General features: G+C 67.4%; 55 protein-coding genes (1 of these 55 cut by a window edge). 27 read left to right on the top strand and 28 right to left on the bottom strand.

Annotated features, from left to right (window positions below; genetic code table 11):
• From N788_RS06295 to N788_RS06280, 4 genes are all read left to right on the top strand, one after another.
• A protein-coding gene (locus tag N788_RS06295) for a hypothetical protein (RefSeq protein WP_034222562.1) crosses the window boundary here: on the top strand, positions 1–292 show its 3' portion. 8 nt of this gene lie to the left of the window's left edge; 292 of the gene's 300 nt are visible here — the last part of the coding sequence; its start codon lies beyond the left edge, outside the window; it ends in the stop codon at positions 290–292.
• A gap of 122 nt (positions 293–414) precedes the next feature.
• Complete coding sequence (locus N788_RS06290; protein WP_160171913.1) at positions 415–2,067, top strand: tetratricopeptide repeat-containing diguanylate cyclase; 1,653 nt, start codon at positions 415–417, stop codon at positions 2,065–2,067.
• Between the two features lie 232 nt (positions 2,068–2,299).
• Complete coding sequence (locus N788_RS06285) at positions 2,300–2,599, top strand: hypothetical protein (protein WP_034222558.1); 300 nt, start codon at positions 2,300–2,302, stop codon at positions 2,597–2,599.
• 64 nt (positions 2,600–2,663) lie between these two features.
• On the top strand, positions 2,664–3,206 hold the full coding sequence (locus tag N788_RS06280) for a GNAT family N-acetyltransferase (RefSeq protein WP_034222556.1): 543 nt from the start codon (positions 2,664–2,666) through the stop codon (positions 3,204–3,206).
• On the opposite strand, the gene N788_RS06275 is transcribed toward N788_RS06280, so the two are convergent.
• The 9 genes from N788_RS06275 to N788_RS06235 form a co-directional block, all read right to left on the bottom strand.
• Positions 3,182–4,216 (bottom strand): aldo/keto reductase, encoded by a 1,035-nt coding sequence (locus N788_RS06275; RefSeq protein WP_034222554.1) that lies wholly within the window; start codon positions 4,214–4,216, stop codon positions 3,182–3,184. The genes N788_RS06280 and N788_RS06275 overlap by 25 nt on opposite strands.
• A gap of 93 nt (positions 4,217–4,309) precedes the next feature.
• Entirely contained in the window at positions 4,310–4,690 is a 381-nt protein-coding gene (locus tag N788_RS06270; RefSeq protein ID WP_034222552.1) for an HU family DNA-binding protein, read from the bottom strand.
• Between the two features lie 203 nt (positions 4,691–4,893).
• Entirely contained in the window at positions 4,894–5,334 is a 441-nt protein-coding gene (locus tag N788_RS06265) for a PA2169 family four-helix-bundle protein (RefSeq protein ID WP_034222550.1), read from the bottom strand.
• Positions 5,335–5,390: 56 nt separating this feature from the next.
• A complete protein-coding gene (locus N788_RS13860; protein WP_051924433.1) occupies positions 5,391–5,801 on the bottom strand; it encodes a hypothetical protein in 411 nt (136 codons plus the stop codon).
• Positions 5,802–6,003: 202 nt separating this feature from the next.
• Positions 6,004–7,083, bottom strand: coding sequence for a hybrid sensor histidine kinase/response regulator (locus tag N788_RS06255; protein ID WP_034222548.1), 1,080 nt, complete (start codon positions 7,081–7,083; stop codon positions 6,004–6,006).
• Entirely contained in the window at positions 7,076–9,235 is a 2,160-nt protein-coding gene (locus N788_RS13855; RefSeq protein ID WP_051924432.1) for an ATP-binding protein, read from the bottom strand. The genes N788_RS06255 and N788_RS13855 overlap by 8 nt, the downstream gene beginning before the upstream one ends.
• A gap of 49 nt (positions 9,236–9,284) precedes the next feature.
• Positions 9,285–9,773 (bottom strand): TspO/MBR family protein, encoded by a 489-nt coding sequence (locus tag N788_RS06245; protein ID WP_034222546.1) that lies wholly within the window; start codon positions 9,771–9,773, stop codon positions 9,285–9,287.
• 82 nt (positions 9,774–9,855) lie between these two features.
• A complete protein-coding gene (locus tag N788_RS06240) occupies positions 9,856–11,220 on the bottom strand; it encodes a sigma-54-dependent transcriptional regulator (protein WP_034222544.1) in 1,365 nt (454 codons plus the stop codon).
• 175 nt (positions 11,221–11,395) lie between these two features.
• Entirely contained in the window at positions 11,396–11,626 is a 231-nt protein-coding gene (locus N788_RS06235; RefSeq protein WP_051924431.1) for a hypothetical protein, read from the bottom strand.
• Positions 11,627–11,712: 86 nt separating this feature from the next.
• Here N788_RS06235 and N788_RS06230 point away from each other — a divergent pair, with 86 nt between their 5' ends.
• Complete coding sequence (locus tag N788_RS06230; RefSeq protein WP_034222542.1) at positions 11,713–11,964, top strand: DUF3297 family protein; 252 nt, start codon at positions 11,713–11,715, stop codon at positions 11,962–11,964.
• A gap of 2 nt (positions 11,965–11,966) precedes the next feature.
• Positions 11,967–13,277, top strand: coding sequence for an MFS transporter (locus N788_RS06225; RefSeq protein WP_034222540.1), 1,311 nt, complete (start codon positions 11,967–11,969; stop codon positions 13,275–13,277).
• Here the strand turns inward: N788_RS06225 and N788_RS06220 are convergent.
• Entirely contained in the window at positions 13,274–13,825 is a 552-nt protein-coding gene (locus N788_RS06220; protein WP_034222539.1) for an NADPH-dependent FMN reductase, read from the bottom strand. The two genes, N788_RS06225 and N788_RS06220, sit on opposite strands and share 4 nt — an antisense overlap.
• A 108-nt stretch (positions 13,826–13,933) precedes the next feature.
• Between N788_RS06220 and N788_RS06215 the strand changes: the two genes are divergently transcribed.
• From N788_RS06215 to N788_RS06200, 4 genes are all read left to right on the top strand, one after another.
• Positions 13,934–14,872: an ABC transporter ATP-binding protein gene (locus N788_RS06215; RefSeq protein WP_034222538.1), complete on the top strand. Its 939-nt coding sequence runs from the start codon at positions 13,934–13,936 to the stop codon at positions 14,870–14,872.
• Positions 14,869–15,630, top strand: coding sequence for an ABC transporter permease (locus N788_RS06210; protein WP_034222529.1), 762 nt, complete (start codon positions 14,869–14,871; stop codon positions 15,628–15,630). Before N788_RS06215 ends, N788_RS06210 begins: the two co-directional genes overlap by 4 nt.
• A gap of 134 nt (positions 15,631–15,764) precedes the next feature.
• A complete protein-coding gene (locus tag N788_RS06205) occupies positions 15,765–16,826 on the top strand; it encodes a GGDEF domain-containing protein (RefSeq protein ID WP_034222527.1) in 1,062 nt (353 codons plus the stop codon).
• 77 nt (positions 16,827–16,903) lie between these two features.
• Positions 16,904–17,326: a universal stress protein gene (locus N788_RS06200; protein WP_034222525.1), complete on the top strand. Its 423-nt coding sequence runs from the start codon at positions 16,904–16,906 to the stop codon at positions 17,324–17,326.
• A gap of 7 nt (positions 17,327–17,333) precedes the next feature.
• Here N788_RS06200 and N788_RS06195 read toward each other — a convergent pair whose 3' ends face one another.
• Both N788_RS06195 and N788_RS06190 read right to left on the bottom strand, forming a co-directional pair.
• Entirely contained in the window at positions 17,334–18,803 is a 1,470-nt protein-coding gene (locus N788_RS06195) for a protein adenylyltransferase SelO (protein ID WP_034222523.1), read from the bottom strand.
• A gap of 242 nt (positions 18,804–19,045) precedes the next feature.
• Positions 19,046–19,591 (bottom strand): carboxymuconolactone decarboxylase family protein, encoded by a 546-nt coding sequence (locus N788_RS06190; RefSeq protein ID WP_034222592.1) that lies wholly within the window; start codon positions 19,589–19,591, stop codon positions 19,046–19,048.
• Between the two features lie 105 nt (positions 19,592–19,696).
• Here N788_RS06190 and bla point away from each other — a divergent pair, with 105 nt between their 5' ends.
• Together bla and N788_RS06180 are read left to right on the top strand one after the other, a co-directional pair.
• Positions 19,697–20,581: a class A beta-lactamase gene (gene bla, locus N788_RS06185; RefSeq protein WP_034222521.1), complete on the top strand. Its 885-nt coding sequence runs from the start codon at positions 19,697–19,699 to the stop codon at positions 20,579–20,581.
• A 7-nt stretch (positions 20,582–20,588) separates the two neighbouring features.
• Positions 20,589–21,431 (top strand): AraC family transcriptional regulator, encoded by an 843-nt coding sequence (locus N788_RS06180; RefSeq protein ID WP_034222519.1) that lies wholly within the window; start codon positions 20,589–20,591, stop codon positions 21,429–21,431.
• 22 nt (positions 21,432–21,453) lie between these two features.
• On the opposite strand, the gene N788_RS06175 is transcribed toward N788_RS06180, so the two are convergent.
• The 3 genes from N788_RS06175 to N788_RS06165 all read right to left on the bottom strand — a co-directional run bounded on the left by N788_RS06175 (position 21,454) and on the right by N788_RS06165 (position 23,851).
• Positions 21,454–22,452, bottom strand: a complete 999-nt coding sequence (locus tag N788_RS06175; RefSeq protein WP_051924430.1) for an RNA polymerase sigma factor — start codon at positions 22,450–22,452, stop codon at positions 21,454–21,456.
• 78 nt (positions 22,453–22,530) lie between these two features.
• Positions 22,531–23,199 carry a nitroreductase family protein gene (locus N788_RS06170; RefSeq protein ID WP_034222507.1) on the bottom strand — a complete coding sequence of 223 codons (669 nt, stop codon included), beginning with the start codon at positions 23,197–23,199 and terminating at the stop codon, positions 22,531–22,533.
• Between the two features lie 31 nt (positions 23,200–23,230).
• Positions 23,231–23,851, bottom strand: coding sequence for a glutathione S-transferase family protein (locus N788_RS06165; protein ID WP_034222504.1), 621 nt, complete (start codon positions 23,849–23,851; stop codon positions 23,231–23,233).
• A gap of 76 nt (positions 23,852–23,927) precedes the next feature.
• Between N788_RS06165 and N788_RS06160 the strand changes: the two genes are divergently transcribed.
• Positions 23,928–24,899: a helix-turn-helix transcriptional regulator gene (locus tag N788_RS06160; RefSeq protein ID WP_034222501.1), complete on the top strand. Its 972-nt coding sequence runs from the start codon at positions 23,928–23,930 to the stop codon at positions 24,897–24,899.
• 4 nt (positions 24,900–24,903) lie between these two features.
• Here N788_RS06160 and N788_RS06155 read toward each other — a convergent pair whose 3' ends face one another.
• Both N788_RS06155 and N788_RS06150 read right to left on the bottom strand, forming a co-directional pair.
• Positions 24,904–25,275 carry a VOC family protein gene (locus tag N788_RS06155; RefSeq protein ID WP_034222498.1) on the bottom strand — a complete coding sequence of 124 codons (372 nt, stop codon included), beginning with the start codon at positions 25,273–25,275 and terminating at the stop codon, positions 24,904–24,906.
• Positions 25,276–25,355: 80 nt separating this feature from the next.
• On the bottom strand, positions 25,356–26,327 hold the full coding sequence (locus N788_RS06150) for a glutathione S-transferase family protein (RefSeq protein ID WP_034222588.1): 972 nt from the start codon (positions 26,325–26,327) through the stop codon (positions 25,356–25,358).
• 194 nt (positions 26,328–26,521) lie between these two features.
• Between N788_RS06150 and N788_RS06145 the strand changes: the two genes are divergently transcribed.
• Together N788_RS06145 and N788_RS06140 are read left to right on the top strand one after the other, a co-directional pair.
• On the top strand, positions 26,522–26,722 hold the full coding sequence (locus N788_RS06145) for a hypothetical protein (RefSeq protein WP_152560402.1): 201 nt from the start codon (positions 26,522–26,524) through the stop codon (positions 26,720–26,722).
• A gap of 67 nt (positions 26,723–26,789) precedes the next feature.
• Positions 26,790–28,304: a M20/M25/M40 family metallo-hydrolase gene (locus N788_RS06140; RefSeq protein ID WP_034222491.1), complete on the top strand. Its 1,515-nt coding sequence runs from the start codon at positions 26,790–26,792 to the stop codon at positions 28,302–28,304.
• A gap of 51 nt (positions 28,305–28,355) precedes the next feature.
• Here the strand turns inward: N788_RS06140 and N788_RS14610 are convergent, their stop codons facing one another.
• Both N788_RS14610 and N788_RS14335 read right to left on the bottom strand, forming a co-directional pair.
• Positions 28,356–28,973 (bottom strand): hypothetical protein, encoded by a 618-nt coding sequence (locus N788_RS14610; protein WP_152560401.1) that lies wholly within the window; start codon positions 28,971–28,973, stop codon positions 28,356–28,358.
• Between the two features lie 23 nt (positions 28,974–28,996).
• Positions 28,997–29,215: a type II toxin-antitoxin system HicB family antitoxin gene (locus N788_RS14335; protein WP_084695923.1), complete on the bottom strand. Its 219-nt coding sequence runs from the start codon at positions 29,213–29,215 to the stop codon at positions 28,997–28,999.
• Between the two features lie 145 nt (positions 29,216–29,360).
• On the opposite strand from N788_RS14335, the gene N788_RS13850 reads away from it, so the two are divergent.
• Positions 29,361–31,244, top strand: a complete 1,884-nt coding sequence (locus N788_RS13850; protein ID WP_051924429.1) for a S9 family peptidase — start codon at positions 29,361–29,363, stop codon at positions 31,242–31,244.
• Positions 31,245–31,295: 51 nt separating this feature from the next.
• Entirely contained in the window at positions 31,296–34,970 is a 3,675-nt protein-coding gene (locus tag N788_RS14330) for a DEAD/DEAH box helicase (protein WP_211250692.1), read from the top strand.
• 40 nt (positions 34,971–35,010) lie between these two features.
• Here N788_RS14330 and N788_RS14325 read toward each other — a convergent pair whose 3' ends face one another.
• The 7 genes from N788_RS14325 to rsgA all read right to left on the bottom strand — a co-directional run bounded on the left by N788_RS14325 (position 35,011) and on the right by rsgA (position 44,978).
• Positions 35,011–35,931 carry an RNA-binding domain-containing protein gene (locus N788_RS14325; protein ID WP_084695919.1) on the bottom strand — a complete coding sequence of 307 codons (921 nt, stop codon included), beginning with the start codon at positions 35,929–35,931 and terminating at the stop codon, positions 35,011–35,013.
• Between the two features lie 105 nt (positions 35,932–36,036).
• Positions 36,037–38,721, bottom strand: a complete 2,685-nt coding sequence (gene aceE / locus N788_RS06120; protein ID WP_034222482.1) for a pyruvate dehydrogenase (acetyl-transferring), homodimeric type — start codon at positions 38,719–38,721, stop codon at positions 36,037–36,039.
• Positions 38,722–38,914: 193 nt separating this feature from the next.
• Positions 38,915–39,427, bottom strand: a complete 513-nt coding sequence (locus N788_RS06115; RefSeq protein ID WP_034222477.1) for a hypothetical protein — start codon at positions 39,425–39,427, stop codon at positions 38,915–38,917.
• 127 nt (positions 39,428–39,554) lie between these two features.
• Positions 39,555–41,849, bottom strand: coding sequence for an NADP-dependent malic enzyme (locus tag N788_RS06110; RefSeq protein ID WP_034222474.1), 2,295 nt, complete (start codon positions 41,847–41,849; stop codon positions 39,555–39,557).
• Positions 41,850–42,027: 178 nt separating this feature from the next.
• Positions 42,028–42,555, bottom strand: a complete 528-nt coding sequence (locus N788_RS06105) for a hypothetical protein (protein ID WP_034222473.1) — start codon at positions 42,553–42,555, stop codon at positions 42,028–42,030.
• Between the two features lie 81 nt (positions 42,556–42,636).
• Positions 42,637–43,899: a peptidase MATCAP family protein gene (locus tag N788_RS06100; RefSeq protein WP_034222472.1), complete on the bottom strand. Its 1,263-nt coding sequence runs from the start codon at positions 43,897–43,899 to the stop codon at positions 42,637–42,639.
• Positions 43,899–44,978, bottom strand: coding sequence for a ribosome small subunit-dependent GTPase A (gene rsgA / locus N788_RS06095; protein ID WP_034222471.1), 1,080 nt, complete (start codon positions 44,976–44,978; stop codon positions 43,899–43,901). The genes N788_RS06100 and rsgA overlap by 1 nt, the downstream gene beginning before the upstream one ends.
• A gap of 61 nt (positions 44,979–45,039) precedes the next feature.
• Here rsgA and N788_RS06090 point away from each other — a divergent pair, with 61 nt between their 5' ends.
• The 6 genes from N788_RS06090 (at position 45,040) to N788_RS06065 (ending at position 49,395) form a co-directional block, all read left to right on the top strand.
• Positions 45,040–45,426 (top strand): DUF4345 family protein, encoded by a 387-nt coding sequence (locus N788_RS06090; RefSeq protein ID WP_034222468.1) that lies wholly within the window; start codon positions 45,040–45,042, stop codon positions 45,424–45,426.
• A gap of 73 nt (positions 45,427–45,499) precedes the next feature.
• Positions 45,500–46,741 carry an aminotransferase class I/II-fold pyridoxal phosphate-dependent enzyme gene (locus N788_RS06085; protein WP_034222466.1) on the top strand — a complete coding sequence of 414 codons (1,242 nt, stop codon included), beginning with the start codon at positions 45,500–45,502 and terminating at the stop codon, positions 46,739–46,741.
• A complete protein-coding gene (locus N788_RS06080; protein WP_244444094.1) occupies positions 46,731–47,399 on the top strand; it encodes an SGNH/GDSL hydrolase family protein in 669 nt (222 codons plus the stop codon). Before N788_RS06085 ends, N788_RS06080 begins: the two co-directional genes overlap by 11 nt.
• 142 nt (positions 47,400–47,541) lie before the next feature.
• A complete protein-coding gene (gene grxD / locus N788_RS06075; protein WP_034222463.1) occupies positions 47,542–48,471 on the top strand; it encodes a Grx4 family monothiol glutaredoxin in 930 nt (309 codons plus the stop codon).
• Positions 48,472–48,624: 153 nt separating this feature from the next.
• Entirely contained in the window at positions 48,625–48,963 is a 339-nt protein-coding gene (locus N788_RS06070) for a hypothetical protein (RefSeq protein ID WP_034222460.1), read from the top strand.
• Positions 48,964–49,047: 84 nt separating this feature from the next.
• Positions 49,048–49,395, top strand: a complete 348-nt coding sequence (locus tag N788_RS06065; protein ID WP_034222458.1) for a DUF3703 domain-containing protein — start codon at positions 49,048–49,050, stop codon at positions 49,393–49,395.
• Between the two features lie 22 nt (positions 49,396–49,417).
• Here the strand turns inward: N788_RS06065 and N788_RS06060 are convergent, their stop codons facing one another.
• Complete coding sequence (locus N788_RS06060) at positions 49,418–50,194, bottom strand: AMP nucleosidase (protein ID WP_034222455.1); 777 nt, start codon at positions 50,192–50,194, stop codon at positions 49,418–49,420.
• A gap of 140 nt (positions 50,195–50,334) precedes the next feature.
• Here N788_RS06060 and N788_RS06055 point away from each other — a divergent pair, with 140 nt between their 5' ends.
• The 4 genes from N788_RS06055 to N788_RS06040 all read left to right on the top strand — a co-directional run bounded on the left by N788_RS06055 (position 50,335) and on the right by N788_RS06040 (position 54,452).
• Positions 50,335–51,726 carry an amidohydrolase gene (locus tag N788_RS06055; RefSeq protein WP_034222452.1) on the top strand — a complete coding sequence of 464 codons (1,392 nt, stop codon included), beginning with the start codon at positions 50,335–50,337 and terminating at the stop codon, positions 51,724–51,726.
• Between the two features lie 23 nt (positions 51,727–51,749).
• A complete protein-coding gene (locus N788_RS06050; RefSeq protein ID WP_051924434.1) occupies positions 51,750–52,988 on the top strand; it encodes an amidohydrolase family protein in 1,239 nt (412 codons plus the stop codon).
• 115 nt (positions 52,989–53,103) lie between these two features.
• A complete protein-coding gene (locus tag N788_RS13845; RefSeq protein WP_051924428.1) occupies positions 53,104–53,976 on the top strand; it encodes a helix-turn-helix domain-containing protein in 873 nt (290 codons plus the stop codon).
• Between the two features lie 74 nt (positions 53,977–54,050).
• Positions 54,051–54,452: a DUF1761 domain-containing protein gene (locus tag N788_RS06040; RefSeq protein WP_034222446.1), complete on the top strand. Its 402-nt coding sequence runs from the start codon at positions 54,051–54,053 to the stop codon at positions 54,450–54,452.
• Here the strand turns inward: N788_RS06040 and N788_RS06035 are convergent.
• Positions 54,445–54,859: energy transducer TonB (locus N788_RS06035; protein ID WP_152560400.1), on the bottom strand; the 415-nt coding region annotated here is incomplete at its 5' end. The two genes, N788_RS06040 and N788_RS06035, sit on opposite strands and share 8 nt — an antisense overlap.

Below are 54,859 nucleotides of genomic sequence, written 5' to 3'. Positions count from 1 at the left end.
TGTCATTGAGTTCCTTGAGCGTCTTGGAAGCACCCCGCAGCCTGCCGCCGGCGACAGCATCGGCTATGAAACCGAAGTCGCCTCGCTGGCGGTGGACGACGAAGTGCGCCAGGCCCTCATGAGCCGCGACTCGGGCGCGCTGGGCGACCTGCTCGGCGGCCGTCCCAAGATGCTCTGCATGCTGTTCCCGGCGGAAGGCGATGACAACCAGAAGGATTCCGAGGACGAGGACAGCAATTCGCCCGACGACGACGAAAAGAAGGAATCGGCCACCCGCAACGGCCTGCACTGATCCCCGGTGACCTGATGCAGGCAAAGGCGATTCCATTTGCCCTGGCGGTGGCGCTATTCCTGGCGCCGCCGCCTTTGGCTGCATCTCCGGCATTTGAAGCGATGCTGGAGCGGGCGGAGTTGGTGCGAAGTGCCGACCCGGAACAATTCAACGAGCTCGTCGGGCAGCTCAACGCCAGCATCAAGGCTGCGAGTGATCGCCAGCGGCAGAAGCTCGAATACCTCAAGGCCTACCAGCTTTCCTTCAGCGGCAGGTTTGATCTCGGCATCGAAGCCGCCAAGACGCTGTTCGAGAACAGCACGGACATTGAAACCAAGGTCCAGGCGGGCTCGCTGATCGTCAATTCCTATGCCGCGACCCGGGATTTTTCCGAGGGGCTGCGGTACCTGAACCAGATGATCGGGCTGGTCGACGAGGTCGGCGATCCGGAGATTCGCCACCACGCCTGGGCCGCGGCGGGCTCGATAAGCAACCACGTCGGCCAGTATGAACAGGGAATCCGCTATGCCGACCTGATGCTGGCCGATTCGCCCAGCGCCAGGACGAGTTGTTTCGCCGGCGCCTTGCGCATGGAGGCCTTCTACAACATGGGCCAGCTTTCGGGCCGGGAAACCGAGGTCCGCACGATCATCGACGAGTGCGTGGGCGCGGGTGAGCCGTTGTTCGCGAATTACGTGCGCGCCTACCATGCGCGCCTGATGGCCGACCGTGGCGATCGCAACGGTGCCATCGTGCTCCTGAGCCAGCACCTGGACGAAGTGGAAGCGACCAAGTATCCCCGGGTCATCGGCGAGGTCTATGCCACGCTGGCGGAGGCTTACCTGGCGGCGGGTGACTACGAGGCCGCGGACCGCTTCGCCCGGGGCGTCATGCGGCATGCAACGGCGATGGCGAGCTCGGCGCCGTTGGTCACCGCCCATCGCGTCCTGTACGAGAGCGCCCTGCAGCGTGGCAACAACGCGGCCGCGCTCGCACACCACATCAATTATTTCGACGCCAATAGCGCTTATCTCAATGAGGTCAAGGCCAGGGCCCTGGTGTACGAGCAGGTGCTGGGCGAGACGCGCGAGAAGAACCAGACCATCGAGCTGTTGAATCGCGAGAACCAGGTCCTGCAGCTGCGCGAAGAGGCTTCGGCGCTGGCCACCCGCAACACGCAGCTCGCCATCGCACTGCTGGCGGTGCTGCTCGGCACCATTGCCTTCTGGGCTTGGCGCACCAAACGCTCGCAGGTGAAGTTCCAGCGCCTGGCCGAAACCGATGCGCTCACCGGCGTCTCCAACCGCATGGACTTCAGTCGTCGCGCCGAGCAGGCGCTGGCGTATTGCAGCAAGGACGGCGAGGAAGTCGGTCTGGTCATGTTCGACCTCGACGAATTCAAGTCCATCAACGATCGTTTTGGCCACGCGACCGGTGACTGGGTGCTGCAAGAGGTGGCCAAGGTCTGTTCGGACATCTGCCGCAAGAACGACCGCTTCGGCCGCCTGGGCGGCGAAGAGTTCGCCTTCCTGCTGGTGGGCTGCGACCTGCCCTCCTCCGTGGCGCTGGCGCAGGCCTGCCGCAAGCGCATCGCCGCGATCGATACGACGTCGACCGGCCACGCCTTCGCCGTGACCGCCAGCTTCGGCGTTTCAGGTACGCGCGCAAGCGGCTATGACTTCCTGACCCTGCTCAGCCGGGCCGACGACGCGCTCTACCAGGCCAAGCACGCCGGCCGCGACCGCGTGCGCACCCATGGCCTCGAGGCCGACACGACCACCGTCGCCGCGAACTGATTTTTTTTCTTCCGCCCTTACCTAGGCGCGCGTCACGGTTTGAATGCGAACTGTGACGATGAGCGCAGGCAAAGCGTGTCCGAGCGCCGGGTTTGCGCGGGAAGTGTGCGCGAAATCCCACAGTGGGCAAGTGTGACCCGTTACGCATCAAACACTTAGGCCGCTTCCTAGACTGCTCTCCAAGGACAGCGAAGACCCTCCCCGGCTTCGCTCCTCCCCAAGGAGCACTACGATGAACGCCAAGCGCCTCGCCAATTCCGCACGTCTGATCCGCCTCTCGGCTTGCGCCGTGCTGGCGATGGCCATGGCCCAGCCCGCCTTCGCCCAGGGCGAACTCGCCGTCAGCAGCGACGGCGCCCGGGTGTCGGCGTCGGCCACGGTGAGCTTCAAGATCGTCATCCGCGAGAACGTGCGCTTCGACAGCAAGTCGCTGGGCATGGAGCAGCAGGCGCGCAAGGCGCACATGCCGCAGGTGCAGCGCCTGGTCGCGATGCACGACGACATGCAGCAGGTCACCCTGGCCACGCCCTGACCCCCCCACTGCCGGCCGCGGGCCGGCCGGGCGATAATCGGGCGGTCCCTCCCCGGATCGCCCCATGCCCGCCACGCTCCCCGAGACACCCCGCCTGCGCCTTCGCGAACTGCGCGAGGATGACGCCGCCTTCGCACTCGCCCAGCTCAACGATCCGGACTTCCACGCCTACATCGGCGACCGCGGCGTGCGCGACCTGGACCAGGCCCGGGACTACCTGGCTACCGGCCCGATCGCCAGCTACGCGCGCCATGGTTTCGGCCTGTGGGGCGTCGAACTCAAGGCCAGCGGCGAACTGGCCGGCATGTGCGGCCTGATCCAGCGCGACACCCTGCCGGCACCAGACCTGGGCTATGCCTTCCTGCCGGCATTCCGGGGCCAGGGCCTGGCCCGGGAAGCCGCCAGCCTGTGCCTAGCCTTTGGCTTTGGAACCCTGGCCATGCCACGCATCCTGGCCATCGTCACCGAAGCGAACGCCGCCTCCCGGCGCCTGCTCGAATCCTTGGGCATGCAACCGGACGAACCCCGCAGCCTGGGCGGCGAGATGCTGCTGGTTTATGCCATCGACAAACCCGCCGCCAGTCAGACCGGCGTCGGATTCCGGTAGCTGAAGCTGGCCTGGTGCCAGAACGGATAGGGCCGGGGCCGTTCGCTGGCGGCGTCCAGGCGGGCGACCTGCGCGGGCGTCAGGTTCCAGCCAACGGCGCCCAGGTTCTGCCGCAGCTGTTCCTCGTTCCGCGCCCCCACGATCACGCTGCTGACGGTCGGGCGCTGCAGCACCCAGTTCAGCGCCACCTGCGGCACCGTCTTGCCGGTTTCCGCGGCGACTTCGTCCAGCGCGTCGACGACCTGGTAGAGGTAGTCCTGTTCGACCTGCGGGCCACCGTCGGCGGCGGCCTTGGACTGCAGGCGGCTGTTTTCCGGCAACGGCTGGCCGCGACGGATCTTGCCGGTCAGGCGGCCCCAGCCCAGCGGGCTCCAGACGATGGCGCCCAGGCCCTGGTCGGCGGCCAGCGGCATCAGCTCCCACTCGTAGTCCCGTCCCACCAGCGAGTAGTAGGTTTGCTGCGCCACGTAGCGCGGCCAGCCGTGGCGGTCGGCGGCGGCCAGGGACTTCATCAGGTGCCAGCCGCTGAAATTGGAGACACCGACGTAGCGGACCTTGCCCGCCTGAACCAGCGCGTCGAGCGTGGACAGCACCTCCTCGACCGGCGTGCGGGTGTCCTGACCATGGAGCTGGAAGATGTCGATGTAGTCGGTGCCCAGGCGCTTGAGCGACGCGTCCACCGAGCGCAGCAGGTGGTGGCGCGAGGAGCCCACCTGGTTCTCGCCCGGGCCGAAACGGAACGTCGCCTTGGTGGAAAGGATGATGTCCTCGCGCGGGCGGTGCTTGATGGCCTCGCCCAGGATTGATTCGGCCGCCCCCTTGGAATAGATGTCGGCGCTGTCGAACATCGCCGCGCCAGCCTCCAGGCAGATGTCCACCAGCCGCCTTGCCTGCGCCACGTCGGTGGCGCCCCAGGCCTTGAAGAATTCACCTTCGCCGCCGAAGGTGCCGGTGCCGAAGGAAAGCACGGGGACACGGAAGCCGGAGCGGCCGAGGTAGCGGTATTCCATGGGGATCTCCTGAAATAAAAACGGGGCGGGTGCTTGCGCACCCACCCCGCTGATTCTGCTTTCGCGCGCGTTACCGCGTCGCGAATCCGGGCCTCAGGCCGCGGAATCCTTCAGCTTCTTGAGCGGACGGATCTTCACCTTGACGGTGGCCGGCTTGGCGGCGAACCACTGCTCTTCCTTGGTGAACGGGTTGATGCCCTTGCGCTTGGGCTTGGCCGGCACGTTGACCGAGGTGATCTTGAACAGGCCCGGCATGGTGAAGCTGCCAGCGCCCTTCTTCGAAACCGAGCCGTGCACGGCGTTCTCGAGCGCGGCCAGAACGGCGCGCACGTCCTTCGAGGCCAGGCCGGTGTTGTCGGCGATGTGCGACACCAGACCGGACTTGGTCAGCGCTTCCTTGATCGGCTTCGGCGCGGCCGGCTTGGTAGCAGCCTTCGGGGCAGCCTTCTTCTTCGCAGCTTTCTTGGTAGCCATTTTTTTGTTCCCGTGATTCTGGATGGGTAATTGGGGTGCCTGGGCTTTCCCCGGCCTGACGAATGTAGGGCAGTTTCCTGTCCCCGCCAAGCCCAAAACCGGCAAAAACACGGGTTTTTTTCGCAACCGGGCCTGTCCCGACCCTCAAAGGCCCGCCGCGGCCCCGGCCAGCACACCGGGAACCGCGGCAGGGCCGACGGTCTTTAGGCCGCCTTGGCGCGCTTGAGGTCACGCATCTGGTCGTGCATCTGCTTCACTTCCGGCAGGTAACGCGCGGCCAGCTCGCGCACCTTCGGGGGCTGGTTGCCCTCGAGGGCGTCGCGGAAGGCTTCGAGTACGCGATCTTCCTGCTCTTCGATCGAGGCGATCCAGGCCGCATCGGCGTCCTTGACCATCTTCGACTTCAGCTGGGCATAACCCTCGCGAATGCCACCCAGCCAGGTGCCGTCGTTGTCCGGCTCGGCGCCCTGCTTGGCCACTTCGGCCTTGAGGTCGGCGGCGATGGCCTTCTTGACCCGCGCCAGGTTCAGGAACAGGTCGCGGTAGGCCGGCTGGCCGGTCTCCCTGGCGGCGTGCTCGTGGAACTCGATGCCGTCGTTGAGGGCTTCGACCAGGTGGTTGAGGGTAGCGGTAGTCTTGTTCATTGTGTCCTCCTTGGACGTGTCTTCCCTAGGGTGGAACCGAATACCGAGGGGGGGACTCAGTACTCGTCGTCGATGGCGTCTTCGAAGTCGTCAGCCATCTCTTCGGCCGAATCCAGTGCCTGCTCGGCGGATTCCTGGCGCTGCTTGGCGGCTTCCTTGGCGGCGTCGTACGTGGCCTCGGCCTCGTCCATGCACGCGTCCTTGGCGTCGCCGGTCATCGCGTCGCACTGTTCCTTGGCCACCTCGTAGGCGCCTTCGGCAGCGGTGAGCTCCAGGTCCTCGCGCTCGTCGATGGCGTCGTCCATGGAGTCGGCCTCGACGTAATCGGCGCGCGCGTCCTGGAGGTCTTCGGCCGCCTCGACGCGGGCCTCGGCAACGTCCTCGGCGGTTTCCTGCGGGGTTTCCTGGCAGGCCGCGAGGGCCATCACGATCGCCAGCGGCAGGGCAGTGCGGGTGAACTTGTTCATGCGATAGCTCCATGGTGGGGAATATTGCGAAGCCGCCGCGGCCGTTGGACTGGCAGCGACGACACCGTCATGGACTAGGGAGCAAGGGCCGTGCCAACGGGGCAGGCAACGCAGGAACAAGGACTTACGCAAGCTTCGGTGGCTGCGGCCTTGCGATATGCACGGGCGCACCTGCAGCTTGCAGGCCCGCCCTGCCGGTCGCTTACGCGACGCCCGGCAGTTCCAGGGTGAAACAGGCGCCGCCGGTCGGCGCCGGGTCGTACCAGAGGTCGCCCCCCATCGCGCGCGCCTTCTGCTTGGCCAGCGAAAGCCCGAGCCCGGTCGAACTCTCGCCGCCGGTCGGCTGGCTCGAGAGCTTGGCGAAACGCCGGAAAAGATCGCCCTGCTCCTTTTCCGGAATGCCCGGGCCCTGGTCGATCACCAGCAGCCGCACCCGGTCCTTGTGCGCGATCGCCTTGACCGTGACGACGCTGCCCGCGGGCGCGTACTTGATGGCGTTCGAGACCAGGTTCTGCAGCACGTGGCACAGGGCCAGGCGCTGGCCACGCACGAGCAGGCCGCCTTCGAGCTGCAGGTCCAGGCGCATGTCCTTGGCCTGGGCGCGTTCGGCGTAGGCGTCCACGGCGTCCCGCACCACCTGGGCGGCGGGCAGCGGCTCGACCGCCTCGCCCCGGGCTTCGCCGGCAGCCTGGTCCAGCACCGCCTGCAGGAACAGCAGGCCGGTGTCGGCCGCGCCGCGGATGGATTCGACCAGCTTGGCGACGGATTCGTCCTGGCCGCGGCTGGCCAGCATGTCGGCCGAGAAGATCACGTTGGTGAAGTGGTTGCGCAGGTCGTGGGCGATCAGTTCCAGGCTTTCCTGGCGCTCCTGGGCCAGCTGCTGCATGTGGTCGCGCGCCATCTTCAGCGCGGTGTGCGCGCGCACGCGCGAGAGCAGTTCCTCGGGAACGAAGGGCTTGGTGACGTAGTCCACGGCGCCGGCGGAGAACGCCCGCACCAGCGAGTCGCGCTCGTGGTCGGCGGTGAGGAAGATGACCGGGATCTCCCGGGTCGCCTCGTCGCCCTGCAGGGCCTCGAGCACCTCGAAGCCGTCCATCCCCGGCATGCGCATGTCCAGCAGCACCAGGTCGGGCAGGTCGGCGGCGATGCTGGCCAGGGCTTCCTTGCCGCTCAGGCAGGGCGCCACGTCGAATCCGTCGCGGGCCAGCAGGCCACCGACGGCGCTGACGTTCGCTTCCTGGTCGTCGACCACCATCACCAGGGCAGTGTTCTGGTCATTCATTGCCGGCCTCCTCCGGGTTCGGGCAGTTCGCCAGCAGCAGGCGCATGCTGGAAACGTCGAAGGCGTCCACGGCCTCCTTCAGGTCGGCGGCGTACTCCTTCAGCGCCGGCCAGTCGAGACGGCTCGCCAGTCCCGCGAGATGCCCGGCGGCGGCCGCCACCTCGCGCACGCGCAGGTGGCCGCGCATCGCGGGAAGAGAGGCGCGCAGGGCATTGAGTTCGGCCAGCGCTTCGCCGTCGTGCTGGCGCGGGCCGGGATCGCGCGCGGCCTGGACATCGGGCTTGCCCACGGGCGAGTCCTTCTCCTTCTGTTCCCGCCGGGGCGGGAAATGCAGCGCCAGCGCCTCGAACAGGTCGGCCTTGGAGTAGGGCTTTCGCACGTAGCCGTCGAAGCGGGCGCGCACCCAGTGCTCGTCCTCGTTCATGCTCGAAGCCGTCAGCGCCACCACGGGGATGTCGCGCCACTTGGGATTGGCGCGGATGCGCTGCAGGGCCTGTTCGCCGGAAAGCCGCGGCATGCGCAGGTCCATCAGCACCACGTCGGCACCCTTGACCTTGAGCTGTTCCAGCGCCGCCAGGCCGTCGCCGGCCTGCACCACCCGGTGGTGCGAACGGTCCAGGTAGGCGGCGGCCAGGTCGCGGTTCCAGGCCACGTCGTCGACCACCAGCACCTTCAGCGGCGGCAGCAGGTCGAAGTCGACGCGGTGCTTGCGTTCGGGCTGCTGGCTGACCGATTCCGCGCTGAGTACGCGATCGGGCACCGTGATGCGGAACAGCGAGCCTTCGCCGACGGTGCTTTCGGCGGTGAGCTCGCCGCCCATCAGTTCGGCCAGGCGACGCACGATGCTCAGGCCCAGGCCGGTGCCTTCGCGGCTCTTGCCGTCCATGCTGTCGCCCTGCTCGAACGGCTCGAAGATCAGGCCCAGCTGGTGCGCCGGAATGCCGGTGCCGCTGTCGACCACCTCGATCGCCAGGTCGCAGCGGCCGTCCACCTTGCCCGGGTGGCAGGCCACGCGCACGACGACGCCGCCGGTCTCGGTGTATTTCACCGCGTTCGACACCAGGTTGATGAGCACCTGGCGCAGGCGCACCGGATCCACCGTCACCGGCAGTTCGGCGCGGCCGTCGAAATCGGCGCGCAGGCTGATGCCCTTGTCGGCGCAGGTCTGCTGGAACATCGTCAGGGTCTGGTCGACGATCTCGCGCAGGTCGGTGGCTTCCTCGCGCAGCTCGAGCTTGCCCGCCTCCATCTTCGACAGGTCCAGCACGTCGTTGATCAGCGACAGCAGCGCCTGCCCGGACTTGCGGATCGAGTCGACGTAATTGGCCTGGCGCGGGTCGAGCGGGGTTTCGCCCAGCAGGTTGGTGAAGCCGAAGATGGCGTTCATCGGCGTGCGGATCTCGTGGCTCATGCTGGCCAGGAACACCGACTTGTCCTGGCTGGACTGCCGCGCCTGTTCGGCGCGCAATTCCATGCGGTAGGCCTCCTGGGCCTGCCGCTCCATGCGCCGGGCCGACAGGTAACCGACCAGGCCCGCCACCAGCGCCAGCGCATTGGCCACCAGCACCGTCGCCCAGTTCTGGTTGATCATGTCGTTGCGCTGCTTGCTGCGCTTGGCCAGCGTCGCGGCCTCCAGCTCGCCCATCACGTCGACCTGGGCACGCAGCGCCGCCAGGTTGGCCGGACCCACGCCGGCATTGATGCGCTGCTGCATGCGCTGCTGCGCCCCCGGGCGACCCTCGCGGACCCAGCCGACCATTTCCTGCGACTGCGCGACATAATCGAGCCGCTTCTGGTGCAAGGTCTCCAGGGCCTGGAAGTTCTTTCGCTGCTCGGGGTCGTCGGCGATGAGTTCGTTCAACTTGTTGAGTGCATCGTTGAGCTCGACCACGGCCTCGCGGTAATTCGTGAGGAAGACATCGTCCCGGGTCATCACGTAGCGCAGGTGGTAGGCGTCCGTGTCGCCCATCAGGCCCCAGTAGCGTTCGATCTGGCTGAGCAGCTCCTGGGTCCGGCTGGCGCCTTCGACGCTGTTCTGCAGCTCGTTGGTGACCCTGAGCGAGAGGAAGGACGAGCCCGCCAGCACGAGCACGGCGAACAGCATCAGCCCCGTGTAGATGCGGTGTCGGAATCGGTTGCGGCGGTGCGGCATGGATGTCCCCTGGTGCCGGGCAGCCCCGGCGGTGTGGCCGGATGGCGGCTCAGGTATTGATCAGCCAGATGGTGCCGTTGAGCACCAACGCGAAACTCACCCACAGGATCATCGGCATCTGCAGGTAGCCGGCCATGGGGCGCACGCGGCCGAAGCGCAGGGTCATCCACACCAGTACGCCCCACAGCAATGAAATGTCGACGAAGGCCAGCGCCGGCGACTCCAGGCCGAAGAACAGCGGGGTCCAGGCCAGGTTGAGCACCGCCATGAGCGCGAAGGCAAGCCAGGCCCCGGGCCGCTCCGCGTCGGCGGCGGCTCCCGGCTCGCGACGCACCAGCCAGGCACCGACGCCGAGCAGGATGTAGAGCGTCGTCCACACCGGTCCGAACAGCCAGGAAGGCGGGTTCCAGGAGGGTTTCGCCAGGCCCTGGTACCAATCACCCGGCGGGAACAGCACGCCGACGGAGGCACCGGCCGCCACCACGATGACCACCCAGGCGACCAGCGCGGCGGCATCGCGGCCACTGACCGGCCACAACGGCGGGCCAGGGTTGACCGGACTTGTACTTGGACGCGGTGGCGGTTGGTAACGCACTAGCCGGTTACTCCGTGGTCATGGCTCAAAGCCCGTAGGCCTTGCGCTTGCGATAAAGGGTCGAGCCGTCGATGCCCAGGGTGCGGGCGGCGGCTTCCAGGGTTTCGGAGGCGGCGACAACGGCTTCGATGTGGGCGCGCTCCAGGGTTTCTATCGACACGGGCGCGCCGACGGCGATGCCGCTGCCGGTCGTCCCGGCCGTCGCGGGTTCGCCGCCCAGGGCCAGGTGTTCGGGGCCGATGTCTTCGCCGGTGCACAGGATCACCGCGCGCTCGATCACGTTCTGCAGCTCGCGCACGTTGCCCGGCCACGGGTAGGCCTGCATGCGCGCCAGCGCCTTGCCCGACAGGCGCCGGGCCGGCAGGTGGTAGCTGTCGGCATAGCGGCGCACGAAACCGTTGGCGAGGTCGGCCAGGTCTTCGCGGCGGTCGCGCAGCGGCGGCAGCACCAGGCTGATGACGTTCAGGCGATATAGCAGGTCGAGCCGGAAGCTGTTGTCGCGCACCATCGCCTCGAGGTCGCGGTTGGTGGCCGAGACGATGCGCACGTCGGCGCGCCGGGTATCGGGCTCGCCGATGCGCTCGAACTCCTTGTCCTGGACGAAACGCAGCAGCTTGGGCTGCAGCGCCAGCGGGAAGTCGCCGACTTCGTCCAGGAACAGGGTGCCGCCATCGGCGTGGCTGACCCGGCCCTGGGTGCTTTGGGTGGCGCCGGTGAACGAGCCCTTGGCATGGCCGAAGAGTTCGCTCTCGAGCAATTCGGCCGACAGCGACGGGCAATTGACGGTGGCGATGGGTCGCGCCGCGCGCTGGCTCCAGCCGTGGATGGCATTGGCCATCACGCCCTTGCCGGTACCGGACTCGCCCAGCAGCAAGACGTTGGCGTCGGTGCGCGCCACCTGCCGCGCGACGGCCAGCACTTCCGCCATGGCCGGGCTCTTCGATTCCAGGGCGGCCTCCTGCGGCGGCTGCTGGCGTTCGAGCGTGTCCAGGCGGCTGAGCAGGTCCAGGGTATCGAGCTGGCGGGCGACGGCGATGCGAAGCTGCGCCGGCGAGCAGGGTTTGACCAGGTAGTCGGCCGCCCCTTCGGCCATCGCGCGCACGGCGTCTTCCACCTGCGAATGCGCCGTGACCATGATCACGCGAAGCCCCGGCGCCAGCTCGCGCAGGCGCGGCAGCGCCTCGAGCCCGGATTCACCGGCGATGTCCCGGTCCAGCAGGCAGACATGGAACGGCTGGCTGGCCGCGAGCTTGAGGCCTTCGGCCAGGCGCGTCGCGGTGTTGACGCGATAGCCGGCGTCTTCCAGGCACATGCTGAAGTTCTGCAGCAGCCCGGTGTCATCGTCGATGGCCAGGATCCGCCCCTGGGGGACGGAGGGGGGAGTGCTCACGATTTACTCCAAAGAAACTGAAAAACTGGCAGCAAGGGTCATGCCAGATTTCAAGGCATTGAAAATAAGAGGATTTATCGAACGATACCTTGGAAATTAGTGCAAATTGCATGAATACTGCTCAAGGCAGCATGCACTTTGCAACCCTCCAAGGCCGGCCGGGGCCGGCGGGAACTCAGAGACTGCTGTATTCCCAGCCCCGCTTGAGCGGCCGGCGATCGCCCTTGCGGCGCTCGCCCTGGTAGCGGACCTTTTCGCGGCGATCCTCGCCGCAACGGCGGTCGCCGCCATCGCGTGTATTGGGGTTGAACCGCGCACGCCCGGTGACCGGCGCGGTGGATTCACCTTCGATCGGCTCCAAGGCCAGCGAGGTGAAGGGAATGTCCGGCAAGCCATTGCTGCCCATCGCATGACCCTCGATCCTGCGGTATCCGCATTAAACACCCGGGGGACCTGCGGGTAAACTGCCGGCTTTTCCAACAGGACATGCCCATGAGCGACAGCCCGCCCGACCGCCTCTGCGTCAATCCACGCAGCCCCTTCTACGATGGCGCCCTGCTCGATCGCGGCATCGGCGTGCGCTTCAACGGCGTCGAGCGCCACAACGTCGAGGAGTACTGCGTGTCCGAGGGCTGGGTGCGGCTGCCGGTGGGCAAGTCGCTCGACCGCAAGGGCAATGCGATGACCATGAAAGCCTCGGGCAAGGTCGAAGTCTGGTTCCTGGACGCCGCGCCGCCGGCGTGAGCATGGGACGCGACCGCCTCGACGCCGTCTACGACGCACTGGTCGGCGACGAGGACGGCCGGGTCTGCAAGGACATCCCGGAGAGCGCCTGCACCTCGGTTCCCGGCAACTTCCTGCGCCAGCTGGGCGCGATGACCCTGACCAAGCTGGGCGACGCACTGGCCAGCCCCAAGACCACCCTGCCCTGGACGCTGGGCGCCCTGGGCGCGCCGGCCTGGATGGTCGGCCTGCTGGTGCCGATCCGCGAATCGGGTTCGATGTTGCCCCAGCTTTTCATCGCCGCGCGCATCCGGGCTTTGCCGCTGCGCAAGCCGGCCTGGCTGCTGGGCGCCGGGCTGCAGGCGGCGGCGGTCCTGGCCATGGCCGCGTCGGTCTTCTGGCTGCAGGGGGCCCCGGCCGGCGCGGTGCTGCTTGGCCTGCTGGCCTGTTTCAGCGTCGCACGCGGCATCAATTCCGTCGCCAGCAAGGACGTCATCGGCAAGACCGTGCCCCGGACCCGACGTGGCCGCCTGGGTGGCTACGCCGCGAGCCTTTCCGGGGCGATCAGCCTGGTCGTCGCCGGCGGGCTGATGGGGTGGATGACCGACGTCGACCGGACGCTCCTGGCGGCACTGCTTTTTGCAGCCGCGGCCTGCTGGCTGCTGGCGGCGCTTGTTTATTCGGGCATCCGCGAAGCGCCGGGCAGCACCGAAGGGGGCGCCAACGGCATCGGCGAAGCCTTGGGCAGGATGCGGCTGCTTCGCGACGACCGTGATTTCGGCCGGTTCGTGCTGGCGCGCGCCCTGCTGCTGGTGTCGGCGCTGAGTGCGCCCTTCATCGTGCTGCTTGCGCGCGAACACGGCGCCGGCGGATGGAGCGGCCTGCCGATGTTCCTGCTGGCCGCGGGCACGGCATCGCTGCTTTCCGGGCCCTTCTGGGGGCGGTTCGCCGACGCGTCGAGCCGCCGCACCCTGATCGTCGCCGGCTGCCTGGCCAGCGCGGTGGCGCTGGCCGCGATCGCCTGCGATGCGTGGCTGGCGGACTCCCCGGCCGGCGGCTGGACGCTGGTAGCCCTGTTCTTCTTGCTCGGCATGGCCCACGACGGCGTGCGCCTGGGACGCAAGACCTACCTGGTGGACCTGGCCGGCGGCAACAAGCGCACCGACTACGTGGCGGTCAGCAATACCGCCATGGGTGTCCTGCTGCTGGCCACCGGCGCGGTGACCGGCGCGATCGGCACCGCCTCGGTGCCGGCGGCGCTGGCGGTGCTGGCCGGCATGGGCCTGGCCGGCGCCTTCCTGTGCCTGCGGCTGCCCGAAGTGCAGGACCCCTAGCCGCGGACGAAGTCGGTGAAGCCGGCCAGGTGCTTGCCCAACAGGTCGCGCACCTTCTCGTCCTGGAGCCGGCCCTGGTCGTCGAAGACCTTGTGCGCGCCCGACACCATCAGCTCCATGCCGCTCCAGTAGCGCAGGCCCAGAATGCGGAACACCGGCAGCCAGGCGTTCTGCGCCAGCACGGTGCCAAACCCGCCGGGCGAGGCGCCCAGCAGCGCGACCGGCCGGCCGCCGAAGACACGCGCCTGGTCCTTGCCGGGACGCGACAGCCAGTCGATGGTGTTCTTGAGCACGCCCGGGATCGAGTGGTTGTACTCGGGCGTGCACAGGATGAGGCCATCGCAGGCGGCGACCTTGTCCTTGAGCGCTTCGGCGGCCGCGGGGACGCCCTGCTTTTCTTCCAGGTCGCCGTCGTAGAGCGGGATGCCATGCGGCGTGGCTACTTCAAGATCGACGCCTTCGGGCAGCAGCTCGCGGGCCGCCTCCAGCAGCGCGGTGTTGTAGGAGTCGGCGCGAAGGCTGCCTGAGAGGCCGAGCAGTCGGATCATGGGGAAACTCCGTGGGGATGCCAGGCCACCCTAGCCCGCCGGATGTTCATGGTCCGTGGACGACCGCGATGCCGCTACCATGGGCACCCGCCCCACGCCCCGCCCTCCATGGACCCCATTCTTTCCATCCGCGGCATCGGCAAGACCTACCCGTCGGGCCTGCAGGCCCTGAAGTCGGTGGACCTGGACATCCGCCGCGGCGAGATATTCGCCCTGCTCGGGCCCAACGGCGCCGGCAAGACCACGCTTATTTCGATCATCTGCGGCATCGTCAACGCCAGCCAGGGCACGGTGCTGGCCGATGGCCACGACATCGTCAGTGAGTTCCGCCACGCCCGCGCCAAGATCGGCCTGGTGCCGCAGGAACTGAGCACCGACGCGTTCGAAACCGTCTGGAACACCGTGCGCCTGAGCCGCGGCCTGTTCGGCAAGCCGCGCGACGACGCCCACCTGGAGAAAGTGCTGCGCTCGCTGAGCCTGTGGGACAAGCGCGACGCCAAGATCATGGCGCTGTCGGGCGGCATGAAGCGGCGCGTGCTGATCGCCAAGGCGCTGGCGCACGAGCCGGGCATCCTGTTCCTGGACGAGCCCACCGCCGGCGTCGACGTCGAGCTGCGCCGGGACATGTGGGACCTGGTGCGCGAACTGCGCGCAAAGGGCACCACGATCATCCTCACGACGCACTACATCGAGGAGGCCGAGGAAATGGCCGACCGCATCGGCGTGATCAACCGCGGCGAGCTGGTGGTGGTGGACGAAAAGGACGCGCTGATGCGCAAGCTGGGCAAGAAGCAGCTGACCCTGCACCTGCAGTCGCCGCTGGCGGCCATCCCCGCCGAGCTGGCCGGCCAGCCGCTGGAGCTTTCCGAGGATGGGCTGTCGCTGGTCTATACCTTCGACGTGCAGGGCGAACGCACCGGCATAGCGACCTTGCTGCGCCGCCTGGCCGAACAGGGCATCGACTTCCGGGACCTCAACACCCAGGAAAGCTCGCTCGAGGAGATCTTCGTCAGCCTCGTGCACCGCGGCAAGGAGGGCACGGCATGAACTGGCACGCCGTGAAGGCCATTTACCGCTTCGAGATGGCCCGCACCTTCCGCACGATCGGCGAATCGATCCTGTCGCCGGTACTGACGACCTCGCTCTACTTCGTGGTGTTCGGCGCCGCCATCGGCGCACGCATGGGCGAAGTAGGCGGCGTCAGCTATGGCGCCTTCATCATCCCCGGCCTGATCATGCTCTCGCTGCTCAATGAGTCGATCTCCAACGCCGCCTTCGGCATCTACATGCCCAAGTGGGCCGGCACCATCTACGAATTGCTGTCGGCGCCGGTGGGCTGGGTCGAGGCGGTGCTTGGCTACGTCGGCGCGGCGGCCAGCAAGTCGGTGATGCTGGGGCTGCTCATCCTGCTGACGGCGCGCTTCTTCGTCGACTACGACATCGCGCATCCGTTCGCGATGCTGCTGTTCCTGCTGCTCACCGCGGTCAGCTTCAGCCTGTTCGGTTTCATCATCGGCCTGTGGGCCACCGACTTCCAGAAGCTGCAGGTGATTCCGCTGATGGTGATGACGCCGCTGACCTTCCTGGGCGGCGCCTTCTACTCGATCGACATGCTGCCGCCGGTCTGGCAGAAGATCGCCTTGTTCAACCCCGTCGTCTACCTGATCAGCGGGTTCCGCTGGAGCTTCTTCGGCCAGTCCGACGTGGACGTGGTGGTCAGCTTCGCGGCGATCATCGGCTTCCTCGTCGTGTGCCTGGCTACCGTGCGGGCGATCTTCCGGTCGGGCTGGCGGCTCAAGGCCTGAACCCGGGCCGGCAACCGGCCGAAGGGGACGTAGCGCACAATTTGGTGAAAAAGGCGGCTGCTGCGCCGCAGCAGGCTTCTGGTTTCCGGCATCAGGTCGCATTTCCAGGTGGCCTGCGGGCGCACAGTCCGCCCATGAAACACCCATTCGCCCTCGACAACCGACTCGGTGCCGACGTCAGGATCGCCATGATCCTGCTGTTCGCGGCGCTGACGGTCGTGGGCATCACGCCGTTCGCGGTCATGCGCGCCCTCAATGGCCAATGGCTAGCCGTCGCGCTGGAAGTGGTGATGATGCTGGGCATCGCCGCCTGCGCCGGCCATGCCTGGCGAACCCGCGAGAGCGCCGTGGCCGGCAGCATCATCGTCGTCATGGTGTGCACCTTCTACGCAGCCCTCATTGTCGTACTGGGGCCTTCGGTCACGCCTTGGGTCTTCGTGGTGGTGATGGCCAATTTCATGCTGGCACCGCGCCTGCTCGCCACCGGGTGCAGCACGGTGTTGATTGCCACCGCCCTGGGCATGACCTCGTTTGCACAGCCCGCCGCGATGGCGACGTTCGCGGTCGCCTCCGTACTGGTGATGCTGTTCGCCTTCATCTTCGCCAGCCTGACCGAAGTCCAGCGCACGCTGCTCGAAAGCCTGGTGATCCGGGATCCGCTGACCGGCATCGGCAACCGCAGGAGCATGGAAATCGAACTGGCCGATGCCCTCAAGGGACACCTGGCACGCGGCGAGCCGGCGACGGTGGCCGTGCTCGACCTGGACCATTTCAAGCAGGTCAACGACCGCTACGGCCACGACGCAGGCGATCGTGCCATCAAGGGTTTCGCCGACCGCGTGCAGGCCTGCATCCGCAAGCGCGACCGCGTGTTCCGGCTTGGTGGCGAGGAGTTCGTCCTGCTCCTGCCCGGCACCGACCACAGCGGTGCACGCGTCGCCCTGGAAAAAGTGCGTGACGCCGTCCAGGCCGAACCCCTGGTCGACCAGTTGCGCATCACCACGTCCATCGGCGCCGCGATGCTCGAGCCCGACGACGACTGGCCGCGATGGCTGGCGCGTGCCGATTCGGCGCTGTACCAGGCCAAGGATGCCGGCCGCGACCGCGTCAGCTTCGACGGCGGCCTGGCCCGCCCCGGCGAGCGCCGGCTGCGCCTGGTCGCCGGGCGTTCGCAGCGCAGTCCCGAGGACGACTGACCCGCCCCTCCGCGAAGACCGCATCGACGCGGCCCGCGGCGTAAGATGGTGGGCAGACCCCAACGGAGTCACCCGCCATGAAGATCCTGATCGCCATCGACGGCAGCAAGGCCTCGGGCCTGGCCGTGAAATCCGCCATCGGCCTGGCCAAGGCCATGGGCAAGCCGCCGACCCTGGTGCTGATGCACGCCGACGTGCCGCTGATGCGCCGCGTCGCCGCCGAGCTGGGCACCGAGGGCACGCGCCGTTACCACCAGGAAAACCACGACCACGCCATGAAGTCGGCGCGCACGGCGCTCAAGCGCGCCAAGCTCGCCTTCAGCGAGAAGCTGGTCGTTGACGATGCCGGCCCGGCCATCGCCAAGGCTGCCAAGGGCGGCAAGTTCGACCTGGTCGTGATGGGCTCGCATGGCCGCACCGCGCTGGCCAGCGCCCTGCTGGGCTCGGTGGCGGCCAAGGTGCTCTCGCAGAGCACCGTGCCGGTGTTGATCGTCCGCTGATCCCGGGTCAGGTGCCGCAGAAGGTCTGCAGCACCTGCTCGCCCGCGGCCGGCGCGGCCATGTAGCCGCGCTGCGCCGGCGCATCGTCGAACGGCCTGCGCACGGCCGCGAGCAGGGCTTCGAACGGCGCCAGGTCGCCGGCAGCCGCGGCCGCCAGGGCGGCTTCGACCCGGTGGTTGCGCGGAATGACCGCGGGATTGGCGGCCCTCAGCCGCGCGATGCGTTCCTCCACGCCGACCGGCTCACGGGCGCAGCGTGCCTGCCAGCGCTGCAGCCAGGCATCCATGGCCGGCGTTTTCGGCAACGCGGGCAGTTCCTCGAAGCCCGGATCGCCGGCGGCCACTGCCAGGGCGCGGAAGGCCAGGGTGAAGTCGGCCTGCACGGCCTCGAGTGCCGCCAGGAAATCGCGCACCAGCGATTCGTCCCCGGCGTCTTGCGATTGCAGCCCCAGCTTGCGAACAAAACCCGCCAGCCACTGTTCGCCGAACACGCCCGCGAAATCTTCGACGGCGGCGCGGGCATCGGCCACGCCTTCGTCGCCCTGGCGGTCGAACAGCGGCAGCAGGCATTCGGCCAGGCGGGCCAGGTTCCACTGCGCGATCGGCGGTTGGTTCGAATAGGCGTAGCGACCGTGCCGGTCGATCGAGCTGAAGACCTTGGCCGGGTCGTAGGCATCGAGGAAGGCGCAGGGGCCGTAATCGATGGTTTCGCCGGACACGGCCATGTTGTCGGTGTTCATCACGCCATGGATGAAACCCACCTGCAGCCAGGACGCCACCAGCGCCGCCTGGCGCCCGGCGATGGCGCGCAGCAGCGCCAGGTAGCGGTCGTCGGCGTCGGCCAGTTCCGGGTAGTGCCGGGCGATGACGTGGTCGGCGAGCAGGCGCACGCAGGCCTCGTCGCCGCGGGCCGCGAAAAACTGGAAGGTGCCGACGCGCACGTGGCTGGCGGCGACACGGGTCAGCACCGCCCCCGGCAGGACCTGGTCGCGCACGACGTGCTCGCCGGTGGCGACCGCCGCCAACGCCCGCGTCGTCGAAACGCCCAGCGCATGCATGGCTTCGCTGACCAGGTATTCGCGCAGCACCGGTCCGATGGCGGCGCGGCCATCGCCACGCCGCGAATACGGCGTCGGCCCGGCGCCCTTGAGCTGGATGTCGAAACGCCGGCCGTCCGGGGCCAGCACTTCACCCAGCAGGATGGCGCGGCCGTCGCCCAGCTGCGGCACGAAGTGGCCGAACTGGTGCCCGGCGTAGGCCAGCGCAATGGGCCGGGCGCCCTCGGGCACCTCGTTGCCGGAAAAAATCCGTGCGGCCACCGCCTCCAGCGCCGGATCCAGGCCAAGGGCCTGCGCCAACGGCCGGTTCCAGGCCAGCAGCCGCGGCGCCGCCACCGGCGTGGGCATGACCGCTTGCCGGAACGCCGCCGGCAGTTCGGCATAGCGGTGCTGCCAGGCCAGGGTGGGCAGGCCGGTCATGGGCAGGGTCCGGCCCGGAGGGAGCCGGGCCAAGTGATCGATTGTTCGGGCATCAGCTCGCCGTGCGCGTTGGATCGGGGAAACAGAGGCGTCGTCCCCGGTGGGCCAGCATGGCGCCGCGTGTCATGGCTCGGCAAGCCGGCCGGGTACGGGCGGTTCAGCGATGGCCGCGGGCGTCCGCCATGGCGTACGGCGACGGCTTCGTTCGCTTGCCGGGCGAAGAAGCCGCCGCCGCGAGCTGCTTAGGCCGCCTGGCGCAGCTTCACCGCCGGGAAGTCCACCGGCACGTCGAAGGCGATGTTGACGTAGTTGGTGAACAGATTGAGCGCGACATGCGCCATCAGTTCGACGATGCCTTCGTCCGTGAAACCGGCGTTGCGCAGGGCGGTGATGTCGGCATCGGTGATGTCGGCGCGGCGGTCCACCACCTTCAGCGCGAACGCCAGCGCGGCGGCCGTGGCCGGGTCGGCGCTGCGGCCGGCCTGGGCGTCGGCCATCTCGTGTTCGCTGGCACCGGCGTTCTTGCCCAGCAGGGTGTGCGCGGCCAGGCAGTATTCGCAGCGGTTGCGGTCGGCGATGGCGACGGCCACCTGTTCGGTCAGCCGCGCCGGCAGGCTGCCCTTGCCCAGGGCGCCGAAGCTCCCCCACATCGAGGCCAGGGCCGCCGGCGAATTGGCGACCGCGCGGAACATGTTCGGGGTGGCGCCGAAGGCGGCTTGCACCTGGCCCAGCAGGGCCTGGCTGGCGGCGGGCGCGGTGTCGGCGGTTTGCAGGGGAATACGGGACATGGGGTTCTCCATCGGAGGTCAGCGCCAATTGCGCCCGGCTACTATCGCGGGCAAGATCGGCGGTGAAGCTACGAATCGTCCCCATTTCTTAACGGATCGTCCGAAATGCCCAGTCGTCGCGCCCTGCTGCAAACCGCCCTGCTGTCCCTGCCCCTGTTCGCCACCCGGCGTGCCTGGGCGCGCTCGCCCGCGGATGCCGGCGACGCCCTGCGCGCGCTGGAGGGCCGCCACGGCGGCCGCCTCGGCGTGTTCGCGCTCGATACCGGCACGGGGCGCACGCTCGGGCAGCGTGGCGGGGAACGTTTTGCGATGTGCAGCACCTTCAAGTTGCCGCTGGCCGCGCAGGTGCTGGCCGCGGTGGATGCCGGCCGCGAGCGCCTGGACCGGCGGCTGACCTGGACGCCGGACGACCTGGTCAGCTGGTCGCCCGTGGTTGAAAAGCACGACGGCGCCGCCGGCCTTGCGGTGGACGCGTTGTGCGAGGCCACGATGACCATCAGCGACAACACCGCCGCCAATCTCCTGCTGGCCGAACACGGTGGCCCGGCCGGACTCACCGCCTGGCTGCGCGCCATCGGCGACGAGGTGACGCGCCTGGATCGCAACGAGCCCGCGCTCAACGAAGCCACGCCCGGTGACCCGCGCGACACCACCACGCCCGCGGCCATGGTGGCGACCCTGCACAAGCTGCTGCTGGGCGACGTGCTGTCGGACGCCTCGCGCTCGCGCTTGACCGGCTGGGCGCTCGCCAACCAGACCGGCGACAAGCGCCTGCGGGCGCGACTGCCCGGCTGGCGGGTCGGCGACAAGACCGGCACCAACAACGTCGGCAACTCCAACGACATCGGCATCCTGTGGCCGCCGGGCGACCGCGCGCCGATCCTGGTGGCGGCGTATTACGCCGAGTCCAGCGGCACGCCGGCCGAACGCGACACGGTGCTGGCCGACGTCGGCCACATCGTCGGCGACTGGGCGCTCGCGCCGGCCTGAATCCCCCATGCCGACCCCGTCCGCGCCCGTCGACCGCCTCCAGGGCCTGCTGCAGCGCTTCAGCGTCAGCGCGCGCATGTTCCACAGCGGGCCGCTGTGCGGCATCAACGACTTCGACGACATCGGCCTCGGCCAGCTGCACCTGGTGCGTCGCGGTCCGCTGACGGTGCGGCACGAAGGCGAGGAGCTTCGTGTCGAACAACCCAGCCTGCTGTTCTACCCGCGTCCGCTGGCGCATCGATTCATCGCCGACGCCACGACCGGCGCCGACATGGCCTGCGCCAACCTCGACTTCAGCGGTGGCGCGGCCAATCCGATCACGCGCGCCCTGCCCGCCTTCGTGGCACTGCCGCTCTCGGCCCTGCCCCAGGCACCGCCGCTGCTGGACCTGCTGTTCGACGAGGCGTTCGCCCAGCGCTGTGGCCGCCAGGTCCTGGTGGACCGGCTGTTCGAAGCCGTGCTGGTGCTGCTGCTGCGCTACCTGCTCGACAGTGGCCAGGTCCGGTCGGGGCCGCTGGCCGGCCTGGGCCACCCGCAGTTGGCGAAGGCACTGACGGCCATGCACGAAGCGCCGGCTTCGGCCTGGACGCTCGAAAGCCTGGCCGCCGTCGCCGGCATGTCACGCAGTCGTTTCGCCGAAGTGTTCGCCGAACGCGTGGGCACGCCGCCTTCGAACTACCTGGCCGGCTACCGCATCACCCTGGCCCAGGACGCCCTGCGTCGCGGCGACAAACTCGACCGCGTCGCGCAACAGGTTGGCTACGGCAGTGCCGCCTCGCTGTCGCGCGCGTTCAGCGCGGCCTGCGGACTGTCGCCACGGCAGTGGCTCAAGGACGAACAGGCCGGCTGAGGCAGCCTGGGTGGCTGCGGGCTCACTTCGTCCGGTGGCGACGGCGCGAGCGAATCCGTTCGTAGGTGAGCAGCAGGATCGCCACTGAAAATCCGGCGGCGGCCAGCAGGAACTTCGCCGTCGACCAGTTCGCATGGTTGCCCCAGGACAACACCACCATGTACGTCGCCATCAGCGCGCCGTAGACGATGCCGTTGTGCACCAGGGACTGGCGCTCGGCGTCGCTGCGGGCCTTGCGCAGGTGCTGGCGCATTTCAAACCAGACCGCGCCGACCACCAGCGTGACCGAAGCGGCCAGGGCACCGAGCACGCCCAGGGCCGCCTTGACGCTCCAGCCGGTGGCCTTGGCCGCGGCGCCGGTGCCGACGGCGGCACTCGCGCTTCCCGAGCCCGCCAGCCCGACGCCCACCGCCACGGTGAAGGCCACGCCCGGCGCGCTTTCCCGCGCCACCGCGGACAGACGCTTGAGCAGCTGTTCGCGCAGCGCGTCGCGACCGCGCTGGAGCCGCTTGCGTACGGCGGCGTCGCTGATTCCCAGCAAGGCGGCGACGTCGGCGCTGCGTTCGCCTTCGCGGTAATAGAGCAGCAGCACGTCGCGGCTGGTTTCCGGAATCTCGTCCAGGGCTTCGGCGAGCAGCTGGGCCTGTTGATCGCGCTCATGCGAGTCCGCGGGGCCGTGCCCGGGCTCGGCGGCGATGTCGGCCAGCTGTTCGAGCGGATCCACCGGCGTTTCCCGGTAGCGCCTGGCGCGCACGTGGTCGATGGCGCGGTTGCGCGCGACCTGGCGCAGCCAGGGCAGGAAGCTCTGCGGGTTGCCCAGCTGGCCGCGGCGCTGCCAGGCGGTGAGGAAGGTTTCCTGGGCGATGTCTTCGCTGGTCTGCAGGTCGCGGGTGATCGCCAGTGCGACGCTGGCCACCATGCGCTGGGTGGCGGCCACCAGGCGGCCGTAAGCCACGGTGTCGCCGGCCTGGGCGGCAGGCAGGTCGCGTTCGATCAGGGTGTTGAGGATGTCGGGGCTCATGGGTGTGCTCGCAGGGTAGTCAACAAACCCTACGAACCAGGGCGGAAAGTGTGACACGCCGACCCGGGCGGCCCGGGCTCAGCGGAAACGGGCGAACTGGTCCAGTGGCTTGCGACGGATGTCCGGCACCTGGCAGCCGTCGGCCGGGTGGCCGACGACCAGCAGCAGGTAGGGCACTTCGTGGCGTGGGCGCTCGAGCAGCTCGTTGAGGAAGGCCATGGGGCTGGGCGTGTGCGTCAGCGTGGCCAGGCCGGCGTTGTGCAGGGCGGCGATAAGCATGCCGCAGGCGATGCCGGTGGATTCGTGCGGGTAATAACGCTTGGCCTTGCGGCCGTCGATCTCCGGGCCGGTGCGTTCGTAGAACACCGCGATCAGCCAGGGCGCGGTTTCCAGGAAAGGTTTGTGGTCGTCGGTGCCCAGCGGGGCCAGGGCTTCGAGCCATTCGTCCGGCGCCCGACGCTCGTAGAAGTCGCGCTCCTCGGCTTCGGCGGCGACGCGGATGCGCTGCTTGAGCGCCGGGTCGGACACCGCCACGAACGACCAGGGCTGCTGGTTGGCGCCGCTGGGCGCGGTGCCGGCCGCCTGCAGGCAGGCTTCGATGACCTCGCGCGGCACCGGCGTCGGGGCGTAGTCGCGCACGGTGCGGCGTTTGCCCAGCATCGCGGCGAACTCGCGGGCGCGCGCGAGGCGTTGGTCGTCGTCCATCGCCGGCGGTGGCGGCAGCGGGACGAAGGCGGCGTTGGTCATGGCGGTTCCGTAGCGGGACGATGCCCCCGTTTTACTGCGGCAGCATCGCCGCGTCGAGTTCACCGGCGCGGATGACGGCCGGATGCGCGCCGACGCGGTCGACGTAGGCCATGATCACCGGGTCCTTGGGCACGATGCCGAAGTCGGTGGTCCAGCGCAGGCCGATGCCCCAGAGGATGTCCGCGGCGGTGAGGGTGTCGCCCAGCAGGTAGTCGGCGCGCGCGAGCTGCGCGATGAGGGCGGCGATGACGGTGTCGTAGTCGCGATAGGGTGAGGTGGTCGGGTCGATGGGTTCGCGCTTGAAGGCATGGTCCATCAGCGCCGGCTCGAAACAGGCGCCGTAGAAGGCCAGCCAGCGCAGGTAGGGCCCGCGCTGCGGGTCGTCGAACGCGGGCGCCAGGCCGGCTGCCGGGAAACGGTCGGCCAGGTAGATGGTGATGGCGACCTGTTCGGTGATGACCGCGTCGCCGTGCACCAGGGTCGGCAGCTTGCCCAGCGGGTTGAGCGCCAGGAATTCCGGGGTGCGGGTTTCGCCCGCGGCGAAGTCGACCAGCTTCACCTCGTAGTCCACGCCGAGCGCTTCGAGCAGGGCGCGGGCCCCGGCGGAGCGCGACTTCGGGTTGTGGTGCAGCGTGAGGGCGGGCGTGGTCATGGCGATTCCTGCGTGGGAGGGTGGGCAAAGCCTAGCCTGCATTGCGGACAGTTTCTGTCCTCGATAGGCTGGCGTGGTGTTGTCCACCTCAGCCCGCCTGCTGCGCCTGGCCAGTCTGCTGCAATCGCGGCGGCACTGGTCGGGGACGGCGCTGTCCGACGAGTTGGGCGTGGACACCCGCACGATACGCCGCGACGTCGACCGCCTGCGCGAGCTGGGTTATCCGGTGGACGCCTCGTCCGGCGTCGGCGGCGGATATGCGCTGGGCCGCGGTGCCGACCTGCCGCCGCTGGTGCTCGACGATGACGAAGCCGTGGCGCTGGCGCTGGCCCTGCGCGCGGCCACGGCGCATGTCGGCGGCATCGAAGACACCGCGCTGCGCCTGCTCGGCAAGCTCGACCAGCTGATGCCCACGCGTTTGCGCCGGCGGAGCACGGCGCTGCACGCCGTTACCCTGTCGCTGCGCACCGGCCCGCCGCTGGTGGCGGCCGAACTGCTGCAGACCCTGGCCACCGCATGCCGCGACTGCCGGACCCTGGCGTTCGACTACCGCAAACACGACGGCACGTCCGGTCGGCGCGAGGTGCAGCCGCTTCGCCTGGCCAACTTCGGGCGACGCTGGTACCTGGTGGCCTGGGACACCGGGCGCGACGACTGGCGCAGCTTTCGCGTCGACCGCATCCAGGGCACGCCGCGGACCGGCGCCGCCTTCCCCGCCCGCGCCGTGCCGCCCGACGTGGCGCAGCGGCTCGAGCGTGGCATCGCCTACGCGCCGTTCACCTGCCGCGCCACCCTGCGGCTGGCGGGCAGTGTTTCCGAACTCGAAGCGGTGTTGCCGCTGTGGTGCGGCATCCTGGAGGCCGAAACGCCAACGCACAGCCTGCTGCGCATCGGCGCCGAAAGCCTGGACACGCTGGTCTCGCAGATCCAGCTGGTGACCCTGCCGGCCACGCTGGTGGAGTGCACGGAACCGGTGCCCGACATCCAACGCGCACTGACGCGCACGGCCGCGCTGTTCCAGCCAACGACGGCGAGCGCCGGGGCCTGAGCCCTCAGCGGTGCTGGTCGATCAGAACCGGATTGCCGTCGGGGTCAACCACCACGAAGCTGCCGGGGCCGCTGCCGGACTCGTCGACTTCCTTGTCCGGCGTGATGCCCTTGGCCTTGAGCTGGCGCTGCAGTTCGCGCACATCGGTGAAGGGGTCGACGTTCTGGCCGTTGTTGTCCCAACCGGGATTGAAGGTGAGGATGTTCTTCTCGAACATGCCCTGGAACAGGCCGATGACGGTGTCGCCGTTTTTCATGATCAACCAGTTGTGCTGCATCTGGTCGTGGAAGGCGGTGAACCCCAGCGCTTCGTAGAACGCGCGCGAGGCCTTGATGTCCTTGACGGCGAGGCTGACGGAAAAATTGCCGAGGTCCATGGGCGACTCCTGGTCACGGGTACCGCCCATCGTACGCCTGGCCGGGTCCCGGGCAATATGCCGATGGACCCTGCGGCCGGCTAACCGCGCCCGTGCGGCGCCTCCAGATCCAGCACCGGCCCCGCGGGCACGATGCGGGTGGGATTAATCATGTCGTGGCTCTGGTAGTAGTGGCCCTTGATGTGGTCGAAGTCCACCGTGCCGGCGACGCCAGGTACTTGGTAGAGCTCGCGCAGGTAGCCCGACAGGTGCGGGTAGTCGGCGATGCGGCGCAGGTTGCACTTGAAGTGGCCGACGTAGACCGGGTCGAAGCGGACCAGGGTGGTGAACAGGCGCCAGTCGGCTTCGGTGAGGCTGTCGCCGGCCAGGTAGCGGTGCTTGCCCAGGCGTGCGTCGAGCCAGTCGAGGGTTTCGAACAGCGGTTTGACGGCTTCGTCGTAGGCATCCTGCTGCGTGGCGAAGCCGGCCTTGTAGACGCCGTTGTTGACCTTGTCGTAGACGCGTTGATTGATCTCGTCGATCTGCGCGCGCAGCGCCTCGGGGTAGAAGTCGCCCGGCGTCGCACCCACGCCGTCGAAGGCGCTGTTGAACATGCGGATGATGTCGGCCGACTCGTTGCTGACGATGGTCTGGCGCTGCGTGTCCCACAGCACCGGCACCGTGACGCGGCCGGAGTATTCCGGGTCGGCCTTGAGGTAGACCTCGTACAGCCGCTTCGCGCCGTTGACCCGGTCGGGCACCACGCCGGGGCCGTCTTCGAAGGTCCAGCCCTGTTCGCCCATGACCCAGTTCACGACCGATACGTCGATCATCTTCTCCAGCCCCTTCAGGCGCCGGAAGATGAGCGTGCGATGGGCCCAGGGGCAGGCCAACGAAACGTACAGGTGGTAGCGCCCGGGCTCGGCCTTGAAGCCGCCCTCGCCGGTGGGCCCCGGCTTGCCGTCGGCGGTGACCCAGTGGCGGAACTGCGATCGGGAACGTTTGAACTTTCCTTCGTTGCCGTCGGTGTCGTACCACGTGTCCTGCCATTTGCCGTTGACCAGCAAACCCATGATGTCCTCCTGGCGTGCGTTTTCGATGACGCGGAAGCCTACGCGGGCATCAGGAAACAAAAGGTGACTCCAGGCCTGCACCAGGAGAAAGCATCGTTGCAGCTGGATTGGGTGGAATCGGCCCGATTCACGCGGGCGTAAGGCGCGCGGGCGCTACATGGCCCGGCGGCACCCCTTCCACACCGGAGTCCCCCATGAAAATAATCATCGTGCTGATGCTCACCCTGGGCCTGGCCGCCTGCGGCAGCTATGGCAGCCGCGGTTACTACGGCGGCTCCGCCAAGGCCGGTGGCGACACCGTGCTGGTTTGCCACAAGGGCAAAAAGACCATGGAACTGCCCCGCTCCGCGCTCGACGGCCACCTGGGCCATGGGGACCGTCGCGGTCGCTGCTGAGGCCCGGACACGTCAAAGTTCCTGCGGCATACTCGGCGCCTGACCCCTTCGGAAAGGTGCTTCGAGCATGCTGAGACATACCTTGGTGCTACTGGCGGCGAGCCTCGCTTCCGGCCTGGCCGCTGCCGCAACCCCACCCGCGCCGCTGATGCCGGCCGCCACGCGGGACGCGCTCAGCGAAGCCATTGCCGCAGACCACGACCAGGCATTGAGCCGGCTTCGCGAGTGGATCGCGCTGCCCACCATCAATGCCGAGAAGCTCAACCGCCAGGAAGGCGCCGAGCTGATGCAGCGCATGCTGCTCGATGCCGGCTTCGATTCCGCGCGCATTATCCCGACCGACGGCGCCCCGGGCGTTTTCGGGCGCCTCGACGCCGGCGCGCCGGTGACGCTGGCCGTCTATTTCATGTACGACGTCAAGCAATTCGAAGCGCACGAATGGAGCCAACCGCCGCTTGAAGGCCGGCTGGTGGATCGCGACGGCAAGACGGTGATGATCGCCCGCGGCGCCATCAACCAGAAGGGACCGGAAGCAACCCTGCTGACGGCGATCCGCGCCTTCAAGGCGACCGGCACGCCGCTGCCGGTGAACATCGTGCTGGTGGCTGAAGGCGAGGAAGAAACCGGGTCCGAGAACTTCGGCCAGATCACCGGCGACCCGGAGGTCGCCAAGGCCCTGGCCGGGGCGGTGGGCGTGATCCTGCCGGTGGCCTGGCAGGGCGACGACGGCGGCGTGGACATCTTCCTGGGCGCCAAAGGCGTAGCGGAAGTGCAGCTGGTGGCCGATGGCGCCACGTCGGGGCGCGGCCCGGGCATGGAGATCCATTCCTCGATGGCGGCGTCCGTGGAGAACCCGGCCTGGCGCCTGGTGAAGGCGCTGGACACGCTGGTGGCCGACGACGGCTACACCCCGGCCATCGACGGCTGGATGGACCACGTGCGGCCCCTTTCGAAGGAACAGGTGGCGATGATCGAGGCAGGCATCCGGCCCGGTTCCGAGGCGGCGGCCAAGAAGGAAATGATGGTGCAGGGATGGATCGGTGGCGAAGACTACCGAACCAGCCTCGTGCGGTTGGCGTCGCAGCCGACGGTGAACATCCAGGGCCTGGTCAGCGGTTACATGGGGCCGGGTGGCAAGACGTCGCTGCCGTCGCGCGCCGAGGCCAAGATTGATTTCCGGCTGGTGCCCGACATGCGCGCGGACGAGGTGGTGGCCAAACTGCGGGCCCACCTGGACAAGCGCGGCTTCCAGGACATTCAGATCGTGCCCGGCGGCATCTACGGCCCGACCGAAACCCCGGGCGACGCCGCCATCGTCGACGCCCTGGTGACCACGCTGGCCGCCGCCGACTTGCCGCACACGCTGAACCCGCGACTGGCCGGTTCCTGGCCCGGCTACCGCTTCACCGACCCACCGGTGTCGCTGCCGGCCGTGTTCGTCGGCATCGGCCAGGGCGGCCAGGCGCACGCGCCGGACGAGTGGTACCTGATTGAGTCGAACGACCCCAAGGTGGCCGGCATTGATCGGCAGGCGCTGTTCTACGCGGAGTTCCTGTACGCGTTGGCGAAGACAAAGCGCTGAGCGCCGGGCGATCGGCGGATGGCCCTAGCCAGGGAAGGCTGGGCTCACCGGTCAATGCATGCGCCCATACCTCTGCTTGAGCTCTTCGGCCTGCTGGGCCGTCGTATAACCAAAGCGGCGCACGTCGACCCCGCCGAACTGCTCGTCGAACATCGAGACCAGGTACGCGGAGCCTTCCGCAACGCGGCGCATGCGGTCATTGGCCAGCGCATTCGCCCACCGTGCCGACGGACCTTCGCTTTCTGCGGGCAAGGCCTCCAGTACACGACGAATGGTTTCGTCGAAATGCCATTGCTGGCCCAGGTCCTGCTGCACGCCCTTGATCGTCTGGTCATCGGACACGGACTTCGCCATGCTACGGCGAACCGTTACGGAGATTGGGCCCAAGGTCTCCCAATAGAGCTGCATGCCTTCAGAAAAGCCATTGCGGCAAGCCGCGGGATCCGGGAGTGATCGGGCCAGTGCAGCGCCTTCGCGGGCCAGGCGGGCCTTGGAAGCCATCAAGGCGCGCAAATAGGCATCCCGTTTTTCGACAGCCGCCTCGGAGCGAGCCACGAGATCAGCATTCAGATCCGGAGACTCGCAGTAGTCGAATCGCTCCGCCTCCTTCCAGCCAACGAGTGGCTTGGCGGATGAAGACTCATCGGCTGCACAGCCTGCAAGCACCATCAAGACGAAGAGGACAAGAGCCCTCACTGCGAAGCAGCCACGTCCACATATTCCACGCCGGTAGTGGCTGGTGGAATGGGGCCCCCGTCTTCACGCATACCAGCAAGATGCATCTCGATGGCTTTGCGCATCCGTCGCTGGACCTCCTCCGCCGAACCGCCCAGAGCAACACATCCAGGCAAGTCGGGGGCCCAGGCACCGAAGCTGTTCCCGGACCGCTCGATAACAATGGCATAGCGCATGGAGTTCATCTCCAGAGACGACGCTGCCAAAGAATGCCCCCTTGGATAAAGAGGCGCAACGAAGGCCCGCCCTTGAGAAAAATTCCCGGCCGGTTTCGCCCACCTGATACGTTGGCCCCTTCACACTCCGGGGAGGGAGCCACGCATGTCCACGCCGATCCGAGTTGCCCTTGCTGCTTCGCTGCTGCTGGCCGCCCTGCCCGGGCTGGCCAAGGACGCGCCTTCCGCCGAGGATGCCGATCTCGAAGCCCGCATCACCGCCATGGCGCGCATGGCCAGCGCCACAGGGCCGCAGTATTCGCCCGACGGGCAGTGGATTGCCTTCCACACCAATATCAGCGGCGTGTCGCAGGTCTGGCTGCTGCCGGTCGAGGGGGGTTACCCGCGGGCGGTGAGCGCCGGGCCGGATGCCGCCAACGGCGTGCGCTGGTCGCCCGACGGTCGGCTGGCTTACGCGGTGTCGCCGGGCGGCGGTTACAACGCCCGGCTGCTGCTGACCACGACCAAGGGCACCGACACCGTCGCCATGGACGACGACGGCGAGGCCAATACCTTCCTGGGTGACTTCGCCGACGACGGGCGTTACCACTTCCGCAGCAATGTGCGGAACCCGTCCACCACCGACGCCTGGATCTGGGACCCGAACACCGGCAAGGCCACGATGGCCTTCAAGATCAACGGCTTCGGCGGCATCGCCGACCTGCAGGGCAAACACGCGCTGGAATGGGAGTTGGTGACCCGCGGCAACCTCAACGCCTACCGCCGCAACCTGGACACCGGCGAACGCGTGCTGCTGACGCCGCACGAGGGCAATGCCGAACTGTTCGGCCAGTTCGGGGCCGATGCGGCCACGGTTTACCTGGGCAACAACCTGGGCCGGGACAACATGGTGTTCGGGCGCGTGGACATCGGCGCCGACGGCACCGTGTCGGCGCCAGTGACGCTGGCCGAACGCGACGACGCCCAGCTCGACGACTTCCTGCTGGCCGACGACGCCAGCTTCGCCCTGCTGGTGTGGAACGTGGCGGGCCGCCATGAAATCGAGCGCATCTCGCTGCCCGACGGCAAGCGCAGCCCCCTGCCCGCCGCGCCGGCCGAACTGGTGTATTCCGCTGACATCTCGCCCGACGGCCGCCACGCCGTGCTTTCGCTGGCCGGCAGCAAGGCGCCGGCCGACCTGTGGCAACTGGACCTGGCCAGCGGCGAGTACACCCGCCTCACCTGGAGCCCGCACCCGGGCGTGGACCTGGACACCCTGGTGAAGCCGGAGCTGCGCACCTACGACTCCTTCGACAGCCTGGAGCTGTCGGGCTGGCTGTACCTGCCCAAGGACTTCCAAGCCCCCGGCCCGGTGGTGCTGAGTTTCCACGGCGGCCCCGAAGGCCAGGAAGTGCCCGCCTTCCGCAGCGACTACCAGGCCCTGCTGGCCAGCGGCATCGCCGTGTTCGCGCCCAACATCCGCGGCTCGTCCGGCTTCGGCAAGGCCTTCATGGCCCTGGACAACCAGGCCGGCCGCTTCGACGCCAACAAGGATATCCAGGCCACCGCCGACTGGCTGGTGCGCGAAGGCATCGGCGCCAAGGACCGCCTGGGCATTATGGGCGGCAGCTACGGCGGCTACGCCACCATGGTGGGCGTGACTGAGTTCCCCGACACCTTCGCCGCCGCGGTGAACCTGTTCGGCATGGTCAACTTCGAAACCTTCTTCGCCCAGAGCGAGCCGTGGATGGCCGCGATATCAACCAACGAATACGGCGACCCGAAAACCCAGGCGCAGCTACTGCGCGACCTGTCGCCGATCCACAAGCTGGACCGGGTGACCACGCCGCTGTTGGTGATGCATGGGGCCAACGACACCAACGTGCCGGTAGTGGAGGCGGAGCAAATCGTCGAGACACTAAAGAAGCGGGATGTGACCGTGGAGTACGTGCTGTTTCCTGACGAAGGGCATGGGTGGCGAAAGGAGGCGAATCGGGTGCGCTCGACGCTGGCTTTGACACGTTTCTTCCGATTGAACCTGGCCAAATAACCTCACGCACTCGGATCCGGCAGGCAGGCCCATCCCCTGGGGAGGTTTGACTTGAGTACTGAACCCATTCGTTTTCTTGGCCGGGTCCTTCGCAGGACTGATGAAGACAGCTTCGCTGTTTATCGCGCCGCACTAGAGTGGGACCTTGAAGATCCTATCGTCATCGAATCGCGGGACGACTTGCGGTCTGAGTCTCGATGGACAGAGTCTGTAAAGCCTTACAGCCATCAAGTATCGAACCTGATCACCTTCTGTAGGAGGTTGCCGGTAACACTTCTTGCCGACGACGTCGGTTTGGGGAAGACGATTAGCGCTGGGCTTGTTATGAGCGAACTGCAGTCGCGCCAGAGACTTGCTAGGACTCTAATAGTCTGCCCGAAGCTTCTTGGCCCACAGTGGCAGGAAGAACTACTCACGAAGTTCGGCATCGAATCCGTACTCGCGCTCGGTAAGGATTTGCTAGATGCAGAGCCACTGCCGGGGAGCGCAGTAATAACAACGTACAACTCGGCACGACTTTACCTAGAGAGACTGCCCAGCGACCGCTTCCAGATGCTTGTCCTCGACGAAGCTCACAAACTACGGAACCTTTACGGAGTAGAAAAACCGCCTCAGGTAGCGAAGGTATTTCGAAAGGCGCTTGAGCAGCGCAGATTTCGCTTTGTTCTGATGCTGACAGCGACACCCATTCATAATCGGCTTTGGGACATCTACTCCCTAGTTGATCTACTTACCGTTGCGCGCGGACACAAGAACCCTTTCGGAACAGAAGGCGTCTTCGCAAGACGATTCATCGCGGATAGCCGTGACAAAGCACGCCAACTTAGAGAAGACGCGCGCGATGAATTCCGATCGATTGTCTACTCGTATATGTCGCGCGTCCGACGTGGCGATGCAAAACTGTACTTCCCTGATCGACGAGTGCAGATGCATCGGGTGATGCCGACAGCGGGCGAGTCGAAGCTGATCGCAATGGTTGGATCGGCTATCCAGCGCATGAACAAGCTGGCGCAGATATCCATCCTGCAGGCGCTGGCAAGCAGCCCGGATGCCCTATCCGCTCAACTCCGCAATATGGCCAGGAACGGGACTGTTCCCCCAGCATTGAGCGCAGATGTAGAAGCACTTGCCCGATCTATGCCGCCAACGTCGAAGCTACGTGGACTACTACAGCTTGCAAGCCAACTGCAGGCTGCTAATCCGTCGGGGTGGCGGATGGTCGTGTTCACAACGAGAGTCGAGACTCAGACAACGATTCGTATGCATCTTGAGAACAACGGCATACGCGTCGGGACAATCAACGGCAGTACAGCGTCTCGGAATGTTGAGACCATAAGAGAATTCAGGCAATCGCCGCCGGGACTGAACGTTATTGTCTCGACAGAAGCCGGATCGGAGGGCGTTAACCTTCAAGCGGCAAACGTACTGGTGAACTACGATCTGCCGTGGAATCCGATGATCGTTGAGCAACGTATCGGCCGAATTCAACGCCTCGCATCAGAGCACGCGCTGGTAAATGTCTTCAACATAACGCTGCAAGGCACATTCGAGGAATATATCGTTGGCCGACTGCTTGAGAAGCTGCAAATGGCGTCCCACGCCATCGGCGATATCGAATCCCTCCTGGAAGCCTCCGGCATGGACGACGAGGGCAAGTCTCTTGAAGACCACATTCTTGCCTTGGTCCTGGACTCGCTCCAGGGTAAGGATACGCAACGGGCGACACGCCTTACTGAGGAGAGCATCGAGAGGGCCCGGATCGAGCTTGAAGCTGAACAAGAGAACATAAACTCGCTACTCGGTTCCGCCGATGACGCCAGGACTCGTGCTGAGGCAAGGCCACCAAAGTTTCCCCCTCTAGTTCGATCGATGACACACGAGGACTTCACAATTTCCGCGCTGCGAAGCCTTGGTGCTGTAGTTAGCCAGAGCGATAACGGTACCTGGATAGCCGAAGAAGACCGTACTTTGAATCGCCTACGCTTTAATGAATCTGGCGATCCAAGAGCCACCCTCTATGCGCCAGGGTCCGCCGCGTTCAGTCGCCTTGTCGACCGCGTGGTCGCCAGCGGTTGCTGCAGAATAGAAGATGAAGATCATGATGCCCGCGAGACCGTCGCAAACCTGGTGAACGAATGGCTAAGTTCGTTTGACGCATGCCTTGAAGATGTCAAGCTTACGGATGTTGATACGGTCTTCAGTGGATCAGCGCTCCTTCGCGTACGTGCGACGGTCGCCCACGACAGCTACGAGCGCCTTGTGGATGCGGCGTGCGATCCGAGCGAACACCGGCGCCGCATCCCCGGCGGGGATCTCAGTCCGATCCCTGCACTCATCGAGTCCGCAACCGAGATTGGCGCTCAAGCCGAGAAACTTGCTGATGCCGCTCTGAATGACCCCGGCGTCGCAGAGTTCCGTAGGTTCTACCTTGACAGACGACGGCTTGAACTCGAGTCAGCAGGGGACGAAGATCGAAAGCGCAAGAAGCTGGAGGCGGACTTCACACCAAGAGTGGAGGCCGAGCTAGTTGGTCTCAGCGGAAGAGTGTGGCGGGAGGCGATCGCGACTGTCAGATACTCAATAGATGGATCTGGAACGTTCTCTAACGCGATTACCGTGCGTCCAAGCGACCAAGCAGTGCTCTCCCAGCCCCCTTTCGCCACCTGCGCCGTTAGTGGCCGGCGAGTGCCCGAGACCTGCCTGGCGAAGTGCGATATTTCTGGTGCGATGGTTTTGCCCGGTCTGCTCGTACAGTCCCAGGTTAGCGGTCGTCGAGCATTGGAGATGAACACTGCGCGGTGCGCGGAGTCCGGAAAGCTGGCTTTATTGGACGAGCTCGCACAGTCGGCCGTGAGCGGACTTCGCGCACTGTCAGGGCTGATGAGACGCTCTGATGTAAGCGGTCGCCTTGCTGAACCACGGCATTTCCAGAGATGCGAGTTCTCCGGCGCAGAGTGCCTATCTGATGAGCTTGGTGTCAGCGAGCTGAGCGGACGGAAGTTCCGTAAGGATCAGATCTCACGATCTGAACAATCCGGGCGCACAGGCCACACCTCGGAGTTCACGACTTGTTCGGAAACTGGTGCAATACTCATCGAGTCGGAAGGCGAGCGTTGCGGCCTTTCAGGTTCGTTCGTTCGAGCGGGCATCCTTGAGGCGTGTGGCGTCTCCGCGAGAAGGGTTTTACCGCGGCTGCTTCATACATGTTCCGTGACCGGAACACGTGCAATCGGCGAGCATCTTGTTCAAAGCAGCATCGGCGGCGGGATGCTTTTGACTTCGGCGGCGACTCGCTCGAAGGCTGGCAAGTTTTGCACGCCAGACGAGACTCAGCTTTGTCAGTGGACTTCGCGCACTTTTCACCCTGACGACCTACGCACTTGCCAGCTCCTCGGCATACCAGTCCATTTCGAACACACGGCGGGCTCCCCGCCGCAACTGAAACCTCTGCGTGATCTCTTGGACGGGGTAACCCGCGGCAATGCGCTCGAATCCGAATGGACAGATATCGCTCGCCTCTTGTCGGTCGAATCTGGGCGACGAAGCGCCGTAAAAAATGCCGTGGCGTCTAGCGACGGCTCGAGAGTTGCCATCTACGCAGACGCAAAGTCACTTCTTGGCCTGCGTTCCCACGTCGTCGGGGCTCTCTATTGCCCAGCCTCGCGCAACCTGATTGGAAAGATAGTATCCGGCAAACGTGAGCGCGGTGAATGGCGGCCGGAGTAGTTGGAACCGGACGGTCCAACCTAACGGAGCTACGCCACCACTAATTCTGACCGGCCATCCTATCTCGCGCATTTTGAAAGAAGGCGTTGTCCACCTTATGCTGCTGCACTAACCAGTTTGCAAACTCATCGCTATATTGAGGCGTGCCAAATTTTGGCTTATGAAAGTAGCGGAGATCAGCATCCACTTTGTACACACGCCGCACACTCAGTAGGTCGCGGGAGTTAATATCGACCCCTTGCGGCAGCATCGCATTTACCACCCTTATCAGTTCAGTTTGGCGATAAGGGTAGGTCTTGTCTTGATCGATCAATCGATAGCCCGGCGCATTGGGGTCATCTACAAGCCGAACCGGAGTCGCTGACTTATCAGAGGACTCCACAACCTCGCCTGCGAATACAGCGATGGCAGAACCCGGTGGCGCCTTTACAACCTTCTTAACGCCGTCTAGCCACTCGCGACGAATGGCATCCACATACTTGTCGAAAGCATTACGCAGATCTTCACTTGTTCCAGGCTCGCTTTTAGCGCCATGCCTGAAGTAGATCTGCCCCACAGAAAATGCGTTCTTTTGCTTCTTCTGCTCGGTCTCGTAAGTTCCAACATGAGAAAAAACAACAGGAACTTTCGAAGGCGATATCTCAAAGACCGCGATCTTCCGTCCGATCTTCTGCGCCTCGTAAATTTCGATTCCGTCGAATTGAGTTCCGGTGTACTTCCGAATCTTATCGACGATGACCGCATGATCAAGGGAAACAGTTTCGTCGACTGAAGCCCCAGAGGGCGATCCGTTATTCTCCAAACCAACAACAATAACTCCACCGCCAGAGTTGCTCATCGCAACAATGTCTTTGATTAGCTCACACCATTCGCCGGCGGAAGACGGGTCCAAAGATCGCTTGAACTCTACGTGCTTCGATTCTCGCTTTGCCTTCAATGCCTTGTCGATTGCCTCAGGCATAGCGATTCTCCAGGGCGCTCACAGCACGTTAGAAGAGAAGAACTTAGCGCCACTCTTTCGCGATCAAATCCTCGATCAACGCTTCTTCTGCGACCGCTTGTCGGCTCATATGAAAACCGGGTTCGTTTTCTCGGGATCAATCTTGTACTGCTTAATCGCCCGCGCCACATCCTTCCCGTTCATCTTTCCCTCGGCCGCCAGCGCCGCAATCGCCGCGTGGGCAATGTAGTACCGATCAACCTCAAAGAACCGCCGCAGGTTCGCCCGGGTATCGCTTCGGCCGAAGCCATCGGTGCCCAGCACGGTGTAGTGCATCGGCACGAAGGCCCGGATCTGGTCGGCAAACGCCCGAACGTAGTCGGTCGCTGCAATCGCCGGTCCCTGCCTGCCTTCCAGGCACTCGGTCACGTACGCCTTGCGCGGTGACTTCGCCTCCGGGTGGAAGCGGTTGTGGCGCTCCACGTCGAAGCCATCGCGGCGCAGCTCGGTGAAGCTCGGGCAGCTCCAGATGTCGGCGGTGACGCCGAAGTCCTTGTCCAGCAGTTCGGCGGCGGCGATGGCTTCGCGCAGGATGGTGCCGCTGCCCAGCAGCTGTACGCGCAGTTCGCCCTTCTTGGGCTTGCCGGCGTCCTGCAGCAGGTACATGCCCTTGAGGATGCCTTCCTCGGCGCCCTTGGGCATGTCGGGGTGGGTGTAGGCCTCGTTCATCAGGGTCAGGTAGTAGTACTCGTCCACCTGGTCTTCGAGCATGCGCTTCATGCCGTGCTGCAGGATCACCGCCACTTCGAAGCCGAAGGTGGGGTCGTAGGCGCGGCAGTTGGGGATAGCGCCGGCCAGCAGGTGGCTGTGGCCGTCTTCGTGCTGCAGGCCTTCGCCGTTGAGCGTGGTGCGGCCGGCGGTGGCGCCCAGCAGGAAGCCGCGCGAACGCATGTCGGCGGCCTGCCAGGCGCTGTCGCCGATGCGCTGCATGCCGAACATGCTGTAGTAGATGTAGAACGGCAGCATCGGCACGTCGGACGAGGAATAGCTGGTCGCCGCGGCCATCCAGCTGCTGAAGGCGCCGCACTCGGTGATGCCCTCTTCCAGCACCTGGCCGGTCTTGTCCTCGCGGTAGTACATCAGCTGGTCGGCATCGACCGGCTTGTACTTCTGGCCTTCCGGCGCGTAGATGCCGATCTGGCGGAACAGGCCTTCCATGCCGAAGGTGCGGGCTTCGTCGGCCACGATCGGCACGCAGCGCGGGCCCACCTGCTTGTCGCGCAGCACGATGTTCAGGCACTGCACGAAGCTCATGGTGGTGGAGTTTTCGCGCTCGCCGGTGCTCTTGAGTAGCCGCTCGAACACTTCCAGCTTCGGGGCTTCGAGCTTCTTGCTGGTCTTGGCGCGGCGCTGCGGCAGGAAACCTCCCAGCTTCTCGCGGCGGCTGCGCAGGTATTCCACTTCCGGCGACTTCTCGCCCGGGTGGTAGAACGGCACCTCGGAAAGCTTGTCGTCGCTGACCGGGATATTGAAGCGGTCGCGGAAGGCCTTGACGCCCGAGTCGTCGAGCTTCTTGGTCTGGTGGGTCGGGTTCAGCGACTCACCCCAGGTGCCCATGCCGTAACCCTTCACCGTCTTGGCCAGGATGACGGTGGGCTGGCCCTTGTGCTTCACGGCGCGGTCGTAGGCGGCGTAGACCTTGTGCGGGTCGTGGCCGCCGCGGTTGAGGCGCGCGATGTCGGTGTCGCTCAGGTTCGACACCATCTGCTTGGTGACGTCGTACTTGCCGAAGAAATTCTCGCGGGTGTATTCGCCGCCGAAGGCCTTGCAGTTCTGGTACTCGCCGTCGACGGTTTCCATCATCAGTTTGCGCAGGGTGCCGTCGGTGTCGCGGGCCAGCAGCGGGTCCCAGTAGCTGCCCCAGACCAGCTTGATCACGTTCCAGCCGGCGCCGCGGAAGCTGCCTTCCAGTTCCTGGATGATCTTGCCGTTGCCGCGCACCGGGCCGTCCAGGCGCTGCAGGTTGCAGTTGACCACGAAGACCAGGTTGTCCAGGCCTTCGCGGCCGGCCACGCCGATCGCGCCCAGGCTCTCGGGCTCGTCGGTTTCGCCGTCGCCCAGGAAACACCAGACCTTGCGGTCGCTGGGTTCGATCAGGCCGCGGGCCTCGAGGTACTTGAAGAAGCGCGCCTGGTAGATGGCGCTGATCGGGCCCAGGCCCATCGACACCGTCGGGGTCTGCCAGTAGTCCGGCATCAGCCAGGGGTGCGGGTAGCTGGAGATGCCCTTGCCGTCGACTTCCATGCGGAAGTGGTCGAGCTGGCTTTCGCTGATGCGGCCTTCCAGGAAGCTGCGGGCGTAGATGCCCGGCGAGCTGTGGCCCTGGATGTAGAGCAGGTCGCCCGGGTGGTCTTCGCTGGGCGCGCGCCAGAAGTGGTTGAAGCCCACGTCGTAGAGCGTGGCGCCGGAAGCGAAGCTGGCGATGTGGCCGCCCAGGTCACCGGGCTTGCGGTTGGCGCGCACCACCATGGCCATGGCGTTCCAGCGGATGATGCAGCGGATGCGCCACTCCATCGCCGCGTCGCCGTCGCTCTTGGCTTCCAGGTGCGGCGGGATGGTGTTGATGTATTCGGTGGTCGGCTGGAACGGCAGATGGGCGCCGGCGCGGCGCGTCAGCGACACCATCTGCTGCAGCAGGTGGTGGGCGCGCTCGGGGCCGTCGGCGTCGAGCACGGCCTTCATGGATTCGATCCACTCGCGGGTTTCGGTGGGGTCGAGGTCGTTTTCCAGCGCGTCGTTGAGCCAGTTCATGTGTCCTTCCCTGGGGCCGGCTTGGCCGACCCGTCCTTGTTCATCGGTTAGGGGGCAAGTTTAGCCCAGGCCGTGGCTTTGGGCCCTGCGGTCCGGTATGGCCCCGGGGCAGCGCCGCTTGCTGTGGGAGGGACTTCAGTCCCGATGGCGTTCGGGACTGAAGTCCCTCCCACAGGGGGGCGGCCCCCGGGGTTCAGCGGGTGGCGAGCCAGGTGCCGCCGTAGACCAGCAGGGACAGGCCGATGTAGGTCATCTCCACCAGGCGCTTGCGCGAGGGCTTGTCGCGGGCCCGGAAGACGTCCAGCACCAGCTGCCGGATCAGGAAGGTGTAGAGGATGTAGTACAGGAAGGGCGTGACGTGCACCGCCATCGGGTAGTCGCCCAGGCGTTTGCCGAACAGCGACAGGATCCAGCCGATCTCCACCCAGATGCCCAGCAGCCCCAGGGCGGCATTGATGAACATCCAGCGCACCTGGTCCAGGCCGAAGATGGCCAGGTAAAAGACCACGTAGACCAGGATGGCGATGCCGCCGTGGGCGTACAGGAAGCTGAGCTCGACATCGTCCGTGCCGTAGGCCATGAAAAAGCCCGACAGCCCGAACATGCCCATGTGGAACAGGAAAAACGGGTAGATGAACCACTTGGGCGCCACCTCGCCCTTGCGGTAGAGCCTGCCGTTGACGGTGATGTCGGAGTGCAGCTTCATGGGTTCGCCCTGGCAAGGGCAACCGCCCCTGTGGGAGGGACTTTAGTCCCGAAGCTTCCGGGCTGGAAAGCTTCGGGACTGAAGTCCCTCCCACAAACGGGGCGTCTCCGGCACGGGGGCGGCGTGCTCAGCCGCGGGCGGCGCGGATCTGGGCATCCACCGCGGCGATGGCGGTCATGTTGACCACCCGGCGCACGGTGGCCGACGGGGTCAGCACGTGGGCCGAGGCCGCCAGGCCCATCAGGATGGGGCCGATGCCGACGCCGTCGGTGACGTTGCGCACCAGGTTGTAGCTGGCGTTGGCGGCGTCGAGGTTGGCGAAAGCCAGCAGGTTGGCGCGACCGGACAGCTGCGAGTTCGGGAAGATGCGGTTGCGGGCTTCTTCGTTCAGGGCGATGTCCGCGTGCATCTCGCCTTCGACTTCCAGCCTGGGCGCGCGCTCGCGCAGGATGGCCAGGGCGTCGCGCATCTTCTGCGAGCTGGCCGATTCGCTGGAGCCGAAGTTGCTATGGCTCACCAGCGCCGCCTTGGGCTGGATGCCGAACAGCTTCAGGCGGAAGGCGGCCTGCACGACGCTCTCGGCCACCTGGGCGGCGGTGGGGTCCACCTGCACGTGGGTGTCGGTGAAGAAGAACACGCCCTTTTCGTTGAGCACAGCGCTGAGCGCCGACAGCCCGCGGACCTCGCTTTCCAGGCCCAGCACTTCGCGCACGTACTTCAGCTTTCGCACGTAGCGACCCACCATGCCGCACAGCAGGGCATCGGCCTCGCCACGGCGCACCATCAGCGCGGCGATGACGACGTCGCGCGAGCGCACCACGGCCTTGGCGGCGGCGGGCGTGATGCCCTTGCGCTGCATGATCTCGTGGTAGAGCTGCCAGTAGTCGTTGAAGCGCGGGTCGTCGTCGATGTTGGTGACGTCCACGTCGATGCCGATGCGCAGGCGCAGGCCCAGGCGCTGGATGCGGCGTTCGATGATGACCGGGCGGCCGACCAGGATCGGCCGGGCCAGGCCTTCGTCCACCACGGTCTGCACGGCGCGCAGCACGGTTTCTTCCTCGCCCTCGGCGTAGACCACGCGCTTGCGGTCGGCGCGGGCGCGGTCGAAGACCGGCTTCATCAGCAGGCCGGTGCGGAAGACCCAGCTCGACAGGCGGTCGCCGTAGCTTTCCAGGTCGTCGATGGGACGCGTGGCGACGCCGGAAATCATCGCGGCCTTGGCCACGGCCGGCGCCAGCGAAACCAGCAGGCGCGGGTCGAAGGGGCGCGGGATCAGGTAGTCGGGGCCGAAGCGCGGGGTTTCACCGGCGTAGGCGGCGCCGAGGTCGGCGGCTTCGCGGCGCGCCAGGTCGGCGATGGCGTGCACGCAGGCGAGCTTCATTTCCTCGTTGATGGTGGTGGCGCCGACGTCGAGCGCACCGCGGAAGATGTACGGGAAACACAGGGCGTTGTTGACCTGGTTCGGGAAGTCGCTGCGGCCGGTGGCGATGATCGCGTCGGGGCGGGTCTGCCGGGCCAGCGCCGGGTCGATTTCGGGCGTGGGGTTGGCCAGGGCGAAGATGACCGGCTTGTCGGCCATGGTCTTGACCATGTCCGGCTTGAGCACGTTGCCGGCGGAGACGCCGAGGAACACGTCGGCGCCGTCGACGATTTCGGCCAGGGCACGCGAATGGGTCTCGCGGGCGTAGCGGGCGATGCCTTCGTTGACGCCACCGGCGCAAAGATCCGGGCGGCCGGTATGCAGCACGCCGTCGCGGTCGGCGACATGGATGTTTTCCGGCTTGACGCCCAGGGCCACCAGCATGTCCAGGCAGGCGATGCCGGCCGCGCCGGCGCCACTGACGGCCAGTTTGACGTCGCCGATGTCCTTGCCGACCACGTGCAGCGCGTTGATCAGCGCAGCGCCGACGATGATGGCGGTGCCGTGCTGGTCGTCGTGGAAGACGGGAATCTTGAGCCGTTCGCGCAGCTTCTTCTCGACCACGAAACACTCGGGCGCCTTGATGTCCTCGAGGTTGATGCCGCCGAAGGTGGGCTCGAGGCTGGCGATGATGTCCACCAGCTTGTCCGGGTCGTTTTCGTTGATTTCCAGGTCGAAAACGTCGATGCCGGCGAACTTCTGGAACAGCACGCCCTTGCCTTCCATCACCGGCTTGCCGGCCAGCGGGCCGATGTTGCCCAGGCCCAGCACGGCGGTGCCGTTGGTGATCACGCCCACCAGGTTGCCGCGGGCGGTGAGCGCGCTGGCCTCGCCCGGGTCGGCGACGATGGCTTCGCAGGCCGCGGCCACGCCCGGCGAGTACGCCAGCGCCAGGTCGCGCTGGGTCACCATGGCCTTGGTCGGCGTCACCTTGATCTTCCCCGCCGGCGCCAGGCGGTGGTATTCGAGGGCGGCGAGCTTGAAGTCTTCTTGTTCGGACATGGCGGGCTGGGCGGGCCTGGGTCGAGGGTCCTCGATTGTACCGGACCCCCGTGGACCCCACAGGCACCCTGCAGACTCCCACTGTGGGAGGGACTTCAGTCCCGAAATGCTTGCGCGGACGCCAGGTAGAAGCCAAGCGCTTCGGGACTGAAGTCCCTCCCACAGGGGAGGCAAGGCCTCAGCGGGTGATGGGCAGCTTGGCCTCGTCGAGCAGCAGCAGCCAGCCGTCTTCCGGGGTCAGCAGCAGTTGCACGGTGACCTGCAGGGCCTCGGGCGGTTTGCCCTGGAAGTCCGGGCGGAAGTTCACCGAAAACGTGGCACCCGTGTAGGCCTTGCTGTCGTTCGCCTGGGCGGCCCGCAGGCTGCGCTGCACGCTGGCCAGGGCCTGGCGCCCGGCGGCGTCGAGCTGCCAGAGGCTGTAGCGGCGGTCGCGGTCGAACGGACCGGGCCCGGTCGCCGGTTCCAGGCCGAAGGCGTGGCGCTCGGGCTCCGAAGCATCGCGGGCCAGTTCCAGCGACAGCTTGACGCTCTCGGGCTGCACGTCCACGTCGGGCGCCAGCGACAGCGCCGTGCGCAGGTCGGCGGGTTCGAGTTGTATCAGCGTGTTTTCGTCAAAACCACGCAGTTTCCACAGCGTGCCCAGCGGGATGCTGGCGCAGGCCGGGAGCAGCAGGCAGGCGGCGAGGAGAATAATCGTTCGTTTCATGTCGATCTGGTCACAAGCTCTGTGGGAGGGACTTTAGTCCCGAAAAGCTTCGGGACTGAAGTCCCTCCCACAGGGCTTTTTTTAGAGGCCCAGGACGAGGTCGTCGGCTTCGACGCGGTCCAGGCGGATGCGGTTGGCGAACAGGGAGAAGGCCAGCATGCCGGCCAGGCCGTTGGCGCGCTGGACCCAGGGCGGCTGGTACAGGGGTTCGGCCAGGGCGCCGGCTTCGAACATGGGCTCGAGCGCGAACACGTCCTGCAGGGTCATCTTGCCGGCGAACAGCAGGCGGGTCAGCGGCAGGCGGCGGTGGCGCAGGCACCAGCGGAAGAAGGTGTGCACGCTCAGCAGCCCGTGCAGGTACACCGTGTCCTTGGTGAACGCGACGCCGCCGGTGGTGGGCACGCCGCGGAACACGCGCTGGGTGGAGGCGAAGCTGTCGGCTTCGGTTTGCCCGGCGCCCAGGAAGAACCGGAACACCTCGATGAAATCGGCACCCTGCATCGCCATGTCGATGGCGACGATGCGCAGGCTGATGCGCTTGAGCCGTTCGATGTCGATCGCGCCGGTCACCAGCTCGGCGAAGGTCGCCAAGCCTTCCTGGGTGGCGGTGACCCGCGGCGAATTGCGTGCCATGGACTTGAAATGCGGCTGCTCGCGGCCGTTGAGTCCGGTCAGCGTGTGCACGAAGGCCTCGTGTTCGAGCAGCTGGTGGCGGTCGTATTCGCTGAAGCCGGTGCCGCTGCGCAGGCGGATCCGGGTGGGCCCGGCGGCGGCCTTGGCGATCAGGTCCGGGTCCAGTTCCACCGTGACCGTGTGGTGGGTGAAGAACCGTTCGAGCGCAAGCTGCAGTTCGCCCTGCACGGTTTCGGCCGACAGCACGTAGTCGGCCTCGGCGCCGTGCAGCTCCTGGTCGAGTTCGTCGGCGACCTCGATGAAGTGGCGGGCGGCCTCGAGGTTGCTTGGGCCGTCGCCGGGCAGCCGGTCGCCGGGGCGGCCGAACAGGCGCACCGAGTGCTGGGTCACGTCCGCGGTGCCGACGGCTTCGAGCAGCTGGGTGGCCACCGACCAGCTGTCGGCGGTGCGCCGCAGGTACAGGCCCAGGGGTTCGTCGCCGTCGGCGGCGGCGGCGATCGCCGCCAGCTCGCGGCGCACCTCGGCCAGTTCGGGCACCTCGTAGCGCACCTGCGGCAGCACGCTGCGACCGCTGCGCCAGGCCGCCAGGAAATCCTGCTGCACATGCTGCGGCCAGCTCACCGCCTGCAGCATCCGGAGGCCGCGCACCGCATTCACCAGGCGCGCGTCGAGCGCGGCGTGGTGTTCAAGCGTGCGCGGGTCCAGGGGCATCAGCTGCGGCCGTACTTGTCCTTGAGGCGTTTGTTGAGCGCCTTGCCCATCACCCGCGCTTCGGCCTTGCGTTCGGCCTGCGAGGTCGCCGCGGCTTCCATCTCGTCGCGCAGCTTGGCGTAGTTGGCGTATCGGGCTTCGTCCAGGCTGCCGTCCTCGACGGCGGCCTGCACGGCGCAGCCGGGTTCGTTGACGTGGGCGCAGTCGCGGAAGCGGCAGTTGGCGGCCAGCGTTTCGACGTCCTCGAAGGCGTCGGCGACGTCCTCGTCGCCGCTGAGCTTGACCTCGCGCATGCCCGGCGTGTCAATCAGGCAGCCGCCCTGCGGCAGCGGCATCAGCACGCGGGCGGTGGTGGTGTGGCGGCCGCGCGAATCGTTGGCGCGCACGGCATTGGTTTTCATGCGCTCGCGGCCCAGCAGGGTGTTGGTCAGCGTCGACTTGCCGGCGCCGGAGCTGCCCACCAGCACCACGGTGCGGCCCGGGCCCAGGTACTCATGCAGCACGGCCGTGCTGTCGGGGTCCTTGGAATTGACCGCGTGGATGGGCACGCCGGACTCGGCGACCTCGGCCAGCAGGTCGATGCAGTCCTCGACGATTTCGCACTGGTCGGCCTTGGTCAGCACCAGCACCGGGTCGGCGCCGCTGGCGCGGATCAGCACCAGGTAACGTTCGATGCGGCGCGGATTGAAGTCCTGGTCCAGCCCGACCACCACCAGGACATGGTCAACATTGGCGGCGATCAGCTGCTGGCGATGGTGCTCGCCGGCGGCGCCGCGCTTGAGCACCGAGCGCCGCGGCAGCAGGTCGACGATGGTCTTGCCGCTTTCGTCCAGCGTCACCCAGTCGCCGACGGCGGCGCGCTGGTCGGGCGGGAACCGCGGCCGGGTCCAGGGCATGGGCGGCTGCACCTTCATCTGCATCTCGTCCGGGCCGGTGGCCACGTCGTAGGCGGTGCGGTGCTGGCTGGCGACCCGGGCCAGGCGGCGGCCGCCGGCCGCGGCCAGGGCCTCGCGGGCGGTGGCGTCGTCGGGCCAGCCAAGGGCACGCAGGGGGGCGAGGTCGTCGGGAATGGGCTGCATTGGCCGCGATGATACGCCGGCCTGCACGTCCCGCTCACCGGGGGCTGGCCATGCTGGAGGCATGGACAAGTTCGGCAAATGGGTACTGGTGCTGGCCGGCCTGGGTTTCCTGGGCTTCGGGATGGCGATCGTGGCGGCCCCGGCCGCGGTGCTGGGCGGCGTCGGCATCAGCGGCACGCCGGCCGGCCTGGTCGAGCTGCGCGCTTTCTACGGCGGGCTGGAGCTGGGCCTGGCCGCCTTCCTGCTGGCCTGCGCGGCCCGCCCCGGCTGGCGCGAGCCCGGCCTGTGGTCGGTGGCCCTGGTCAACGGCGGCATCGCCGCGTCCCGGCTGCTGGGCATTACCCTGAGCGGCGAGTTCACCGGCTTCTTCGCCGGGGCGCTGGTCTGGGAAATCGGCTTCACCGTGGCGGCGGTGCTGGCCCTGCGCCGCGCACCGCGGGCGGGATGAAAAGACCCGGCTGAAAGCACGTCAAGATTCCGTTAACCTCGGGCCCAGACCCCCTGCCCGAGCCCGCTGCACCATGCCCCACAGCACCCTGCCGACCCGCGAGAGCCTGCGCGAGGTCCGCTACGACATCCGCGGCGAACTTTCCCGCCGCGCCCGCGAACTCGAGGGCCAGGGCCGGCAGCTGATCCGCCTGAACATCGGCAATCCCGGTGCCTTCGGGTTCCGCGCCCCCGACCACCTGCAGCAGGCCCTGTCCGCGCACGTGGCCGAATCAGACGCCTACACCCACCAGCAGGGCCTGCCGCTGGCGCGCGAGGTCGTGGCCGCCGCCCACCGCGGGCGCGGCACGCCCAACGCCTGCGCCGAACGCGTGTTCGTCGGCAATGGCGTCAGCGAACTGATCGACATGTCGCTGCGCGCCCTGCTCAACCCGGGCGACGAAGTGCTGCTGCCCTCGCCCGACTACCCGCTGTGGAGCGCCGCCACCATCCTCAACCAGGGCCGGCCGGTGTACTACCGCTGCGCCCCGGAAAACGGCTTCCTGCCCGACCCGGACGAGATCGAGAAACTGGTGACCCCGCGCACGCGCGCGCTGGTGGTGATCAACCCGAACAACCCGACCGGCGCCAACTACCCGCCGGCGCTGCTGCAGCGGCTGGTGGACATCGCCGCGCGCCACGACCTGCTGCTGATGGCCGACGAGATCTACGACGGCATCACCTACGACGACGCCGCGTTCACCGCGCTGGCGCCGCTGGCCGGCGACGTGCCCTGCCTGAGCTTCGGCGGCCTGTCGAAGGTCTGGCGCGCCTGCGGCTGGCGCGTGGGCTGGGCGGTGCTGTCGGGCGACCCGCTGCGCGTGGGCGACTTCCACCATGCGCTCGACCTGCTCAGCGCCATGCGCCTGTGCGCCAACGTGCCGGGCCAGTTCGCGGTGCCGGCGGCATTGCAGGGCCCGGAAACCATCCGTGCGCTCACCGTCCCCGGCGGCCGCCTGTTCGAATCGCGCCAGGCCGTCATCGACGGCTGCGAGGCCAGCGACCACCTGGCCCTGGTGGCGCCGATGGGCGCGCTGTACGCCTTCCCGCAGGTCGTGGGCCCGGCGGCCGAGGGTTTCGACGACCAGGCCTTCGCCCTGGAGCTGCTGGAGAACGAGGACGTGCTGGTGGTGCCGGGCAGCGGCTTCAACGTGCCGGGCTCGCGGCATTTCCGCATCACGCTGCTGCCCGAAGCCCCGACCGTGCGCGAGGTGTTCGCGCGCATCGACCGGGTGCTGGATGCACGCGCCGGCCGGCGCAAGCGGCATGTGGCCTGAGGTCCTGCTGGCCATGGCCCTGGCGACGCCCGCCGACCCTGCCGCGACGCTCGATTACCTGGCGCTGGGCGATTCCTACACGATCGGCGAGTCGGTGCCCGAAGCCGGCCGCTGGCCGGTGCAGCTGGCCGCGGCGCTGCGCGAACGCGGCATCACGCTGGCCGACCCGCGCATCATCGCGACCACCGGCTGGACCACCGACGAGCTTTCGGCCGCGATGGACGCCGCCGAACCGCTGGGCCGCTTCGATTTCGTCAGCCTGCTGATCGGCGTCAACAACCAGTACCGCGGCCGGCCGGTGGACGACTACCAGGGCGAGTTCGCCGGCCTGCTCGACCGCGCGATCCAGCTGGCCGGCGGCCGCGCCGACCGGGTGCTGGTGCTGTCGATCCCGGACTGGGGCGTCACGCCCTTCGGCCAGGCCAGTGGCCGCGACACCGCGGCGATCGCCGCCGAGCTGGACGCCTACAACGCCGCCGCCGCCGCGGTCTGCGCCGCCCGCGGCGTCGTTTTCGTGGACATCACCCCGGCCAGCCGGTCCCCGGGCAACCAGCCCGACCGCATCGCCGACGACGGCCTGCACCCCTCGGCCCGCGCCTACGCCGACTGGACCGCCCTGGCCCTGCCCTTCGCCGAGCGGCTGCTGAAAGACCTGTAGGAGCGCCTTCAGGCGCGAAGCCCTTCTTTGCCAAGGGCAAAGGCAAAAGATTCGCGCCTGAAGGCGCTCCTACAGGGAGGGGCGGAAACGGGTCATTCAGGCCGCCGGGTTACAATTACGGGGTTCACTCCCGGAGTTCCCCATGTCCCTGTCCCCCGATACCCGCGCCCGCATCGAAGGCATCCTCGCTGCGAACCACGTCGTGCTCTTCATGAAGGGCAGCCCGGATGTCCCGCAATGCGGGTTTTCGGCCAAGGCCGCGGGCATCCTGAAGGGCCTGGCCCCGGGCTTCGGCCACGTCGACGTGCTGTCGGATCCCGAGATCCGCGAGGGCATCAAGGTCTTCGGCCAGTGGCCGACCATCCCGCAGCTGTACGTCGGCGGCGAACTGCTGGGCGGCAGCGACATCATCGAGCAGATGCTCAACAGCGGCGAACTGCACCAGATGCTGGGCCTGGCCGCGCCCGACCGCAGCCCGCCGGCGATCGAAATCACCCCCACCGCCGCCGAGGCCATCTCTCGCGCGCTGGACAACGCCGAGGACGGCGTCGTGCTGCACCTGTCGGTGGATCCGCGCTTCAACGCCCGCTTCGAGCTCAAGCCCGCCAGCGGCCACGAAGTGGTGGCCGAGGCCGCCGGCATCCGCATCCACCTGGACCTGGCCAGCGTGCCGCGCGCCCGCGGCCTGCGCATCGACTGGGTCGAAGACGCCCGCGGCGCCGGCCTGTCCATCCTCAACCCCAATGCCCCGCCCGCGGTGAAGCCGATGAGCGTGCAGCAGCTGCACGACCACATCATCGCCGGCACCATCGACGTCATCGACGTGCGCCCGGCCCAGGACCGCGCCCGCGCGCCCTTCCCGCACCCGCACGAGGTGCTGGACGAAGACAGCCGCGAACGCCTCGAGGCCCTGCCCAAGGACCTGCCGCTGGCCTTCCTGTGCCACCACGGCAACTCCAGCCGCCAGGCGGCCGAATACTTCCGCGGCCTGGGTTTCCACGACATCTACAACGTCGAGGGCGGCATCGACGCCTGGTCGCTCGAAATCGACCCGAAGCTGCCGCGCTACTGACCGACGCCTGCCGGGGTTTTTTGCCTACCGGGCCTTCCCGACAGCGTTATTGGCACGGTTAGAGCAATTGCGCTAACTTTGGGCGGCAACCAAACCCGCCCAACCGGGTCGTCCCCCCAAGGCAAGGGCGTGGTAGCACCCAGGAGGTTAGAAATGCGCAATTGGCTGGTGGCGGCATCCGCGACCTTGGTCCTGACTGCCTGTGGCGGCGGCTCCGACGGTGGGGCCGGCGGCAACGACCGCAATGCACTGGCGGCGCAGGCCTGCAAGGTCGCGGCGGAGTCGCGGCTGGGCGGCAAGATTTACGAACTCGACCTGCAGGCGCTCGGGGCCAGCATGAAGCCGGCTCCCAACGGCGAGCACTTCCTGACCGCGCCCATCACCATCGAGCCCGGGCTGACCTCCGAAGCCAAGCAGATCGTCGAATGCACGGTGCGCTTCTCGGACGCCAAACCGCAGCCCGACGTCGTCGGCTTCGTCTTCAACTGGTAAACCGCGGGCCCTCCTGGACGAGGGCTCCCGAGGCGGCCTCGGGGAAATTGTGTATCAGGGCGAGGCCTCGCTAGGCTTGCCGCCATGCACGCCGTGCTGCGCCAGGCCTTTGAATCAGAGTGGACCCTTGCCCGCGAAGCGCGGCAGCAGGGAAACCTGGACCTTGCCTTCCATCATCTCGAACGGGCCCACATCCTGGGCCAGCGATCCACCCGCCTGCACGTGCGCAGCCACCTGGGCATGCTGGCGATAGGCTGGCAGCGACGGGATGCCCGCGAGCTGGCCGGACAGACGGTCCGCATCGTCGCAGCGGCCCTGTTTTCACGCTTCTGGGTGCCCGAGGGAAACACCGGCGGCGCCAACGTCAGCGCCACCCGGCCCATGCCTATCCCGGCCGACCTGCAAGCCATCCTCGACCAGACGCGCCGCTGAGGCTGGCGCCCGCGCAGGCGGGCTATTCGTCGAAGCGCAGGTGCTTGACCGACTTGCCGTGGCGGCGGATCAGGCGCAGGGCCTCGATGCCTATCTGGATGTGGCGCTCGACGAAGTGCTCGGTGACCTTGCGGTCCGAGGCTTCGGTCTTGACGCCTTCGGGCACCATCGGCTGGTCCGACACCAGCAGCAGCGCGCCCGACGGGATCGAGTTGGCGAAGCCGGCCGAGAAGATCGTCGCCGTTTCCATGTCGATAGCCATGCAGCGCAGCTTGCGCAGGTAGTCCTTGAACTCGGCGTCGTGTTCCCAGACCCGGCGGTTGGTGGTGTAGACGGTGCCGGTCCAGTAGTCGTGGCCCAGGTCGCGGATCATCGTGGACACCGCGCGCTGCAGGGCGAAGGCCGGCAGGGCCGGGACCTCGGGCGGCAGGTAATCGTTGCTGGTGCCTTCGCCGCGGATGGCGGCGATGGGCAGGATCAGGTCGCCCAGTTCGTTCTTGCGCTTGAGCCCGCCGCACTTGCCCAGGAACAGGCAGGCCTGCGGATTGATCGCCGACAGCAGGTCCATCACGGTGGCGGCGTTGGCGCTGCCCATGCCGAAGTTGATCAGGGTGATGCCATCGGCGGTGGCACTGGGCATCGGCCGGTCGATGCCGACGATGGGTGCGCCGGTCAGGCGCGAGAAGGTGCCCAGGTATCCACCGAAGTTGGTCAGCAGGATGTGCTGGCCGAAGTCTTCCAACGCCACGCCGGTGTATCGCGGCAACCAGTTGCTGACGATCTCGTTCTTGTCTTTCATCGTTTTTTTTATCCTTGTCTTGTTCTTTTTATCCGTCTTGCCCGGCCATTCTGCCACGCAGGCCGTGAATGGCGGCCGCCAGCACTTGGCAAGCCCGCGCGCCGTGGCTAGGGTTGCCTGATTACTGGGGGAGACACCGGATGCACACACACCTGCGGGCCAGCCTGCTGGCCACCGCCCTGCTTGCCCTGCCGGCGCTGTCGCCGGCGGCCGAGCGCCCGTTCGCCAGCACCTACGCGCCCGTGGCTTCGGGCCCGGTGCTGATCACCGACGCCACCGTGCTGACCGGCGACGGCCAGCGCCTGGACAATGCCGACGTGCTGATGCGCGACGGCAGGATCGCCGCGGTCGGCACCGACCTCGACGCCGGCGGCGCCACCGTGGTGGACGGTCGCGGCAAATGGGTGACGCCCGGCATCATCGACGTGCACTCGCACCTGGGCGTCTATCCCAGCCCGGGCGCCACCGCGCACAGCGACGGCAATGAAATGACCTCGCCGGTCACGGCCCAGGTCTGGGCCGAACACGGGGTCTGGCCCCAGGACCCGGGCTTTGCCGCGGCCCTGGCCGGCGGCGTCACCTCGATGATGATCCTGCCCGGCTCGGCCAACCTCATCGGCGGCCGCGGCGTGGTGCTCAAGAACGTGCCGGCCACCACGATGCAGGCGATGAAGTTCCCGGACGCGCCGCACAGCGTGAAGATGGCCTGCGGTGAAAACCCCAAGCGTGTCTACGGCGGCCGCGGCCAGTCGCCGATGACCCGCATGGGCAACCTGGCCGGCTACCGCGCCGCCTTCATCGAGGCGCAGAAGTACCGCGAGGCCTGGGACAAGTACGAGGCCGCCAACGCCGACGACGGCAAGCGCCGCAGGAATTCCGCCAACGGCAACGGCCAGCCGCCCACCCGCGACCTGCGCATGGACACCCTGGCCGACGTGCTGCGCGGCGAGATCGGCGTGCACATCCATTGCTACCGCGCCGACGAGATGGCGCTGATGATCGACCTCGCCCGCGAGTTCGACTTCAAGATCGCCGCCTTCCACCACGGCGTCGAGGCCTACAAGCTGGCCGACACCCTGGCCGAAGAAAACATCTGCGGGGCCCTGTGGGCCGACTGGTGGGGCTTCAAAATGGAGGCCTACGACGGCATCCAGGAAAACATCGCGCTGGTGGACCGGCCGAAAAACGGCTGCGCCGTCGTGCACTCGGATTCGAGCGAAGGCATCCAGCGTCTGAACCAGGAAGCGGCGAAGGCGATGGCCCGCGGCGAACGCGCCGGCATGGCCCTGCCGCCCGAACACGCCATCCGCTGGCTCACGGCCAATGCCGCCAAGGCCATTGGCGTGGCCGACGCCACCGGCACCCTGGCCGAAGGCAAGATGGCCGACGTGGTGCTGTGGAACGGCAATCCGTTCTCGGTCTACGCCAGGGCCGAACAGGTGTACGTGGACGGCGCCTTGCTCTACGACCGCAACGACCCGGCGCGCCAGCCGGTGTCCGACTTCATGCTGGGCCAGGAGGTGTCGCCGTGAAGCGCCTGATTCTTTGCGTCCTGATGGCGGCCGCCCTGCCGGCCTCCGCCCAGAACCTGCTGATCCGCGACGCCACCGTGCATACCGCCGGCGCCGCCGGCACGCTCAAGGACCACGACGTGCTGGTGCAGGCGGGCGTGGTGCGCGCCATCGGCCCCGACCTGGCCGCGCCGGCCGGCGTCACCGTCATCGACGCCAAGGGGCGGCCGCTGACGCCGGGCCTGTTCGGCGGCCTGAGCGGCCTGGGCATCGAGGAAGTATCCGGCGAAGCCGCCACCGTCGACGCCGGCCTCGCGCTGGGCACGATGACGCCGCCGCACGAAGGTTCGTCCTGGCGGCCGGAGTTCGACGTCGACGTGGCTTTCAATCCGCACTCGGCCGCCATCGGCGTGAACCGCGTCGAAGGCATCACCTTCACCACGCTGTCGCCGTCGGCGCTGCCGGGCGGCAGCTTCGTCGCCGGCCAGGGCAGCGTGGTGCGGCTCGACGGTCGGTATGACGCCGCGCTGGCCGGCAGCCGCAGCCTGTTCATCGACCTGGGCAGCGACGCGTCCGTGCTGTCGGGCGGCAGCCGCGCCGGCCAGTGGATGCTGCTCGAGCAGGCCGTGGCCGAAGCCCGCGCCGGCAGCGGCGACCTGCTCACCCGCGCCGGCCGCGCCACGCTGGCGCGCTACCTGGCCGGTGGCCGGGTGGTGTTCCAGGTTGATCGCGCCGCCGACATCCGGCAGGTACTGGCCTTCGCGAAAAAACACGGCATGCGCCCGGTGATCGCCGGCGGCGCCGAAGCCTGGCGCGTGGCCGCCGAGCTCAAGGCCGCGGACGCCGTGGTGCTGGTGGACGCGCTGGCCAACCTGCCCTCGAGCTTCGACAGCCTGGCCTCGGGCCTGGAAACGGCAGCGCGCCTGCATCGGGCGGGCGTGAAGGTCGGTTTCAGCCAGCGCGGCGATGCCACCCACAACGCCCGCAAGCAGCGCCAGCTGGCCGGCAACGCGGTCGCCCACGGCCTGCCCTGGGACGCGGCGCTGGCCGGCCTGACCGTCGTGCCGGCCCGGGCCTTCGGCCTGTCCGATCGCGGCCAGATCGCGGTCGGCCAGGCCGCCGACCTGGTGCTCTGGAGCGGCGACCCGCTCGAGGTGAACACCTGGGCCGAGCAGGTGTGGTTCGACGGCGTCGCTGCGAACATGCGCTCGCGCCAGACCGAACTGCGCGACCGCTACCTGGCGCCGGAAGGCGCCCTGCCCCGGGCCTACACCACCAACTGACCGAACCGCTGTGGGAGGGACTTCAGTCCCGAAGCTTCTGCTGCCAGAAGCCTTCGGGACTGAAGTCCCTCCCACATCACTTGCAGGCTGGCGCCGCCCAGCCCACGATGCCGTCATGGACGGCGACCTGCGCCAACGCCTGCGGGTCCACCACCAGGACGACGCCCTGGGCCGCTGGACCGTGGCCTGGTGCCCGCCGCCGCCGGTCCTGGCCGGCATCGTCTCGATGCTCTGGTACGGCGAGGGCCACACTGGCTACCAGCGCGACCGCATCCTGCCTTCCGGCGACAGCTTCCTGCTGGTGAACCTGGGACCGGTGCAGTACCGCATCGACCCCGGCCCGCCGGAGCAACGCGTCCCCTTCGACGACATCTGGTACTCGGGCTTGCACCAGGGCCCGATCGACACCGAAGCGCCCCACGGCAATGCACTGTTCGGGGTGGCGTTCCGGGCCACCGGCGCGCGCCCCTGGCTGGGTACCGATGCGCATGAACTGGGCGGCCGCATCCTGCCGCTGGCCGACGTGCTCGGTGCGCCCGCCAACGAACTACGCGAGCGACTGCTTGCCTGTGGCTCGCTGCCGGCACGTTTCAGCACCGTCGAGAACTGGCTGGCCGCGCGGCTCGATCCGCGGCGCGCGCCCAGCCCGCTGCTGGCCTGGGCGGTCGAACGCATCGAGCAGCGCGCCGGCCGGGTGTCGGTGGAATCACTGGCTCACGAGGCCGGCGTCAGCCGCAAACACCTGGCCGGCCTGTTCCGCCGGGAGGTGGGCCTGGGCGCCAAGGCGCTGGCGCGCGTGCACCGGTTCCGCGCCGCAGTGGACCTGCTGGCGGGCCGCGACCGCGTTCCCTGGACCGAACTCGCGCTGCAGTGCGGCTATTTCGACCAGTCACACCTGGTGCGCGATTTCCGCGCCTTCAGCGGATTCGCCCCGGGGGAGTTCATCCGCCACGCGCGGGCCGACGGCCAGGCCGTGGTCGTGAGGTAACGTTTTTCCAAGACGCCCCGCCGCGCGGGTGGCACAGTGCGGCAACCACCAACCACTACCGAGGGGAGACGGCAATGGGAGAGATCAACATCTGGGCCATCATCGCCGCCACGGTCGCCAGCTTCGTGCTTGGCGGCCTGTGGTATTCGCCGATGCTGTTCGGCAAGGCCTGGCAGCGCGAAGTGGGCCTGAGCGACGAAGAGCTGGCCAAGGGCAACATGGCCGTGATCTTCGGCTCGACGCTGGTGCTGTGTTTCATCGCCAGCTTCGTGTTCGCGATGTTCCTCGGGCCGCGGCCACCGCTGGCCCTGGGCCTGGGCGCGGGCTTTTCGGCCGGGCTGTGCTGGGTCGGCGCCAGCTTCGGCATCAACTACCTGTTCGAGCGCAGGAGCTTCAAGCTGTTCGCGATCAACGGCGGCTTCCACACCCTGCAGTTCACCGTGATCGGACTGGTGCTGGCGCTCTGGCCTATTTGAAGACGAAGTTGCGCACCAGCCTGGCTTCTTCGTCCAGGGGTTCGAAGCGCCAGCTGCGCACGGTCGTGGTGACTTCGCGCTCGAAGGTGCCGCGCGGGCGCGACTGCAGCACGCGTACGTCGGTGACGCGCCCGTCCCGGCCGATGCTGATTTCCACCTGCACCTCGCCGGTGATGCCGCTGCGCAGTGCGTCGACGGGATAGGACGGCTCGGGCGTACTGACTGGAATCGGGGTCAGGCGTTTGGGTGGTGGCGCCGCCGCGGCGGCGGCGGCAGCGGCGGCGGCCGTGGCCTGCTGCTCGGCGGCCAGGCGGGCGGCTTCTTCCTCTTCGGCCTTGCGGCGCGCTTCGGCCTGGCGGCGCTGTTCGGCCTGGCGCCGGGCCTCGGCCTGGCGCGCCTGTTCGGCG

Source organism: Arenimonas donghaensis DSM 18148 = HO3-R19 (assembly GCF_000743535.1).
GTDB classification, from domain to species: Bacteria; Pseudomonadota; Gammaproteobacteria; order Xanthomonadales; family Xanthomonadaceae; genus Arenimonas; species Arenimonas donghaensis.
Note: the sequence above shows the minus strand (reverse complement) of the source record. Positions and strands in the feature narration are given on the sequence as shown.

Excerpts from the sequence above, each read along its gene's own strand:
- N788_RS06285 (WP_034222558.1), top strand. The coding sequence starts at position 2,300 with ATGAACGCCAAGCGCCTCGCCAATTCCGCACGTCTGATCCGCCTCTCG.
- N788_RS06280 (WP_034222556.1), top strand. The coding sequence starts at position 2,664 with ATGCCCGCCACGCTCCCCGAGACACCCCGCCTGCGCCTTCGCGAACTG.
- N788_RS06275 (WP_034222554.1), bottom strand. The coding sequence starts at position 4,216 with ATGGAATACCGCTACCTCGGCCGCTCCGGCTTCCGTGTCCCCGTGCTT.
- N788_RS06270 (WP_034222552.1), bottom strand. The coding sequence starts at position 4,690 with ATGGCTACCAAGAAAGCTGCGAAGAAGAAGGCTGCCCCGAAGGCTGCT.
- N788_RS06265 (WP_034222550.1), bottom strand. The coding sequence starts at position 5,334 with ATGAACAAGACTACCGCTACCCTCAACCACCTGGTCGAAGCCCTCAAC.
- N788_RS13860 (WP_051924433.1), bottom strand. The coding sequence starts at position 5,801 with ATGAACAAGTTCACCCGCACTGCCCTGCCGCTGGCGATCGTGATGGCC.
- N788_RS06255 (WP_034222548.1), bottom strand. The coding sequence starts at position 7,083 with ATGAATGACCAGAACACTGCCCTGGTGATGGTGGTCGACGACCAGGAA.
- N788_RS13855 (WP_051924432.1), bottom strand. The coding sequence starts at position 9,235 with ATGCCGCACCGCCGCAACCGATTCCGACACCGCATCTACACGGGGCTG.
- N788_RS06235 (WP_051924431.1), bottom strand. The coding sequence starts at position 11,626 with ATGGGCAGCAATGGCTTGCCGGACATTCCCTTCACCTCGCTGGCCTTG.
- N788_RS06230 (WP_034222542.1), top strand. The coding sequence starts at position 11,713 with ATGAGCGACAGCCCGCCCGACCGCCTCTGCGTCAATCCACGCAGCCCC.
- N788_RS06225 (WP_034222540.1), top strand. The coding sequence starts at position 11,967 with ATGGGACGCGACCGCCTCGACGCCGTCTACGACGCACTGGTCGGCGAC.
- N788_RS06220 (WP_034222539.1), bottom strand. The coding sequence starts at position 13,825 with ATGATCCGACTGCTCGGCCTCTCAGGCAGCCTTCGCGCCGACTCCTAC.
- N788_RS06215 (WP_034222538.1), top strand. The coding sequence starts at position 13,934 with ATGGACCCCATTCTTTCCATCCGCGGCATCGGCAAGACCTACCCGTCG.
- N788_RS06210 (WP_034222529.1), top strand. The coding sequence starts at position 14,869 with ATGAACTGGCACGCCGTGAAGGCCATTTACCGCTTCGAGATGGCCCGC.
- N788_RS06205 (WP_034222527.1), top strand. The coding sequence starts at position 15,765 with ATGAAACACCCATTCGCCCTCGACAACCGACTCGGTGCCGACGTCAGG.
- N788_RS06200 (WP_034222525.1), top strand. The coding sequence starts at position 16,904 with ATGAAGATCCTGATCGCCATCGACGGCAGCAAGGCCTCGGGCCTGGCC.
- N788_RS06195 (WP_034222523.1), bottom strand. The coding sequence starts at position 18,803 with ATGACCGGCCTGCCCACCCTGGCCTGGCAGCACCGCTATGCCGAACTG.
- N788_RS06190 (WP_034222592.1), bottom strand. The coding sequence starts at position 19,591 with ATGTCCCGTATTCCCCTGCAAACCGCCGACACCGCGCCCGCCGCCAGC.
- bla (WP_034222521.1), top strand. The coding sequence starts at position 19,697 with ATGCCCAGTCGTCGCGCCCTGCTGCAAACCGCCCTGCTGTCCCTGCCC.
- N788_RS06180 (WP_034222519.1), top strand. The coding sequence starts at position 20,589 with ATGCCGACCCCGTCCGCGCCCGTCGACCGCCTCCAGGGCCTGCTGCAG.
- N788_RS06175 (WP_051924430.1), bottom strand. The coding sequence starts at position 22,452 with ATGAGCCCCGACATCCTCAACACCCTGATCGAACGCGACCTGCCTGCC.
- N788_RS06170 (WP_034222507.1), bottom strand. The coding sequence starts at position 23,199 with ATGACCAACGCCGCCTTCGTCCCGCTGCCGCCACCGCCGGCGATGGAC.
- N788_RS06165 (WP_034222504.1), bottom strand. The coding sequence starts at position 23,851 with ATGACCACGCCCGCCCTCACGCTGCACCACAACCCGAAGTCGCGCTCC.
- N788_RS06155 (WP_034222498.1), bottom strand. The coding sequence starts at position 25,275 with ATGGACCTCGGCAATTTTTCCGTCAGCCTCGCCGTCAAGGACATCAAG.
- N788_RS06150 (WP_034222588.1), bottom strand. The coding sequence starts at position 26,327 with ATGGGTTTGCTGGTCAACGGCAAATGGCAGGACACGTGGTACGACACC.
- N788_RS06145 (WP_152560402.1), top strand. The coding sequence starts at position 26,522 with ATGAAAATAATCATCGTGCTGATGCTCACCCTGGGCCTGGCCGCCTGC.
- N788_RS06140 (WP_034222491.1), top strand. The coding sequence starts at position 26,790 with ATGCTGAGACATACCTTGGTGCTACTGGCGGCGAGCCTCGCTTCCGGC.
- N788_RS14610 (WP_152560401.1), bottom strand. The coding sequence starts at position 28,973 with ATGGTGCTTGCAGGCTGTGCAGCCGATGAGTCTTCATCCGCCAAGCCA.
- N788_RS14335 (WP_084695923.1), bottom strand. The coding sequence starts at position 29,215 with ATGCGCTATGCCATTGTTATCGAGCGGTCCGGGAACAGCTTCGGTGCC.
- N788_RS13850 (WP_051924429.1), top strand. The coding sequence starts at position 29,361 with ATGTCCACGCCGATCCGAGTTGCCCTTGCTGCTTCGCTGCTGCTGGCC.
- N788_RS14325 (WP_084695919.1), bottom strand. The coding sequence starts at position 35,931 with ATGCCTGAGGCAATCGACAAGGCATTGAAGGCAAAGCGAGAATCGAAG.
- aceE (WP_034222482.1), bottom strand. The coding sequence starts at position 38,721 with ATGAACTGGCTCAACGACGCGCTGGAAAACGACCTCGACCCCACCGAA.
- N788_RS06115 (WP_034222477.1), bottom strand. The coding sequence starts at position 39,427 with ATGAAGCTGCACTCCGACATCACCGTCAACGGCAGGCTCTACCGCAAG.
- N788_RS06110 (WP_034222474.1), bottom strand. The coding sequence starts at position 41,849 with ATGTCCGAACAAGAAGACTTCAAGCTCGCCGCCCTCGAATACCACCGC.
- N788_RS06105 (WP_034222473.1), bottom strand. The coding sequence starts at position 42,555 with ATGAAACGAACGATTATTCTCCTCGCCGCCTGCCTGCTGCTCCCGGCC.
- N788_RS06100 (WP_034222472.1), bottom strand. The coding sequence starts at position 43,899 with ATGCCCCTGGACCCGCGCACGCTTGAACACCACGCCGCGCTCGACGCG.
- rsgA (WP_034222471.1), bottom strand. The coding sequence starts at position 44,978 with ATGCAGCCCATTCCCGACGACCTCGCCCCCCTGCGTGCCCTTGGCTGG.
- N788_RS06090 (WP_034222468.1), top strand. The coding sequence starts at position 45,040 with ATGGACAAGTTCGGCAAATGGGTACTGGTGCTGGCCGGCCTGGGTTTC.
- N788_RS06085 (WP_034222466.1), top strand. The coding sequence starts at position 45,500 with ATGCCCCACAGCACCCTGCCGACCCGCGAGAGCCTGCGCGAGGTCCGC.
- N788_RS06080 (WP_244444094.1), top strand. The coding sequence starts at position 46,731 with ATGTGGCCTGAGGTCCTGCTGGCCATGGCCCTGGCGACGCCCGCCGAC.
- grxD (WP_034222463.1), top strand. The coding sequence starts at position 47,542 with ATGTCCCTGTCCCCCGATACCCGCGCCCGCATCGAAGGCATCCTCGCT.
- N788_RS06070 (WP_034222460.1), top strand. The coding sequence starts at position 48,625 with ATGCGCAATTGGCTGGTGGCGGCATCCGCGACCTTGGTCCTGACTGCC.
- N788_RS06065 (WP_034222458.1), top strand. The coding sequence starts at position 49,048 with ATGCACGCCGTGCTGCGCCAGGCCTTTGAATCAGAGTGGACCCTTGCC.
- N788_RS06060 (WP_034222455.1), bottom strand. The coding sequence starts at position 50,194 with ATGAAAGACAAGAACGAGATCGTCAGCAACTGGTTGCCGCGATACACC.
- N788_RS06055 (WP_034222452.1), top strand. The coding sequence starts at position 50,335 with ATGCACACACACCTGCGGGCCAGCCTGCTGGCCACCGCCCTGCTTGCC.
- N788_RS06050 (WP_051924434.1), top strand. The coding sequence starts at position 51,750 with ATGGCGGCCGCCCTGCCGGCCTCCGCCCAGAACCTGCTGATCCGCGAC.
- N788_RS13845 (WP_051924428.1), top strand. The coding sequence starts at position 53,104 with ATGGACGGCGACCTGCGCCAACGCCTGCGGGTCCACCACCAGGACGAC.
- N788_RS06040 (WP_034222446.1), top strand. The coding sequence starts at position 54,051 with ATGGGAGAGATCAACATCTGGGCCATCATCGCCGCCACGGTCGCCAGC.